The organism is Streptomyces sp. NPDC020958 (assembly GCF_055562175.1).
In genome coordinates, this window is record NZ_JBVHFU010000008.1 from 1 (window position 1) to 55,548 (window position 55,548).

At 70.9% G+C, this 55,548-nt stretch carries 57 protein-coding genes and 2 pseudogenes (1 of these 59 only partly in view); 40 read left to right on the forward strand and 19 right to left on the reverse strand.

What is annotated here, in order from left to right; translation table 11 throughout:
- Positions 1–90: 90 nt before the first annotated feature.
- The 3 genes from ACZ3KP_RS23025 to ACZ3KP_RS23035 form a co-directional block, all read right to left on the reverse strand.
- Entirely contained in the window at positions 91–1,485 is a 1,395-nt protein-coding gene (locus ACZ3KP_RS23025; protein WP_467501544.1) for a purine-cytosine permease family protein, read from the reverse strand.
- A 148-nt stretch (positions 1,486–1,633) separates the two neighbouring features.
- Complete coding sequence (locus ACZ3KP_RS23030) at positions 1,634–1,876, reverse strand: chaplin (RefSeq protein WP_467501545.1); 243 nt, start codon at positions 1,874–1,876, stop codon at positions 1,634–1,636.
- 112 nt (positions 1,877–1,988) lie between these two features.
- The gene (locus ACZ3KP_RS23035) at positions 1,989–2,639 is read right to left on the reverse strand and encodes an FMN-dependent NADH-azoreductase (RefSeq protein ID WP_358981186.1); all 651 of its coding nucleotides are present in this window, start codon (positions 2,637–2,639) and stop codon (positions 1,989–1,991) included.
- A gap of 133 nt (positions 2,640–2,772) precedes the next feature.
- On the opposite strand from ACZ3KP_RS23035, the gene ACZ3KP_RS23040 reads away from it, so the two are divergent.
- The gene (locus tag ACZ3KP_RS23040; RefSeq protein ID WP_358981188.1) at positions 2,773–3,123 is read left to right on the forward strand and encodes a winged helix-turn-helix transcriptional regulator; all 351 of its coding nucleotides are present in this window, start codon (positions 2,773–2,775) and stop codon (positions 3,121–3,123) included.
- An 18-nt stretch (positions 3,124–3,141) separates the two neighbouring features.
- Here the strand turns inward: ACZ3KP_RS23040 and ACZ3KP_RS23045 are convergent, their stop codons facing one another.
- Both ACZ3KP_RS23045 and ACZ3KP_RS23050 read right to left on the reverse strand, forming a co-directional pair.
- The gene (locus ACZ3KP_RS23045) at positions 3,142–3,408 is read right to left on the reverse strand and encodes a PLD nuclease N-terminal domain-containing protein (RefSeq protein WP_358981190.1); all 267 of its coding nucleotides are present in this window, start codon (positions 3,406–3,408) and stop codon (positions 3,142–3,144) included.
- 29 nt (positions 3,409–3,437) lie between these two features.
- Positions 3,438–3,995, reverse strand: coding sequence for a TlpA family protein disulfide reductase (locus ACZ3KP_RS23050; RefSeq protein WP_467501546.1), 558 nt, complete (start codon positions 3,993–3,995; stop codon positions 3,438–3,440).
- A 64-nt stretch (positions 3,996–4,059) separates the two neighbouring features.
- On the opposite strand from ACZ3KP_RS23050, the gene ACZ3KP_RS23055 reads away from it, so the two are divergent.
- From ACZ3KP_RS23055 to ACZ3KP_RS23100, 10 genes and pseudogenes are all read left to right on the forward strand, one after another.
- A complete protein-coding gene (locus ACZ3KP_RS23055) occupies positions 4,060–5,517 on the forward strand; it encodes a menaquinone biosynthesis decarboxylase (RefSeq protein WP_360562864.1) in 1,458 nt (485 codons plus the stop codon).
- Entirely contained in the window at positions 5,514–6,416 is a 903-nt protein-coding gene (gene mqnP / locus ACZ3KP_RS23060) for a menaquinone biosynthesis prenyltransferase MqnP (RefSeq protein WP_467501547.1), read from the forward strand. Before ACZ3KP_RS23055 ends, mqnP begins: the two co-directional genes overlap by 4 nt.
- Positions 6,417–6,462: 46 nt before the next feature.
- Positions 6,463–7,035, forward strand: coding sequence for a Uma2 family endonuclease (locus ACZ3KP_RS23065; protein ID WP_467501548.1), 573 nt, complete (start codon positions 6,463–6,465; stop codon positions 7,033–7,035).
- A 55-nt stretch (positions 7,036–7,090) separates the two neighbouring features.
- The gene (locus ACZ3KP_RS23070) at positions 7,091–7,738 is read left to right on the forward strand and encodes a UbiX family flavin prenyltransferase (protein WP_467501549.1); all 648 of its coding nucleotides are present in this window, start codon (positions 7,091–7,093) and stop codon (positions 7,736–7,738) included.
- A gap of 59 nt (positions 7,739–7,797) precedes the next feature.
- Entirely contained in the window at positions 7,798–8,253 is a 456-nt protein-coding gene (locus ACZ3KP_RS23075) for an Lrp/AsnC family transcriptional regulator (protein WP_073901832.1), read from the forward strand.
- Positions 8,254–8,314: 61 nt separating this feature from the next.
- Positions 8,315–9,478: an aminofutalosine synthase MqnE gene (gene mqnE / locus ACZ3KP_RS23080; protein ID WP_467501550.1), complete on the forward strand. Its 1,164-nt coding sequence runs from the start codon at positions 8,315–8,317 to the stop codon at positions 9,476–9,478.
- 161 nt (positions 9,479–9,639) lie between these two features.
- A pseudogene (locus tag ACZ3KP_RS23085) lies at positions 9,640–10,298 on the forward strand (UdgX family uracil-DNA binding protein).
- Between the two features lie 26 nt (positions 10,299–10,324).
- Entirely contained in the window at positions 10,325–10,849 is a 525-nt protein-coding gene (locus ACZ3KP_RS23090; RefSeq protein ID WP_467501551.1) for a GNAT family N-acetyltransferase, read from the forward strand.
- Positions 10,850–10,941: 92 nt separating this feature from the next.
- Positions 10,942–11,247 carry a DUF4229 domain-containing protein gene (locus tag ACZ3KP_RS23095; protein WP_358981206.1) on the forward strand — a complete coding sequence of 102 codons (306 nt, stop codon included), beginning with the start codon at positions 10,942–10,944 and terminating at the stop codon, positions 11,245–11,247.
- A 48-nt stretch (positions 11,248–11,295) separates the two neighbouring features.
- Positions 11,296–12,018 (forward strand): TetR/AcrR family transcriptional regulator, encoded by a 723-nt coding sequence (locus tag ACZ3KP_RS23100; protein WP_467501552.1) that lies wholly within the window; start codon positions 11,296–11,298, stop codon positions 12,016–12,018.
- 111 nt (positions 12,019–12,129) lie between these two features.
- On the opposite strand, the gene ACZ3KP_RS23105 is transcribed toward ACZ3KP_RS23100, so the two are convergent.
- Positions 12,130–12,972, reverse strand: coding sequence for a MaoC/PaaZ C-terminal domain-containing protein (locus tag ACZ3KP_RS23105; RefSeq protein WP_467501553.1), 843 nt, complete (start codon positions 12,970–12,972; stop codon positions 12,130–12,132).
- Positions 12,973–12,988: 16 nt separating this feature from the next.
- On the reverse strand, positions 12,989–14,299 hold the full coding sequence (locus ACZ3KP_RS23110; protein WP_467501554.1) for a 3-oxoacyl-ACP reductase: 1,311 nt from the start codon (positions 14,297–14,299) through the stop codon (positions 12,989–12,991).
- A gap of 76 nt (positions 14,300–14,375) precedes the next feature.
- On the opposite strand from ACZ3KP_RS23110, the gene ACZ3KP_RS23115 reads away from it, so the two are divergent.
- Both ACZ3KP_RS23115 and ACZ3KP_RS23120 read left to right on the forward strand, forming a co-directional pair.
- The gene (locus ACZ3KP_RS23115; RefSeq protein WP_467501555.1) at positions 14,376–15,659 is read left to right on the forward strand and encodes an acetyl-CoA C-acetyltransferase; all 1,284 of its coding nucleotides are present in this window, start codon (positions 14,376–14,378) and stop codon (positions 15,657–15,659) included.
- A gap of 314 nt (positions 15,660–15,973) precedes the next feature.
- Positions 15,974–17,848, forward strand: a complete 1,875-nt coding sequence (locus tag ACZ3KP_RS23120; RefSeq protein WP_467501742.1) for an AMP-dependent synthetase/ligase — start codon at positions 15,974–15,976, stop codon at positions 17,846–17,848.
- Between the two features lie 117 nt (positions 17,849–17,965).
- Here ACZ3KP_RS23120 and ACZ3KP_RS23125 read toward each other — a convergent pair whose 3' ends face one another.
- A complete protein-coding gene (locus ACZ3KP_RS23125) occupies positions 17,966–18,664 on the reverse strand; it encodes a TetR/AcrR family transcriptional regulator (protein ID WP_467501556.1) in 699 nt (232 codons plus the stop codon).
- A 98-nt stretch (positions 18,665–18,762) separates the two neighbouring features.
- On the opposite strand from ACZ3KP_RS23125, the gene ACZ3KP_RS23130 reads away from it, so the two are divergent.
- Positions 18,763–19,605: an NAD(P)H-binding protein gene (locus tag ACZ3KP_RS23130; RefSeq protein ID WP_467501557.1), complete on the forward strand. Its 843-nt coding sequence runs from the start codon at positions 18,763–18,765 to the stop codon at positions 19,603–19,605.
- 291 nt (positions 19,606–19,896) lie between these two features.
- Here the strand turns inward: ACZ3KP_RS23130 and ACZ3KP_RS23135 are convergent, their stop codons facing one another.
- Complete coding sequence (locus ACZ3KP_RS23135) at positions 19,897–20,100, reverse strand: cold-shock protein (protein ID WP_003992177.1); 204 nt, start codon at positions 20,098–20,100, stop codon at positions 19,897–19,899.
- Positions 20,101–20,393: 293 nt separating this feature from the next.
- On the opposite strand from ACZ3KP_RS23135, the gene ACZ3KP_RS23140 reads away from it, so the two are divergent.
- On the forward strand, positions 20,394–21,242 hold the full coding sequence (locus ACZ3KP_RS23140; protein ID WP_467501558.1) for a menaquinone biosynthetic enzyme MqnA/MqnD family protein: 849 nt from the start codon (positions 20,394–20,396) through the stop codon (positions 21,240–21,242).
- 61 nt (positions 21,243–21,303) lie between these two features.
- Positions 21,304–22,962: a serine/threonine-protein kinase gene (locus tag ACZ3KP_RS23145; RefSeq protein ID WP_467501559.1), complete on the forward strand. Its 1,659-nt coding sequence runs from the start codon at positions 21,304–21,306 to the stop codon at positions 22,960–22,962.
- Between the two features lie 37 nt (positions 22,963–22,999).
- Here ACZ3KP_RS23145 and ACZ3KP_RS23150 read toward each other — a convergent pair whose 3' ends face one another.
- Positions 23,000–27,571, reverse strand: a complete 4,572-nt coding sequence (locus ACZ3KP_RS23150) for an FtsK/SpoIIIE domain-containing protein (protein WP_467501560.1) — start codon at positions 27,569–27,571, stop codon at positions 23,000–23,002.
- 255 nt (positions 27,572–27,826) lie between these two features.
- Here ACZ3KP_RS23150 and ACZ3KP_RS23155 point away from each other — a divergent pair, with 255 nt between their 5' ends.
- Complete coding sequence (locus ACZ3KP_RS23155) at positions 27,827–28,129, forward strand: WXG100 family type VII secretion target (protein ID WP_132890319.1); 303 nt, start codon at positions 27,827–27,829, stop codon at positions 28,127–28,129.
- Positions 28,130–28,196: 67 nt separating this feature from the next.
- Here the strand turns inward: ACZ3KP_RS23155 and ACZ3KP_RS23160 are convergent, their stop codons facing one another.
- Positions 28,197–28,889 (reverse strand): hypothetical protein, encoded by a 693-nt coding sequence (locus ACZ3KP_RS23160; RefSeq protein ID WP_467501561.1) that lies wholly within the window; start codon positions 28,887–28,889, stop codon positions 28,197–28,199.
- A gap of 208 nt (positions 28,890–29,097) precedes the next feature.
- Between ACZ3KP_RS23160 and ACZ3KP_RS23165 the strand changes: the two genes are divergently transcribed.
- The 3 genes from ACZ3KP_RS23165 to ACZ3KP_RS23175 are packed head-to-tail and all read left to right on the forward strand — an operon-like array spanning position 29,098 to position 31,596.
- Positions 29,098–29,415, forward strand: coding sequence for a hypothetical protein (locus ACZ3KP_RS23165; protein ID WP_467501562.1), 318 nt, complete (start codon positions 29,098–29,100; stop codon positions 29,413–29,415).
- The gene (locus ACZ3KP_RS23170; protein ID WP_467501563.1) at positions 29,405–30,112 is read left to right on the forward strand and encodes a hypothetical protein; all 708 of its coding nucleotides are present in this window, start codon (positions 29,405–29,407) and stop codon (positions 30,110–30,112) included. Before ACZ3KP_RS23165 ends, ACZ3KP_RS23170 begins: the two co-directional genes overlap by 11 nt.
- A gap of 5 nt (positions 30,113–30,117) precedes the next feature.
- The gene (locus ACZ3KP_RS23175; RefSeq protein WP_467501564.1) at positions 30,118–31,596 is read left to right on the forward strand and encodes a putative T7SS-secreted protein; all 1,479 of its coding nucleotides are present in this window, start codon (positions 30,118–30,120) and stop codon (positions 31,594–31,596) included.
- Here the strand turns inward: ACZ3KP_RS23175 and ACZ3KP_RS23180 are convergent.
- The 5 genes and pseudogenes from ACZ3KP_RS23180 to ACZ3KP_RS23200 all read right to left on the reverse strand — a co-directional run bounded on the left by ACZ3KP_RS23180 (position 31,586) and on the right by ACZ3KP_RS23200 (position 35,648).
- Positions 31,586–32,083 carry a hypothetical protein gene (locus tag ACZ3KP_RS23180; RefSeq protein ID WP_467501565.1) on the reverse strand — a complete coding sequence of 166 codons (498 nt, stop codon included), beginning with the start codon at positions 32,081–32,083 and terminating at the stop codon, positions 31,586–31,588. The two genes, ACZ3KP_RS23175 and ACZ3KP_RS23180, sit on opposite strands and share 11 nt — an antisense overlap.
- Before the next feature lie 6 nt (positions 32,084–32,089).
- Positions 32,090–32,755, reverse strand: a complete 666-nt coding sequence (locus tag ACZ3KP_RS23185) for a hypothetical protein (protein ID WP_467501566.1) — start codon at positions 32,753–32,755, stop codon at positions 32,090–32,092.
- Between the two features lie 576 nt (positions 32,756–33,331).
- Positions 33,332–33,934, reverse strand: a pseudogene (locus tag ACZ3KP_RS23190) (IS701 family transposase); the annotation flags it as partial.
- Positions 33,935–33,954: 20 nt separating this feature from the next.
- The gene (locus tag ACZ3KP_RS23195) at positions 33,955–34,959 is read right to left on the reverse strand and encodes a hypothetical protein (protein WP_467501749.1); all 1,005 of its coding nucleotides are present in this window, start codon (positions 34,957–34,959) and stop codon (positions 33,955–33,957) included.
- A gap of 23 nt (positions 34,960–34,982) precedes the next feature.
- Positions 34,983–35,648, reverse strand: a complete 666-nt coding sequence (locus ACZ3KP_RS23200; protein WP_467501567.1) for a hypothetical protein — start codon at positions 35,646–35,648, stop codon at positions 34,983–34,985.
- Positions 35,649–36,072: 424 nt separating this feature from the next.
- Here ACZ3KP_RS23200 and ACZ3KP_RS23205 point away from each other — a divergent pair, with 424 nt between their 5' ends.
- The 7 genes from ACZ3KP_RS23205 (at position 36,073) to ACZ3KP_RS23235 (ending at position 40,789) form a co-directional block, all read left to right on the forward strand.
- Positions 36,073–36,312: a hypothetical protein gene (locus ACZ3KP_RS23205; protein WP_467501568.1), complete on the forward strand. Its 240-nt coding sequence runs from the start codon at positions 36,073–36,075 to the stop codon at positions 36,310–36,312.
- On the forward strand, positions 36,309–37,721 hold the full coding sequence (locus ACZ3KP_RS23210) for a hypothetical protein (RefSeq protein ID WP_467501569.1): 1,413 nt from the start codon (positions 36,309–36,311) through the stop codon (positions 37,719–37,721). The genes ACZ3KP_RS23205 and ACZ3KP_RS23210 overlap by 4 nt, the downstream gene beginning before the upstream one ends.
- Before the next feature lie 66 nt (positions 37,722–37,787).
- The gene (locus ACZ3KP_RS23215) at positions 37,788–38,627 is read left to right on the forward strand and encodes a hypothetical protein (protein ID WP_467501570.1); all 840 of its coding nucleotides are present in this window, start codon (positions 37,788–37,790) and stop codon (positions 38,625–38,627) included.
- Positions 38,624–39,277 (forward strand): hypothetical protein, encoded by a 654-nt coding sequence (locus ACZ3KP_RS23220; RefSeq protein WP_467501571.1) that lies wholly within the window; start codon positions 38,624–38,626, stop codon positions 39,275–39,277. Before ACZ3KP_RS23215 ends, ACZ3KP_RS23220 begins: the two co-directional genes overlap by 4 nt.
- Positions 39,277–39,873: a hypothetical protein gene (locus ACZ3KP_RS23225; protein ID WP_467501572.1), complete on the forward strand. Its 597-nt coding sequence runs from the start codon at positions 39,277–39,279 to the stop codon at positions 39,871–39,873. The genes ACZ3KP_RS23220 and ACZ3KP_RS23225 overlap by 1 nt, the downstream gene beginning before the upstream one ends.
- Before the next feature lie 43 nt (positions 39,874–39,916).
- Positions 39,917–40,246 carry a hypothetical protein gene (locus ACZ3KP_RS23230; protein ID WP_467501573.1) on the forward strand — a complete coding sequence of 110 codons (330 nt, stop codon included), beginning with the start codon at positions 39,917–39,919 and terminating at the stop codon, positions 40,244–40,246.
- A gap of 24 nt (positions 40,247–40,270) precedes the next feature.
- The gene (locus ACZ3KP_RS23235; protein ID WP_467501574.1) at positions 40,271–40,789 is read left to right on the forward strand and encodes a hypothetical protein; all 519 of its coding nucleotides are present in this window, start codon (positions 40,271–40,273) and stop codon (positions 40,787–40,789) included.
- A 75-nt stretch (positions 40,790–40,864) separates the two neighbouring features.
- On the opposite strand, the gene ACZ3KP_RS23240 is transcribed toward ACZ3KP_RS23235, so the two are convergent.
- Together ACZ3KP_RS23240 and ACZ3KP_RS23245 are read right to left on the reverse strand one after the other, a co-directional pair.
- On the reverse strand, positions 40,865–41,431 hold the full coding sequence (locus tag ACZ3KP_RS23240) for a hypothetical protein (protein WP_467501575.1): 567 nt from the start codon (positions 41,429–41,431) through the stop codon (positions 40,865–40,867).
- Between the two features lie 18 nt (positions 41,432–41,449).
- Positions 41,450–42,118: a hypothetical protein gene (locus ACZ3KP_RS23245; RefSeq protein ID WP_467501576.1), complete on the reverse strand. Its 669-nt coding sequence runs from the start codon at positions 42,116–42,118 to the stop codon at positions 41,450–41,452.
- Between the two features lie 517 nt (positions 42,119–42,635).
- Between ACZ3KP_RS23245 and ACZ3KP_RS23250 the strand changes: the two genes are divergently transcribed.
- The 9 genes from ACZ3KP_RS23250 (at position 42,636) to ACZ3KP_RS23290 (ending at position 49,162) form a co-directional block, all read left to right on the forward strand.
- A complete protein-coding gene (locus ACZ3KP_RS23250; protein ID WP_467501577.1) occupies positions 42,636–43,373 on the forward strand; it encodes a hypothetical protein in 738 nt (245 codons plus the stop codon).
- Between the two features lie 17 nt (positions 43,374–43,390).
- Complete coding sequence (locus tag ACZ3KP_RS23255; protein ID WP_387153544.1) at positions 43,391–44,230, forward strand: hypothetical protein; 840 nt, start codon at positions 43,391–43,393, stop codon at positions 44,228–44,230.
- Complete coding sequence (locus ACZ3KP_RS23260; protein WP_132890297.1) at positions 44,227–45,534, forward strand: CpaF family protein; 1,308 nt, start codon at positions 44,227–44,229, stop codon at positions 45,532–45,534. Before ACZ3KP_RS23255 ends, ACZ3KP_RS23260 begins: the two co-directional genes overlap by 4 nt.
- Positions 45,535–45,540: 6 nt before the next feature.
- Positions 45,541–46,548, forward strand: a complete 1,008-nt coding sequence (locus ACZ3KP_RS23265; protein WP_467501578.1) for a type II secretion system F family protein — start codon at positions 45,541–45,543, stop codon at positions 46,546–46,548.
- A complete protein-coding gene (locus ACZ3KP_RS23270; protein WP_467501579.1) occupies positions 46,545–47,465 on the forward strand; it encodes a type II secretion system F family protein in 921 nt (306 codons plus the stop codon). Before ACZ3KP_RS23265 ends, ACZ3KP_RS23270 begins: the two co-directional genes overlap by 4 nt.
- Positions 47,466–47,546: 81 nt before the next feature.
- A complete protein-coding gene (locus tag ACZ3KP_RS23275) occupies positions 47,547–47,798 on the forward strand; it encodes a hypothetical protein (protein ID WP_358981298.1) in 252 nt (83 codons plus the stop codon).
- A 28-nt stretch (positions 47,799–47,826) separates the two neighbouring features.
- Positions 47,827–48,273 carry a TadE family protein gene (locus ACZ3KP_RS23280; protein WP_132890295.1) on the forward strand — a complete coding sequence of 149 codons (447 nt, stop codon included), beginning with the start codon at positions 47,827–47,829 and terminating at the stop codon, positions 48,271–48,273.
- A 2-nt stretch (positions 48,274–48,275) separates the two neighbouring features.
- Positions 48,276–48,704, forward strand: a complete 429-nt coding sequence (locus ACZ3KP_RS23285; protein WP_358981242.1) for a TadE/TadG family type IV pilus assembly protein — start codon at positions 48,276–48,278, stop codon at positions 48,702–48,704.
- Entirely contained in the window at positions 48,701–49,162 is a 462-nt protein-coding gene (locus ACZ3KP_RS23290) for a TadE/TadG family type IV pilus assembly protein (RefSeq protein ID WP_467501580.1), read from the forward strand. The genes ACZ3KP_RS23285 and ACZ3KP_RS23290 overlap by 4 nt, the downstream gene beginning before the upstream one ends.
- A gap of 24 nt (positions 49,163–49,186) precedes the next feature.
- Here the strand turns inward: ACZ3KP_RS23290 and ACZ3KP_RS23295 are convergent, their stop codons facing one another.
- A complete protein-coding gene (locus ACZ3KP_RS23295; RefSeq protein WP_467501581.1) occupies positions 49,187–50,719 on the reverse strand; it encodes a sigma-70 family RNA polymerase sigma factor in 1,533 nt (510 codons plus the stop codon).
- A 202-nt stretch (positions 50,720–50,921) separates the two neighbouring features.
- Between ACZ3KP_RS23295 and ACZ3KP_RS23300 the strand changes: the two genes are divergently transcribed.
- From ACZ3KP_RS23300 to mqnC, 4 genes are all read left to right on the forward strand, one after another.
- Positions 50,922–51,272: an SsgA family sporulation/cell division regulator gene (locus tag ACZ3KP_RS23300; RefSeq protein ID WP_358981245.1), complete on the forward strand. Its 351-nt coding sequence runs from the start codon at positions 50,922–50,924 to the stop codon at positions 51,270–51,272.
- Positions 51,273–51,425: 153 nt separating this feature from the next.
- A complete protein-coding gene (locus ACZ3KP_RS23305) occupies positions 51,426–54,425 on the forward strand; it encodes a BTAD domain-containing putative transcriptional regulator (protein ID WP_467501582.1) in 3,000 nt (999 codons plus the stop codon).
- Positions 54,422–55,165: a prepilin peptidase gene (locus tag ACZ3KP_RS23310; protein ID WP_467501583.1), complete on the forward strand. Its 744-nt coding sequence runs from the start codon at positions 54,422–54,424 to the stop codon at positions 55,163–55,165. Before ACZ3KP_RS23305 ends, ACZ3KP_RS23310 begins: the two co-directional genes overlap by 4 nt.
- Before the next feature lie 72 nt (positions 55,166–55,237).
- Positions 55,238–55,548, forward strand: partial view of a cyclic dehypoxanthinyl futalosine synthase gene (gene mqnC / locus ACZ3KP_RS23315; RefSeq protein WP_467501584.1) — the 5' portion only. It continues 904 nt past the right edge of the window; only the first 311 of its 1,215 coding nucleotides appear in the window; the start codon lies at positions 55,238–55,240; its stop codon lies off the right edge, out of view.

Here is a 55,548-nt window from a genome sequence, read left to right on the forward strand (position 1 = left end):
TGGCACCTCGCACCCGCCGGTGCATGACCGCCGCAGGGGCTGTCCGGCCTGACGGCCGGACAGCCCCTCACCAAGATCTTCATGGGCCTTCTAGGCGTTCCGGGTGCGTGCGTGCAGGGCCGTGTACAGGAGGGCGCTCACCGCGAAGCCGACCAGGGGGGTGATGTCGCCGAAGGACGGCCAGTGCTCCGGGACGTACCCCACGTAGTCCTCCTGGTTGGAGAAGAGCGGGACGGAGACCGCCACGCCCGCCAGCAGGGAGGCGAGCCCCGGCCGGTTGGTGAAGGAGCGGTCGGTCAGCCGGGCGGCCTGCTCCTCGTCGGTCGCGGTACGGCGCCGGAACCACCGCTCCACCAGCACCACGCCCAGCCAGGGCGCCACCCAGTACGCGATGACCAGCAGGAACGCCTCGTACGCCGCGCCCGCGTCGTCCAGCGAGGCCCAGGCCGCCGCCGTACCGGCGACGCCCGACACCACGACCAGCGCGCTGCGGCTGAGCCAGGTGGGCAGCCGCAGGCCGAAGGATGCGATGGAGATCGCCCCGGAGTACACGTTGAGCGCGTTCGCCGAGATCCCGCCGAGCATGATGGCGATCAGCACCAGGTCGCCCAGCCAGCCGGGCAGGTGACCGGTGAAGGCCGCCGTCGGGGTGGCGTCCTTCGGGGCTGCGAGGGTGGCCGAGGCAGCGCCGATGACGGCGACGACCGAGACGGACACGAACAGGCCGACGGCCGGCCACAGGACGGTCCGCACCTTGTTCGCCGTGCGCGGCAGATAGCGCGCGTAGTCGGCGGCGTACGGGTTCCAGCCGGCCGCGTATCCCCAGGCGGCGCTGAACGCGAGCAGGAAGCCGCCGATGCCGCCGCCGGAGCCGCCCCCGCCGAGGTCGGCGTCCTTGAACGTCCACACCCCGGCGAGCAGGAAGACGACCGCGAGCGCGGGGAACGCGTACTTCTCGAAGGTGTGCACGAAGTTGTGGCCGATGAAGCCGATCAGGATCTCCGCCACCACGACGAGCAGGAGGGAGGGGAGCGGGCGCAGGCCGGTCAGGGTGTTCAGGGCGAAGGCCGCGCTCACGCTGTTCACCGCGAACCAACCGACGCCCGCGAGCAGGCCGTTGGCGGCGGCGGGCAGGATGTTGCCGAGGCGGCCGAAGGAGAGGCGGCCGATCACCATCTGCGGGACGCCGAACCGCGGGCCGTCCAGCGACAGTACGCCCTGTGTGAGGGCGCCGAGCGCGGTGCCCAGCAGGATCGCGGCGGTCGCCGTCCAGAAGTCGAGGCCGAAGAAGAGGACCGCGATCACGCCGATGTAGACGGTCGCGAACTCGATGTTGGGAGAGGCCCAGGTCCACAGCAACTGGAGGGGACTGCCGTGCCGTTCGGCGTCGGGGATCGGCTCCGAGCCCGCCGCCTCCACGGCGATGACCCGGTCGCCGTACGCGGGGGCGATACTGGTGGTGGAACCGGCAGGAGCTGTCGTCATACGAGGTAAGTGTCGGGTTCGCCCCCGCTGCGGCCCAGGGGCGCACTGTCCGTTTCGGACGGCTCACCGGCGTACAACCTGCACGCACAGAGAAGTTCCGGAGGGCGCGTCGTCCTCCGGAAGTCCTCTGGCGGTGCCCGCGGCCGAGTCAGCCGTTGGTGCAGGTGTTGCCGGCCGCCGGGTTGAGCAGGCCGATCACGTCGACGCTGTCGCCGCACAGGTTGACCGGGATGTCGACCGGGACCTCGACGACGTTGCCCGAGAGCACGCCAGGGCTGCTGGACGCGGTGCCGCTGGCGTCGGCGCCGTTGTCGGCGAAGGCGGCGGTGGCACCGCCGAGGGCGAGGGCCGCGGCGACGGCGCCGGTGACGGCGAGGGAACGGATGCGCATGACTGCCTCCTGGGCGTCGGATGGGAACGCGTCCATCACAACCGCCCACCGCCGAACCCGCATGCGCTGCTGGGCCGATCGGTGCAACGGCCCCGCGCCGGGAGCCCGGTGCCTACGCGGCCAGGCGTTCCGCGAGGCTCTTCGCCTTGGTGGCCGCCTCCTGGAGGGCGCGGTCGCGGGACGCCTCGTAGAGCGGCACCAGCTCGGCCATCGCCGGGTTCTGCGGGGCCATGGTCAGCTCGGGCACGATGAAGTCGACGTCCAGGCCGAGCGCTTCGCCGAGGAGCGCGCTCAGGTAGTTCTGCACGTACTCGAACGGCTCGCGCGGGGTGCCCGGCGCGTACGAGCCGCCGCGGCTGGCCACGACGGTGACCGGGGTGCCCTTCGCGGACGGGTTCTCGCCGCCCGTGCGGCCGAACAGCACCACGTTGTCCAGCCATGCCTTGAGCGTCGAGGGGATCGTGAAGTTGTACATCGGGGCGCCGATGAGCACCGCGTCCGCCTGCTCCAGCTCCTCGATCAGCCGCACGCGGGCCGCGAAGGCCTCGGCCTGCTCGGGGGAGTGCGTGGCGGGGTCGGTGAAACCGGCGAGGTGGGTGGCCGCGGTGATGTGCGGCACCGGGTCCGCCGCCAGGTCGCGGTAGATCACCGTGCCGTCGGGGTGCTGCTCCTGCCAGGCCGCGCGGAACGCCTTCGTGACGGCGCGGGAGGCGGACATCTCGCCGGGGAGGAGAGAGGAGTCGATGTGGAGAAGGGTGGCCATGGGGCACTCCAGACACACAGGACAGCAGCCCGACACGGGGCCGCGGAGGCTGAGGATTAGTACTGAACTATAGATAGCACAGGTACTTACTTTTTCTCAGCTCAATCCCATGGTGGGGCTGTACCCTGATGCCATGTCGGTGGAGCAGGCCCATGACCCGGAGCGGTGCCAAGGTGTGGACGTCGGCATCACGCGCGTCTTCCAGGTGCTCGGCAAGCGCTGGAACGGCCCGATCCTGTCCGTCCTGATGGACCGGCCGGCCTACTTCGCCAGCCTGCGCCGCGCCATCCCCGGCATCAGCGAACGCATGCTCTCCGACCGCCTGGCCGAACTCGGCGCCGCGGGGCTCGTCCTGCGCGAGGTCGACGAGGGGCCGCCGCTGCGCGTCGCCTACCGCCTGACCCCTGCCGGCGCGGCCCTCGAACCCTCCCTCAGGGAACTCGGCGAGTGGGCGAAGGAACACCTGCCGGAGAGCCCCTGTTAGAGGGAGGGCACGGCCCTTTCAGTCCGTGTGCGGATCGTCCGGCTTCAGGGACTTCAGGAACTCCGGGTTGTCGTCCGGCGCGACCCACCGCTCGCGGGGCTGCCGTGTCTTTCCCGCGACGAGCCAGGCCACCGGGCCGACCAGGACCTCCCCGAAGACCAGGATGACCACCACCCAGGCCAGTTTCGGCAGCACCCGCACCTCGTCCTCGGGGGTGTTCAGGCAGTCCACGAAGGCGTAGATCCACAGCGCGAGGACCAGCAGGAAAGGCAGATACCTGAGCATGGCGGCCAGGGTAGCGGGTGCCCCCCGGCTCAGTGCCTCCCGGCGAGCAGCGGCCTGATGACCGTCCGGACGTCGGCCGCGGTGAGCGGGCTCAGGTACCGCGCGGCGATCTTTCCGTCGCGGTCCACGAAGAGGGTGTACGGCAGCGCCTGCGCCTTGTACCCCCTCGGCAGGCGGAGCAGCTGACGGCTCGCGGGGTCGTGCAGGCTCGGGTAGGACAGCCGGTGCTCCTCCTGGAACGCCCGCCCCTTCTCCCGCCGGGCGTCCATGTTCACGCCGAGCACCTGGACGCCCTCGGCCGCCAGCTCCCGCTGCGCCTGCGACAGTTCGGGCGCCTCGGCCCGGCAGGGACCGCACCAGGACGCCCAGACGTTCAGCACGACGACCTCGCCCCGGTAGTCGGCGAGCCGGACCGGGCGGCCGTCCAGGTCGTCGCCCGTGAGGTCGGGGGCGGTCTGCCGGTCGGCGGCCGCCACCCGGACCAGCGGGGAGACGGGCGAGGCGCCGGACTCCCGCGGGGGCGAGCACCCGGCCGACGGGACGGCGATCAGCAGGGCGAGCAGCGGTAACCAGCGGCGGACTGTCACAGCCGACGAGTATCGCAGGGGGCGGTGACCGGGTCCGCACCCCGGGTGGCCGATACTGGGACACATGGCTTACGACGATCTTCGCTCCCTGCTCCGGGCACTGGAGCGCGAGGGAGACCTCAAGCGTGTCAAGGCCGAGGTCGACCCGTACCTGGAGGTCGGGGAGATCGTCGACCGGGTCCAGAAGGCCGGCGGCCCGGCACTCCTCTTCGAGAACGTCCGCGGCTCCGCCATGCCGCTGGCGATGAACGTCTTCGGCACCGACCGCAGGCTGCTGAAGGCCCTCGGCCTGAAGTCGTACGGCGAGATCTCCGAGAAGATCGGCGGGCTGCTGCGCCCCGAACTCCCGCACGGCTTCGTCGGGGTGCGGGAGGCGTTCGGAAAGCTCGGCGCGATGGCGCACGTACCGCCGAAGAAGGTGAAGTCCGACAGCGCGCCCGTGCAGGAGGTCGTCCTGAAGGGCGACGAGGTGGACCTGGACCAGCTGCCGGCCCTGTTCACCTGGCCGCAGGACGGCGGCTCCTTCTTCAACCTCGGGCTCACCCACACCAAGGACCCGGAGAGCGGGATCCGGAACCTGGGTCTGTACCGCCTCCAGCGCCACGACCGGCGCACCATCGGCATGCACTGGCAGATCCACAAGGACAGCCGCAACCACTACCAGGTGGCGGCGCGGCGCGGCGAGCGCCTGCCGGTCGCGATCGCCTTCGGCTGCCCGCCCGCCGTGACCTACGCCTCCACCGCACCCCTGCCCGGCGACATCGACGAGTACCTGTTCGCCGGGTTCATCGCGGGCAAGCGGATCGAGATGGTCGACTGCAAGACCGTCCCGCTCCAGGTCCCGGCGCAGGCGGAGGTCGTCCTGGAGGGCTGGCTGGAACCGGGCGAGATGCTGCCGGAGGGCCCCTTCGGCGACCACACCGGCTTCTACACCCCGCAGGAACCCTTCCCGGCGCTGACCATCGACTGCGTGACGATGCGCCGCCGCCCCCTGCTCCAGTCGATCGTCGTCGGCCGCCCCCCGACGGAGGACGGCCCGCTCGGCCGCGCCACGGAGCGCTTCTTCCTCCCCCTCCTGAAGATCATCGTCCCGGACATCGTGGACTACCACCTCCCCGAGTCCGGCGGCTTCCACAACTGCGCGATCGTCTCGATCGACAAGAAGTACCCGAAGCACGCGCAGAAGGTCATGCACGCGGTCTGGGGGGCGCACATGATGTCCCTCACCAAGCTGATCGTGGTCGTCGACTCCGACTGCGACGTCCACGACCTGCACGAGGTCGCCTGGCGGGCCCTCGGCAACACCGACTACGCGCGCGACCTCACCGTCGTCGAAGGCCCGGTCGACCACCTCGACCACGCCTCCTACCAGCAGTTCTGGGGCGGCAAGGCGGGTATCGACGCGACGAGGAAATGGCCCGAGGAGGGCTACACCAGGGACGGCGGCTGGCCGGACATGGTCCTTTCGGACCCGGACACGGCGGCGAAGGTCGACCGCCGCTGGAAGGAGTACGGCCTGTGAGCTCCGCCTCCGCAGCACTCCCGCAGCCGGGACGCACCAAGGCGTTCCTCCGCCTGGTGATGATCGAGCACTCGGTCTTCGCGCTGCCCTTCGCGTACATCGCCACGCTGACCGCGATGTTCGAGCTGGACCGGAACATCCACTGGGGCCGGCTGCTCCTGGTCACCATCTGCATGGTCGGCCTGCGGACGTTCGCGATGGCGGTCAACCGGATCATCGACCGCGAGATCGATGCCCGGAACCCGCGCACCGCACACCGCGAGCTGGTCACCGGTGCGATGAGCGTGAAGCACGCCTGGACCGGCGCGCTGATCGCGGTGGCGGTCTTCCTCGGCTCGGCGGCCCTGCTCAACCCCCTGTGCCTGGCGCTCGCGCCGGTCGCCGTGATCCCGATGGTCGTCTACCCCTACGGCAAGCGGTTCACGAACTTCCCGCAGGCCATCCTCGGCCTCGCCCAGGCCATGGGCCCGATCGGCGGCTGGCTAGCGGTGACCGGCGAGTGGTCCTGGGACGCGGTGATCCTGGGCCTCGCCGTGGGCGTCTGGATCGGCGGCTTCGACCTGATCTACGCCTGCCAGGACGTCGAGACCGACCGCGAGATCGGCGTCATGTCGGTCCCGGCCCGCTTCGGCATCCCGGCGGCCATCCGGGGCGCCCGGGTCTGCCACGCGGTGACCACCGGCCTGTTCGTCTGGTACGCGGTCGTCACCGGCGCCGGCGCGTTCTTCTGGCTGGGCCTGGTGATCGTGGCCGGTGCCTTCCTCTACGAGCACTCCATCGTCCGCCCGCACGACCTCTCCCGCCTCAACCGCGCCTTCTTCAGCGTCAACGGCTTCATCGGCATTGCCCTGTTCGTGTGCGCCTTGCTGGATCTCCTCGTCCGGGGTCTCAGCGTCTGAATACGGTGCGGCCTACCATCGAGGGCAGGACCCCAGGGAGGCCAGCATGACCGTCTCGGGCATCGACCGCCTGCACTCGCAGCTCAGCAAGCTGGAGGACATGTTCCCCGGCTATGTGGTGGAGATTGTCGAGGGCAGCATCGTGATGAACCCGGTCAGGCCGTTCCACGGAAGGACGATCCAGCGTCTGTGGTCCATCGTCGAGGAGCAGCTGCCGCCGGGGTGGGTCGTGGTGAGCGATGTGGCGTTCCCGTTCGACGACGCGCACGAGTTCTGTCCGGACATCGCGGTCATCCCCGCCGAGGCGGAGGCCGAGAACTCCAGCTCCTACACGCCGGATCTCATCGAGCTCGTCGCGGAGGTCGTCGCCCCGGAGAGCATTCGGCGTGACTACGAGGTGAAGCCTCGTTGGTACGCCTCGCGCGGCATCGCGAACTACCTGGTACTGGACCCGCTCAAGGGGCACCTCGTCACGATGTGGAATCCCACCGCCGAGGGCTACCTCGGCCGGGACACCATCCGCTACGGCCCCGAGCTGACCGTCGTCTCGTCGCTCGGCAAGCTCACCCTGCCCACCTCGCACCTCCCCGTCGACCCGAAGGCGCCCCACCCCGCCTGAGCCTCGGTCGGCACGCCGGTACGCTCAAGGTGTGAACGCAGGAGAAACGCAGCGCGTGCCTTGGATCGTGGGGGTGTCCGGGGCGTCCGGTACGCCCTATGCCGCCGCCGTGCTGCGCGGCCTGCTGGACGCGGGGGAGAGCGTCGACCTGGTGGTCAGCCGGGCCTCACGGCTCACGCTGCTGGACGAGACCGGCATCTCCTTCCGGGACGCGCACTGGCGCCAGGACCTGGGGGAGTGGCTGGCGCGGGGCGCCGACGGCAAGCCGGGCACCTTCGAGACGGACCTGACGCGGGTGCGGTACTGGAGCGCCGGCGACCTGGCCGCCGGGCCGTCCTCGGGGTCGTACCCGGCCAAGGGCATGCTGATCGTGCCGGCGTCCACCGCCGCCGTCGCCGGGGTCGCCCTCGGGCTCTCCAAGGACCTGCTCCAGCGGACGGCCTCCGTCACCCTCAAGGAGCGCCGCCCGCTCGTCGTGGCCGTCCGCGAGACACCCCTGGGCGGTCAGACCCTGCGCCACCTCGTCACCCTGGACGACCTGGGGGCGGTCGTCCTCCCCGCCTCGCCGGCCTTCTACGCGGGCGCCACCCACATCCAGGACCTGGTCGACTTCGTCGCCGGACGCGTCCTGGACGCCGCGGGCGTCGGACACCGGCTCTACCGCCGCTGGCAGGGCGACCTCGGCGGCGGCGCGGACAAGTAGCGGTACCTCAACACCATCTCTCATCCACTCCGGAACTTTCAGCGGAAGGCTTCGATCGCATGGACGCCGTGGACAGGCAGCTCATCCAGGCCCTGAGGGAGAACGGCCGGGCCTCGTACGCTGAGCTGGGCCGTCTCGTCGGACTGTCGGGACCCAGCGTCACCGACCGCATCAACCGGCTGGAGGCGGCCGGGGTCATCACCGGCTACCGGGCGACCGTGAACGCGGCCTCGCTCGGGCTCGGCGTGATCGCGCTGATCGGCATCTCCCTCTCCGACGCGGCCGACCACGAGGACGTGGCCCAGCGGCTGCGGGACCTGCCGGAGATCGAGGACTGCTGGTTCATCGCAGGCGACGACTCGTTCATGCTCAAGGTGCGGTCGACGGACGTCGACGGTCTGGAGAAGACCATCCGGCGGTTGTCCGGCACCAAGGGCGTGTCCCGGACCCGTACCACGATCGTGCTGTCCACGAAGTGGGAGAACCGGGTCGGGGAACTGCCCGAAGAGGTCTAGCCGTACGGTTGTCAGAGTCTTCCGGGAGTCTTCCGGGGAGTCTTCCGAGAAAGGTGTGGGAATGGACGTCGGGCTCAAGCGTGAGCTGGAGGAGAAGGTCAGGGCCGGTGAGCGGCTGACCCGCGAGGACGGCATCGCGCTGTACGAGTCGGACGACCTGGCCTGGCTGGGCGGCCTCGCCCACGAGGTGCGCACCCGCAAGAACGGTGACGTCGTCCACTTCAACGTCAACCGCCACCTCAACATGACGAACGTGTGCACGGCGTCCTGCGCGTACTGCTCGTTCCAGCGCAAGCCGGGCGAGAAGGACGCGTACACGATGCGCATCGAGGAGGCGGTGAAGCTCGCGAAGGCGATGGAGGGCGAGAACCTCACCGAGCTCCACATCGTGAACGGCCTGCACCCGAACCTGCCGTGGCGTTACTACCCGCGCTCGCTCAGGGAACTGAAGGCGGCGCTGCCGAACGTCTCGCTGAAGGCGTTCACGGCCACGGAGATCCACCACTTCGAGACGATCTCCGGGCTGTCCGCCTCCGAGATCCTCGACGAGCTGATCGACGCGGGTCTGGAGTCCCTGACCGGCGGCGGTGCCGAGATCTTCGACTGGGAGGTCCGTCAGCACATCGTGGACCACCGCACCCACTGGGAGGACTGGTCGCGCATCCACCGCCTGGCGCACGAGAAGGGCCTGAAGACCCCGTGCACCATGCTGTACGGGCACATCGAGGAGCCCCGCCACCGCGTCGACCACGTGCTGCGCCTGCGTGAGCTCCAGGACGAGACCGGCGGTTTCCAGGTCTTCATCCCGCTGCGCTACCAGCACGACTTCGTGGACATGAAGGACGGCAAGGTCCGCAACCGGCTCCAGGCGCGCACGCAGATGGCGACGGGCGCGGAGGCGTTGAAGACCTTCGCGGTGTCGCGCCTGCTGTTCGACAACGTCCCGCACGTCAAGGTCTTCTGGGTGATGCACGGCGTGCAGACGGCGCAGCTGGCGCTCCAGCACGGGGCCGACGACATGGACGGCTCGGTGGTCGAGTACAAGATCACCCACGACGCGGACAACTACGGCACGCCGAACAAGCTGACCCGCGAGGACCTCCTCGACCTCATCCGCGACGCGGGCTTCCGCCCGGTGGAGCGCAACACGCGCTACGAGATCATCCGCGAGTACGACGGCCCGGACCCCGCGCGCCGCGAGTCCCCCCAGCCGATGCGGATCTGAGCGGACCGACGGTGCGCTTTCGGGTGCGGGAGCGTGGGGGCTTGTCGCGCAGTTCCCCGCGCCCCTAGAAGAAGGGGCGCGGGGAACTGCGCGAGCGACCCCCACTCACTCGCACCCGGAGACGAATCACGTACCCCCCCCGCGGCGGGTACCCGGCCCCCATGTCCACCACCGATGCCCCGGAGGAGGCGTACACCGCGCCCCCCTTTCTCCCCGACGGCCGGGCGCCGAGCCTCACCGCGCTCCGGCGGGCCGCCGCCGGCTGTCGTGGGTGCCCGCTGCACCGGGACGCCACGCAGACCGTCTTCGGGAAGGGCAAGGCGCACGCCCGGGTCATGCTCGTCGGCGGGCAACCCGGTGACCAGGAGGGCCGGCATGGCGAGCCCTTCGTCGGCCCGGCCGGGAAACTCCTCGACCGGGCTCTCGCGGACGTCGGCCTCGACCCGGCCGACACCTACGTGACCAACGCCGTCAAGCACTTCAAGTTCACCCGGTCCGGACCCGTAAGCGCCGCATCCACCGGGCCCCCACCCTCCGCGAGATGTCGGCCTGCGTCCCCTGGCTCGCCGCGGAGCTGGCCGTCGTCGCCCCGGAGCTGCTCGTCGTGCTCGGCGCCACCGCCGGAAAGGTCCTGCTGGGGTCGTCGTTCCGGGTCGGCGAGGTGCGCGGGACCGTGCTGGAAAGGGAGATACACGGCCGCCCCGAGCGCATCCTCCCCACCGTCCACCCGTCCTCCGTCCTGCGGTCGGACGATCGCGCGGGGGCCCACCGGGGCCTCGTCGCCGATCTCGAAGTCGCCGCGCGAACCCTGTCGTCCTAGCGCCCGGTAATGGCTACACTGCCGGAGTGCCTCTTACCTTCACTCTCGACCCCGACATCACCCCCGCCCTGCGGGACGGCATCCTCGACCTGTGGACGGAGGTGTCCAACGCGGGCGGAGCCGTCGGCTTCGTCGCCCCGGTGCCCCCGGAGGACATCCGTCCGGAACTGGTCCGGCACTTCGTCGCCATGGCCGAGGGCCGCCACCGGCTCCTCGTCGGCCACGACGAGTCCGGCACCGTCGCCGCCACCGCCTTCTTCGCCTTCAACACCCACCGTCTGATGAAGCACTGGGTGTGGCTGTACACGGTGATGGTGCACCCCAAGCACCAGGGCCAGGGCCACGGCCGGGACCTGCTCGCCGCGGCCGCCGACGCGGCCCGGGGATTCGACGGCACGACCGCGATACGGCTCACCTGCCGCGGCGGCCACGGCCTGGAAGGCTTCTACGGCTCCTGCGGATACCAGGAGGTCGGCCGGGTCCCCGGCGCGATCCGGGTCGCCCCCGGCGACGACCGTGACGACATCACCATGCTGCTCCCCCTGGCCTGACCCACCCCACTGCAAGACCCCACTGCAAGATCGGCCCCGCGCCGTGCTTCACTGGACGGTGCCCCTTTTCGTCGTCGGAAGACTGGATTGAGATGCTCCGCTACACGCTGATGCGCCTCGGTATCTTCGCGGGCTGCCTCCTCGTCGTCTGGGGCCTCGTCTACGCCGGTGCGTTCCCCCGTGGATTCGGCGACTCCAACCCGCTGTGGATCCTGCTGCTGTCCCTCGTCCTGTCGGCGCCGATCAGTTTCGTCGTGCTGCGCAAGGAGCGGGACCGTGCGTCGGTGCAGGTCTCGCAGCGGGTCGACCGGATGAAGGCCAACATCGAGGCCAACCGCAGCCAGGAGGACGACGTGGCCGACGAGGCCGCCGCCCCGGCCCGGAGCCAGACCTCCTGAACCGCACGGGCGGCTCCCAACCCCCGGGTCGCAACTAGGCTTTGGCCCATGGGTGCCGTGAAGACCAAGCGGATGCCGCGGGCGGTGCGTGAGCAGCAGATGCTCGACGCCGCCGTGCGGACCTTCGGACAGCGCGGCTACATGGCCGCGTCCATGGACGAGATCGCCGAACTCGCCGGGGTCTCCAAGCCGTTGGTCTACCTCTACCTCAACTCCAAGGAAGACCTGTTCACGGCGTGCATCCGCCGTGAGGCCGACGCGCTGACCGAGGCGGTCCGCACCGGCGTCCGCCGGGAGCTGCCCGCCGACCGCCAGCTCTGGGACGGGCTCCAGGCGTTCTTCGCGCACACCGCCGCCCACCCCGACGGCTGGTCGGTGCTGCACATCCAGGCCCGTACGCACGGCGAGCGGTTCGCCTCCGTGGTGGCGGCGATGCGCGAGGAACTCGTCGCGTTCGTGACCCAGCTCATCGCCGTCGCCGCCCGGCAGGCGCTCCCCCACTCTCGAACATGCTCGTGCGGGGGGACCCCCATCGACCCCGACCTCGCGGAGGGGGAGGTGGCGGGCCTCGCCGAAGCCCTGGTCGGCGCTGCCGAGTCCCTCGCCGCCTGGGCCAACGCCACGCCGGGGGTGACCGCCAAGCAGGCCGCCACGACCCTGATGAACTTCGCCTGGGCGGGCCTGGGCGACCTGATGGAGGGGCGCCCCTGGTCCCCGCCCCACCCGACGGCGTCCGCCCCGGCCGGCCACCGCCCGGAAACGCTCCGCTGACCGCCCACGCCGGCTACCGGGGCGCCTGTCCCTGCTCCTGCGCGGGGCCGACATCCGCACCGCCGCGATCCCTTCCGGTCACCGGCCCGGGACCCCGCACAGCCCTCCCGCTCAGGCGTCCCACGAGGAGACCCGGCCCCGGACGTGCACCCGGTCCCGGTCCGGGCCGCGCAGTTCGAAGCGGCCGGTGCCGTCCGCCGTGTACAGCACCGTCGCCGGGAGCGGTACCGGTGCCCGGAACTCCGCCGTCACCCGGGCTCGTTCGGGCACCCCGTGGGCGGCGAGGCAGCGGGCGACCGTCCACATGCCGTGCGCGATGGCGCGGGGGAAGCCGAAGAGCCGGGCGGTGGGCGCGGAGAGGTGGATGGGGTTGCGGTCCCCGGAGGCGGCCCCGTACCGCCGCCCGACGTCGCCGGCGATCCGCCACTCGTCGACGACGGGCAGCGGCTCGTGCGCCGCGCGCGGTTCCGCACCGTCGTACGACGTCCGGTGCCGCGCGAGGTAGGTGCTCCGCGACTCCCACACGACGGCCCGGCCGGTCCGCATCTCGGTCACGACGGCGGCCTCGGTTCCACGCCGGTGCGGGCCCAGCCCCTCGACGCGGACGGCGACCTCGTAGACCGCGTCCGCGGGCAGCTCCGCGTGCCGGGAGATCTCGATGGACGTGTGCACGAGCCCGAGCAGCGGGAGCGGGAAGTCCCGGGCGCTCATCAGCTTCATGGCCAGCGGGAACCCGAGGACATGGGGGTAGGTGACGGGCAGCCCCTCGGCCCCGGTGGCGAACCCGCAGACGCGCTCGTAGGCGGCGAGCCTCGACAGGTCGGGGCGCAGCCCGGGGAGCACGAGCGGGGTGTGGGGGAACGCCGCGTCGGAAGCGGGCCTCTTGAAGGGCGACAGCAACGCCCCTCGCACGAACAGGGGCCCGAGGGCGGGCGGGTCGGTCAGGACTGTCACGGGGTTCGCCTTTCCGCTACGCGCCCAGCAGGCTCTGCCCGCAGACCCGCACGATCTGCCCGTTGACCGCGCCCGATCCCGGCTGCGCCAGCCACCCCACCGTCTCCGCCACGTCCCCCGGCGTCCCGCCCTGGCCCAGCGAGTTCATCCGCCGCCCCGCCTCCCGGATGAACAGCGGGATCGAAGCGGTCATCCTGGTCTCGATGAACCCGGGCGCGACGGCGTTCACCGTCACCCCGTACTCGGCGAGCGCCCGCGGCGCGAGCCCCCGCACCAGCCCGACGATCCCCGCCTTGCTCGCGCCGTAGTTCGTCTGCCCCGCGTTGCCGGCGATCCCGGCGATGGACGCGGTGCCCACGATCCGCCCGCCGGCGTTGACCGCCCCCCGCTCCAGCAGTGCGTCCGTCGCGCGCAGCACGCTCCCCAGGTTCACGTCGAGCACCGGACCCCACCGCTCGGCCGGCATGTTGACCAGCCGCCGGTCCCGGGTGATCCCCGCGTTGTGGACGAGGACGTCGAGCCCCGCCGGCAGCGCGTCGGCGATCCGCGCCCCCGCGTCCGCCTCGGTGACGTCGAGGGTGAGCGCCTGGCCGCCGAGCCGCTCGGCGACCGCGTGGGCCTGCGCCCCGGCCGCCGGTACGTCGAGGACGACCACCCGCGCCCCGTCCCGTGCCAGCGTCTCGGCGACGGCCGCGCCGATCCCGCGGGCGGCCCCGGTGACCAGCGCGGTCCGCCCGGCGAGCGGCCGTTCCCAGTCGTCCGGTACGGCGAAGGGGCCCGCGCCGACCTCGATCACCTGTCCGCTGACGTACGCCGACCGCGGGGAGAGCAGGAACCGCAGGGTGGACTCGGCGGACCGGGCGTCCCCGGCGAGCCGGACGAGGTTGACGGTCCTGCCCCGCCCCGCCTCCTTGGCCAGGGACCGGACGAACCCCTCCAGCGCCTGCTGCGCCGCGTACTGGTGGTGGTCCGTGGGGTCGAGCGGGGCGCCGAGCACGACGATGCGGCCGCTCGCGGCGACCGACCGCACGACGGGGTGCAGGGCCGCGTGCACCTCGCCGAGCGCTTCGACGTCCCGTACACCGGTGGCGTCGAGGACGACGGCGACGGGGGAGTCGGCGCCGGGCCGCAGGCCGGTGCGGGCCAGCACCGGGGCCAGTTCCGCGTCCAGATCCGGCTTGCCCGCGGTCAGTTGCAGCAACTCTCCGGTGAAGCCGGGGTGTTCGGGGGACCAGCGGATCAGCTCGGCCGGTTGCGGCAGCCCGAGCCGCCGGGTGAGGAAGCGGCCGGGCGCGGATCCGGCGAAGCTCAGATAACGGTCTGCCATGCCCAGCCCCCATGTGCTTACTCTGGAGTAAGGTTACCGGAGGTAATCCTATGTCACCGGGGATGAAGAGGTCGAGATGAGTGCTGTGAGGTTCCCTCGCCGGGTCGCGGTGATCGGCGGCAGCCGGATCCCCTTCGCCCGCTCCGACGGCCCGTACGCCACCGCCTCCGACCAGCAGATGCTGACCGCGGCCCTGGACGGACTCGCCGACCGCTTCCGGCTGGAACAGCCGCGCGCGGTGGGGGAGTTCGTCGCCGGAGCGGTGCTCAAGCACAGCCGGGACTTCAACCTCGCCCGCGAGACCGTCCTCGGCTCGAAGCTGGACCCGCGCACCCCGGCCTACGACATCCAGCAGGCCTGCGGCACCGGGCTGCAGGCGATCGTCGCCGCCGCCAACAAGATCGCCCTCGGGCAGACGGAGTCGGCCGTGGCGGGCGGCGCGGACACGGCGAGCGACGTGCCCCTCGGCGTCAACGACGCGCTGCGCCGGATCCTGCTCGAAGCCCGCCGGGCGAAGTCCCTCGGCGGCCGGCTCGCGGCCCTCGCCAGGATCCGGCCCGGTCACCTCGTCCCCGACATCCCGCGCAACGCCGAGCCGCGCACCGGTCTTTCGATGGGCGAGCACGCGGCGGTGACCGCACGGGCCTGGGGGATCGAGCGGCGGGCGCAGGACGAACTGGCGGCCGCCAGTCACCAGCGGCTGGCGGCCGCGTACGAACGCGGCTTCTTCGACGACCTGGTGGTCCCGTTCCGCGGCCTGACGCGGGACCAGAACCTGCGCCCGGACTCCACCGTGGAGCAACTCGCGCGCCTCAAGCCGGTGTTCGGCACCGCGGACCCCGACCCGACGATGACGGCCGGCAACTCGACCCCGCTCACCGACGGCGCCGCGCTCGTGCTGCTGGCCTCCGACGACTGGGCGGCCGAGCGCGGCCTGCGGCCGCTCGCGTACCTGACGGCCTACGAGACCGCCGCGGTCGACTTCGTGCACGGCGACGTCGCGGGCGGCGAGGACGGGCTGCTGATGGCGCCCGCGTACGCGGTGCCGCGCATGCTGGAGCAGGCGGGCCTCGACCTCGCGGCCGACTTCGACCTGATCGAGATCCACGAGGCGTTCGCCTCTCAGGTGCTGGCCACCCTCGCCGCCTGGGAGAAACGGGGACTGCCGGCCGTCGACCGGGACCGGCTGAACGTCAACGGCTCGTCGCTGGCCACCGGGCACCCGTTCGCCGCCACCGGGGCCCGGATCGTCGCGACCCTTGCCAAGGCGCTCGCCGAGCGGGAGAGTCCGGGACGGGGGCTGATCTCCGTCTGCGCGGCGGGCGGTCAGGGGGTGACGGCCGTCCTGGAACGACCGTGACCCGGTCGGTGAGGGGCTGATGTGAGAGACCCTCACGTAACCTCCGGGATTGCACAGGCTTGGCCCCGTACCATCCCGGAAACCTCACAACGCCGCCACAGCGGAGCCGTACGCTCTCCGTCCAACCGCCGGTAACCCCTTTCGGAGGTCCGGCCCCGGTGAACGCCTCGCCGCATGAGGCACGTACGTGATGCAGCAAGCAGTTCACCGCTGCACGCCCGAGGAGCCGCCCCGTGTCCACTTCCTCCTTCCAGAACGCCGCCCCGGTCTCCTCCGGCGTCACCGTCAACGCCACGGACTACGACGGGAAGCCGATCCTGGTCGAGCCGCACGTCCAGCGGCTGGACGGAGCCGTGCGGGAGGCGTACGTACCGCCGTTCGCACCGCCGATACGGCACGGCTCGCTCGCCGACCTGCCGTTCGAGAACGCCGAGCGGGAGCCGGACGCGGTGGTGCTCAGCCGCAAGACCGACCCCGAGGACGGGCGCTGGGAGAACGTGACGGCGGCTCAGTTCGCCGCACAGGTGCTGGCGGTGGCGAAGGGGCTGATCGCGGAGGGCCTGATGCCGGGCGACCGGATCGCGGTCATGGCCCGGACGACGTACGAGTGGACCCTGCTCGACTTCGGCGCCTGGGCGGCCGGCCTGGTCACCGTCCCGATCTACCCGACCTCCTCCGTCTTCCAGACCCGCTGGATCCTGCACGACTCCGGCGCGGTCGCCCTGGTCACCGAGACGAGCGCGCAGGCCGCCGCGCTCGGCCCGGAACTCGACCGGCTGCCCGACCTGCGGCACCTGTGGGTGATGGACAAGGGGCACGTGGACCGGCTCGCGGAGGCGGGCGGGCACGTCCACGACGCCGAGATCGGTGTCCGGCGGGGCATGCTCGGCCCCGACACCCTCGCCACTCTCATCTACACCTCGGGCACCACCGGTCGCCCCAAGGGCTGCGCCCTGTCGCACGGCAACTTCTTCGCCGAGGTCGACAACGCGATCGAACTCCTCTACCCGATCTTCAAGGCCCGCAACGACGAGGAGGTCTCCATCCTCCTCTTCCTTCCCATGTCCCACGTCTTCGGCCGGATGGTGGCGATCGCCTGCGTCCGCGCCCGGGTCCGCCTCGGCCACGCCTCCAGCCTCAAGGCCGAGGACCTGCTCCCGGACCTCGCCGCCTTCAGGCCGACCTGCCTGCTCACCATCCCGTACATGCTGGAGAAGGTCTTCAACACCGCCCGGGCGAAGGCGGAGGCGGGCGGCCGGGTAGCCGTCTTCGACCGCGCCACCGGCATCGCCCAGCGCTACGGCGAGGCAGTGGAGGCCAGACAGACCGGCACCGGCAGCGGCCCCGGCCGCGCCCTGAAGACCGCCCGCGCCTTCTACGACCCGCTCGTCTACCGCCGTATCCGCGCCGCCATGGGGGGCAGGGTCCGCCACATCATCTGCGGCGGCTCACCGCTGGGCCGCCGCCTCGCCGCGTTCTACGCCGGCGCGGGCATCGAGATCTACGAGGGCTACGGCCTGACCGAGACCACCGCCGCCGCCACCTGCACCCCACCGCTCAAACCCCGGCTGGGCACGGTCGGCTGGCCGATGCCCGGCACCAAGGTCCGGATAGCCGCCGACGGGGAGATCCTGATCGCGGGTGACCACGTCCTGCGCGGCTACTGGGACCCGGCGGCCGGCGGGGTCGTCCCCGCCACCCGGGACGGCTGGCTGGCCACCGGCGACATCGGCGAACTCGACGACGAGGGCTACCTCACCATCACCGGCCGCAAGAAGGAGATGCTCATCACCGCCGGCGGCAAGTCGGTGGCCCCCGCACCACTGGAGAACTGGCTGCGCTCGCACCCCCTGATCTCCCAGGTGATGCTGGTCGGCGACGGACTGCCCTACGTCAGCGCGCTGATCACCCTGGACCGGGACGGCCTCACCCACTGGCGGCAGATGAACGGCAAGCACCCGGTGCCGCCGGAACTCCTCCTGGACGACGCCGAGTTGCGCGCCGTCCTGCAACGGGCCGTCGACGAGGCCAACAAACTCGTCTCCCGCCCCGAGTCCATCCGCCGCTTCACCGTGCTCCCCGTCGACTTCACCGAGGAGGCGGGCCACCTGACCCCGTCGATGAAGCTCCGCCGCGACACGATCATGAAGGACTTCGCACCAGAGATAGAAAGCCTGTACGCCAAGTAGTCAACACCGCTCAGCCAGCCCCCCCGTTAGGTGCGCTGGGGGTCCCCCCGGCCGGAGGCTGGGGGAGGAACTGCGCGACCAGCCCCTACGGCGCCGCACCCGAAGAACCCCCGGGGGTCACCCCTCCTCGGCCAACCGATCCAACCACTCCCCCAGCAACTGCCGCTCCGCCCCACTGAGCACCGTCTGCTCGGGAAGCCCGGCGCGTAGCGCCCGCGCCGCCCCGGCCGGCCCCGCGGCGCGCACCGCAGGCTCCTCCGTGGTGATCGCCGTGACCATCGCCTCCCTCAGCGTGCCGAGCAGCGCCGGGTCGCGGTCGGACTCCGGCATGGACAGCCAGGTGAGGACGGCGCCGCGGGCCGTGGCGTGGATGACGTCGGCCGCGAGCGTCTCGCCGACGCGCAACAGCCCGGCGACGGCCAGCCGCCGTACCCGGCCGCGGAGGATCTCGAGACCGGTCCGGAAGGCGGGCGAGTCCCGGCGCGAGACGTCGCCGTACATCAGGGAGTACAGCGCGGGGTTCTCCAGGCCGAACCGGACCGCCAGGTCCCAGCTGTCCCGCAGGTCCTGGATCGGGTCCTCGGGGTCGGGGTCGACCTTCTTGCTCGCGAGGAAAGTGGCGAAGCCGTGCTCGGCCACCGCCTCCAGCAGCCCCTCCTTGTCGCCGAACAGCCGGTAGATGGCCGGGGGCTGGAGTCCCGCGGCGACGGCCACCGCGCGCGTGGTGACGGCGTCCCGTCCGTCGCGCTCCAGCAGGGCGATGGCGGCGTCGACGACGCGTCGGCGGGTGTCCGTGTCACGTGGTTCCGAGGGCATGCACCGATGATATCGCCGATATCACTCTCTTGCTTCCACCGTTAGTATCGGTGTTACGCTCACATCGATATCGCTGATACCAACCTGCGGAGGCCATTGTGATCATCGTGACCGGAGCGACCGGACGGCTCGGCAGCCGGATCGTGGCGCGACTGCTGGACTGGGTGCCGGCCGACCGGGTCGGCGTCAGCGTCCGGGACCCGAAGAAGGCGCGGGCCCTCGCCGACCGGGGGGTGCGGGTGCGCCAGGGCAGCTTCCGCGAGCCGGAGGGACTCGCGCACGCCTTCGAGGGCGCGTCCCAGATCCTCCTCGTCTCCGTCGACCGGATGGGTGAGGAGACCGTACGGCAGCACCGCACCGCCATCGAGGCCGCGGCCGCGGCCGGCGCCCGCCGGGTCGTCTACACCGCCCAGATGGGCGCGAGCCCCACCTCCCGCTTCCAGGCCTGCCGAGACCACGCGGCCACGGAGCGGGACCTGGCCGGCTCCGGCCTGTCCTGGACCTCCCTGCGCAACGGCTTCCACGCCGCCAGCGGGCTCGACTTCCTGGCCCAGGGCCTCGCGTCCGGGCAGGTCGCCCTGCCCGCCGACGGCCCGGTCTGCTGGACGGCCCACGACGACCTGGCGGAGGCGGCCGCCGTCGTGCTGGCCGACGAGGGCCGCTTCGAGGGGCCGACGCCCCCGCTGACCGGCTCGGAGGCGCTCACCTTCGCCGACCTCGCCGAACTGGCCGGGGCGACCAGGACCACGGTCCCCGACGACGAGTTCGTCCGCCACCTGGTCGGCGACGGGGTCCCCGAGGAGACGGCCGGACACCTGCTCGGCATCTTCACCGCGGCCCGCGAGCAGGAGTTCGCGACCGCCGGCCCCGCCCTGGCGGACCTGCTCGGCCGCGAACCCGTCTCCATGCGGACACTGCTGCGCGAGCGCCTGGCCGGGTGAGGGGACGCCCGCCAGGTGCATTCCGGCGGAAAACGTCGAGAAGCGCCGAGAAGTGCCGAGAAGGTACCGAGAAGGAGCCGAGAGGACTCCAGGCGGACGTCACGTAGCCACAGGGGAAACGCGGAATTGCATACAGGGGCCGCGGGCGCGCGTCGCGGCGGTCTTGCGCGCTTCCCCGCTTCTTCCGCCCCGCCGTTTCCTCCTGGGAAAAGGCAGGAGCCCCGTCGCCGGATGGCGCGGGGCTCCTTGGGTACTGCACTCAGTCTGCGATCAGACTTGGTTTGTCTGGGATCAGACGGGGGTGACGTTCTCCGCCTGCGGACCCTTCGGGCCCTGCGTGACGTCGAAGCTCACCTGCTGGTTCTCCTCGAGGGAGCGGAACCCGCTGGCGTTGATCGCGGAGTAGTGGACGAAGACGTCGGGGCCGCCGCCTTCCTGGGCGATGAAGCCAAAGCCCTTTTCGGCGTTGAACCACTTCACGGTTCCGGTAGCCATAAGCCCTCCTTGGGCTCAAAAGGGTCGCCCTGCTCCAGAACCTGCAAGTGTGAAAACAAACTAAGTGCCGCACAACTGCATATGTCTGAAAACGACGAGAGCCCGCGGTTACATGCTCCGCAGGCTCTGTACTGCAAGGGAAACCAAACTGCAACTTGCGGCGAGCCTAGCATGTGGGCAGCCGAATGCAACAGAGGCCAAGATCACGTCACCCGGACGTTTGAATGATCCCGGGGGGCCTTGACGGCGGGGCCGGTCTCAGCACGGTACCCCATGGGGTCTAGTCTCGCGATGTGGACAATTCTCGCACCCGGCCGCGCGTCGGACACATCCAGTTCCTGAACTGCCTGCCCCTGTACTGGGGGCTCGCGAGAACCGGCACCCTCCTCGACTTCGAGCTCACGAAGGACACCCCGGAGAAGCTCAGCGAGCGGCTGGTGCGCGGGGACCTGGACATCGGCCCCATCACGCTGGTCGAGTTCCTGCGCAACGCCGACGACCTGGTCGCCTTCCCGGACATCGCCGTCGGCTGCGACGGCCCCGTGATGTCCTGCGTGATCGTCTCGCAGGTCCCGCTGGACCAGCTGGACGGCCGCCGGGTCGCCCTCGGCTCCACCTCACGCACCTCGGTCCGCCTGGCCCAGCTGCTGCTCGCCGAGCGCTACGGCGTCCAGCCCGACTACTACACCTGCCCGCCCGACCTCAGCCTGATGATGCAGGAGGCCGAGGCCGCGGTACTGATCGGCGACGCGGCCCTGCGTGCCAACCTGCTGGACGGCCCGCGCTACGGCCTGGAGGTCCACGACCTCGGCGCGCTGTGGAAGGAGTGGACGGGGCTGCCCTTCGTCTTCGCGGTCTGGGCGGCGCGCCGCGACTACCTGGAGCGCGAGCCGGGCATCACCCGTGACGTGCACGCCGCCTTCCTCGACTCCCGCAACCTCTCCCTGGAGGAGGTCGCCAAGGTCGCCGAACAGGCCGCCCGCTGGGAGGCCTTCGACGAGGCGACCCTCGCCCAGTACTTCACCACCCTCGACTTCAGCTTCGGGGCGCCGCAGCTCGCGGCGGTCACCGAGTTCGCCCGCCGGGTGGGCCCGACGACCGGGTTCCCTGCGGACGTGAAGGTCGCTCTGCTGGAACCCTGACAGGCAATAGGCTGCTGCGTGGACTCCGGGGGGTCCGGACTCTCTCAGGGGGTGGGGGCACATGCAGCCGCTCGCGGGTGACGAACCCACGGCCGTCGGCCCGTACCGGCTGCTCGGCCGGCTCGGCTCCGGCGGCATGGGCCGGGTCTACCTCGGCCGGTCGGCGGGCGGCCGTACGGTCGCGGTGAAGATCGTGCACCCGCACTTCGCGCCGGACGAGGAGTTCCGGGCCCGGTTCCGCCGGGAGGTGGCCGCCGCCCGGCGGGTCGGCGGGGCCTGGACCGCCCCCGTACTGGACGCCGACCCGGACGCGCCGGTGCCCTGGGTCGCCACCGCCTACGCGGCCGGACCCTCCCTGACGGCCGCCGTCACCGACGGCGGTCCGCTGCCCGCGCACACGGTACGGGCGCTCGGCGCGGGGCTCGCGGAGGCGCTCGCCGCCGTCCACGAACTGGGCCTGGTGCACCGGGACGTGAAGCCGTCCAACGTGCTGCTCACCCTGGACGGGCCGCTGCTCATCGACTTCGGCATCGCCCGGGCGACCGACGGCACCGCGTCGCTGACGTCCACGGGGGTCTCGATCGGCTCTCCGGGATACATGTCTCCCGAACAGATCCTCGGCAAGGGCGTCACGGGCGCCGCGGACGTCTTCTCGCTGGGCGCGGTGCTGGCGTACGCGGCGAACGGGGAGCCGCCCTTCCGGGGCGACTCGTCGGCCGCGCTGCTCTACAAGGTCGTCCACGAGGAACCGGAACTCGGCCCCCTGAGCGGTGAGTTGCGGGCGGTGGTGGAGGCGTGTCTGGCCAAGGAAGCAGGGGAGCGGCCGGGGCCTGCGGAGTTGGCCCGGCGGCTGGCTCCGCAGGGGGCCGCGCGCCTGGTGACCGGCGGGTGGCTGCCGGGGGCGCTGGTGGAGCGGGTGAGCCGCAGCGCCGTACAGGTGCTGAACCTCGACGCGGGTGCGGACACGGCGGCGGGCGTGGCCGGGGACGCGGCGCGGGACGCCGCGGCGGTGCCCGGGTCGGGGCCGGTGGGGTTCAGCAGTCCCTCGCTGGGGGAGTTCGGCCCACTGCCGCCGAAACCGCCCCACGAGGCCGGGGCTTCCGTGACCCCGGTGGCCGCCGCGGACCCGTCGTCCCGAAAGGTGTCGGTGAGCGTCGCGGCGACCGCCGTACCCGGGGAGGGTGGGCGCGGCCGCCGGGTCAGCTGCACGGTGGCGCTGGCCGTGGCCGGGGCGCTGGCCGTGGCGACGGTCGGACTGGGCTTCCTGGCACGACCGTGGCTCCACGGCGACGACGGCAGCAGCGCGGGGTCGAACCAGGCGGGCTCCCCTCCCGCCTCCTCGGGGGGCGCCACGGCGTCCGGGGGCGCGGTCCCGGCGTCCTACCTCGGCACCTGGGAGGGCACGGCCACCGCCCTGCAGGGCAACCTCCCGGTCGGCACCTTCCGGGTCACCGTCGTCCAGGCGGCCGTCGGCGCGGAGCTGGGCCGGCTGCGCCAGACCGACCAGCTGGGCGGGGTCTGCACGGACGTCCTCACCCTGAAGTCCGTGACGAGGACGAGGCTCGTCGCCTCCTCCACGGGCGCCAAGGGCAACCACGACGGCTGCGACCCCGCCACGAACACCGTCTACCTGACCCCGGACCACGACACCCTGGTCTACACCTCGGACAGCTCGGCGGAGGGCAACCCGGTGGCCGTGATGACGAAGACGTCAGGCTGACCCCCGCTCCCGTCCTGCTGCGGTTCCTACTGGGTTCCTACTGCGGTGTCGTGACCGTGACGTGCTCGCCGGTGCCCAGGTGCAGCATGCCCTTGCCGGGCTGGACGGGGCCGCCGACCATGGCGCGGGTCGTGCGGATGCCGATCAGCTCGCCGGAGCCGGACTCCTGCGGGGAGAGCAGGAGGCCCCGGCGGGCCTTCTTGGCGTCGACCTGCCAGCCGGAGAAGCCGTCGCAGATCTCGTCCTCGTCACCCGCGATGACGACCGCCAGGCCCTCCTCGGCCCCCCGCTCCACGATCCGCTTGAAGACGTCCTCGGCGTCGCAGTCGTCCAGCACCTCGGCGTCGTCCACGAGGACCACGACCGGATCGGCCGGGGTGGCGGTGTTCACGAGCTCCTCCAGCTCGTCCTCGTCGACGTCCCGTCCGGTGAAGACCTTCAGCACCCCTTCCCGGCCCTCGAGTTCACGCAACGGTGACTGCCGGGGCGCGGCGATCACGATCCGTACGCCGTTGGCGAGATAGGACCGGGCGAAGCCCAGCAGGCTCGTGGAGCGGCCCGACTTGGCCGGGCCGCCGATCACGAACGCCGGCACGCCCTGGGCGAGATCCGGTCCGAAGGCGGTCAGTTCGTCACCGCCGACACCGGCCAGCGCCCACAGCTTGGAGGCCGCCGCAGCGGGGTCCCGCATCGCCCAGGCCTCCTCGAAGGAGATCCGGCCGGGCAGCACGTCCACCCGGAACGGCCGCCGCGTGCGCGGCACCTGCGCGTCCCTGGCCTCCGCCGCCTCGGCGATCGCGACGATCGCGGCGGCCTGCCCCTGCCCGGTGGTGTCCGCGGAGAGCAGCGCGAACTGCGTCTCCGCGGCGGTCTCGCTGCGGAACGCGCGGCCCGGCGGGATCTCCTCGGGCACCTTGCGCGAGTTGATGTCCAGCATGGAGAAGTCGGCGCGGTCGGCGAGCCGCAGCCCGTACTTGTCCTCGGTGAGGGAGGAGATGCGCCCGGCCAGGATCTGCCGGTCACCGGTGAGGACGAGATGGATGCCGACGCTCGCGCCCTCCCGCATCATCACCATGATCTGGTCGGTGAGGTCGCCGTGGTTCAGCTCGCCGAGGGTCGGCAGCCAGCCCTCCCAGCGGTCGAGCAGCAGCACGATGTGCGGCAGCCGCTCCGCCTCCGCAACGGCCGCCCGCTGCTCCCCGACGTCCGCGAACCCACGCTCGGCCAGCAGCTCCTGACGCCGCGACAACTCTCCTGACAGACGTGCCATGAGCCGCTGGACACGCTCGGTCTGGTTCCGTCCGACGACCGCACCGCAGTGCGGCAGCCGGGTCAGCGCGTTCAGCGCGCCGTTGCCGCAGTCGATGCCGTAGAGGTGGACGTCGGCACAGGAGTTGGTGCGGGCCAGCGAACCGGCGATGGTCCGCAGCACCTGCGAACGCCCGGTGCGCGGGGCACCCGCGACGATGAGGTGCCCGAAGGTCGCGAAGTCCACGGCGACCGCACGGCGCGCCTGGTCGGCGGGCAGGTCCTCGACACCGTACGGGGCGGCGGGCAGCGCGCCCTGCGCCCGGACGGCCGGCACGTCGTCCAGCAGGAGGGTGTCGTCGAGGGCGGGCAGCCACGGGGAGTGCTGGGCCGGGATGGCGAGCGCGGTGTTGGCCTCGCGCACGGCGTCGACGAGCACCTTCAGGTCGGTGATCTCGTCGTCCTCCTTCGTCTCCGACTTGGGCTTGCGCAGCGCCGCCCGCCCGAGGTCCTGCCAGGTCAGCGCCCCGGCCCAGGGGGCGAGGGTGGCCGGATCGGCGGCGCCCGGCCGTCGGCCGCCGACCCGCCCGGACTGGAACGGGACCAGCGAGGCGTGCCCCAGCCGGACGTACGCCCGGCCCGGCGTGCTCTTCGCGATGTGCCCGGCGTCGGGCGCGTCGATGACGTCGGTCGACTCACCGGCGTCGGTCACGCGCAGCGCGATGCGGAGGTTGGTGTTGGCGCGGATCTCGGGGGAGACGACGCCGGAGGGCCGCTGGGTGGCGAGGAGGAGGTGGATCCCGAGGGACCGTCCGCGCTGGGCGATGTTCACGAGTCCCGTGACGAAGTCGGGCAGATCGCGCACCATGGACGCGAACTCGTCGATGACGATGAGCAGTCGGGGCACCGGCGGGTGCGACGGGTCCCTCCTGACCAGGTCCTGGTAGTCCTCGATGTCCTTGGCGTCGGCGGCGGCGAGGATGTGCTCGCGCCGCTTCAGCTCGGCGCCCAGGGACTCCAGGGCCCGCTCCACCAGATGGGCGTCGAGGTCGGTGACCATGCCCACCGTGTGCGGCAGCTTCACACAGTCCTTGAACGCCGAACCGCCCTTGTAGTCGACGAGGACGAAGGTCATGTTCTCGGGGGTGTTGGCGACGGCGAGCGCGGCCACGATGGTCTGCAGCAGCTCGGACTTGCCGGAACCGGTGGTACCCGCGATGAGCCCGTGCGGACCGTCGCGCCGCAGGTCGATGCCGAAGGGACCGTCGTACGACTCCCCGATGACGGCCATGGTCGACTGCCCGCTCATCCGCCACCGGGCGGCGATCGCGTCCCGCGTGGGCGGCTCCAGCTGGAGCACGTCGAGCAGCCGGCTGGCGGCGGGCAGCGCCGAGTCCTCGCTCTCCCCGCTGATGTCCCGCAGCGGGGAGAGGGAGCGGGCGAGCCGGGCGCACCAGGCGGCGGAGACGAAGTCGGGCCGTACGTTCCGCTTGCGCAGCGCCCCGCTCTGCTCGACGCGCAGCCGCAACTCCAGGTCCTGCGGCGCCTGTTCCTCGCCGGTGCCGACCTGGGGATGCCAGGCCTGGAAGGAGGGGAAGCCACCGACGGCCTGCTGCGGTACGGCCGCCACGGCCGTGTCCTTGCCCGCCACCGGCTCGGCGACGACGACGCCCTGGCACTCCCCGGGCAGGAACCGCTCCTCCTCGTCGAGGCAGACGGAGTGGATGGCCACCCCCGGTCCCTCCCGCAACAGCCGTACGACACCGGGCAGGGACCGCAGCCGCCGGGACCCGTCCCATACGACGACGATGTCCGGGTCGGAGAACGCCGGGCCGTCCGCCTTGTTGCGGCCGCCCTGCTTGAGGGCCTTCTGCCGGCCGTCGAGGAGCTGGGTGAGCTCGCCGACGCGGGCGCCGACGGTCTCCGAGTCGGTGCCGATGAGCACATTGACGTCCTGGCCGCTGCCGGGACGGGAGTGCGGCAGCCAGCGCACCCAGTCCCAGCGGGTGCCGGCGTCGTGGTCGGTGAGGACGTAGAACTGCACGTCCATGGGGCTGTGCAGGACGGCGGTCTGGGCGACGGCCCAACGCCCCAGCGCGTGCGCCGAGTCACCGGGTCCGGCGACGCCGATCACCCCGAGGTCGCGCAGCGACAGGCCGACCGGGGCGTCCTCGATGTACCAGCGGACCTTGCGCTTGTGCTCGTCCTGCTCGGGGTCGTCGAGCTCGACCTCGGAGGGGACGCGTCCGGTGCCGAAGCGGATCAGCAGGTGGTCGGCGTCGGTACGGCGCCGCTCCCACAGCCGGGTCCGCGGCCCGGTGCCGTACGTCAGCACGGCCGCGGGGTCCGGCACCGCGGCGCGCCGCTCCGACCGCTCGGCGACGAGGGCCTCCTGCGCCTCCCCCTCGATCCGCGCCTTGTGCTCCTTGTACTCCTTGAGCTGCTTGGCGTGGGACTTCCGGCCGTGCTTCTTGTCCATGAAGTAGTTGCCGAAGAGCATGACCGGACTCATCAGCGCCATGATCAGGTAGTACCAGCGCCCGAACATGAGGACGGAGACGACGGCGCCGACGAGCGGCAGCAGCGCCATCAGCCAGGGCAGCGGGCGGGCCTCGTAGTCGCCGGGCGGGTTCGGCAGCGCGAAGTGCGTCTGCCGGTCGGCGGGGCGCAGCCGCGGGGGCCGGTTGTAGTCGAGCCCGGCACCGTCGTCGGACCACTTGAGGGCGGCGTTCGGGGGCGCGTACGCGGTGATCTCGAACAGGCTGTTGCCGAGCGCGAGTTGGGCGTCGAGCGGCCAGTCGCCGTCGCCCTTGAACTCCTCCCCGTCCAGCCGGGCGTCCGCGGTGTGCACCTGGAGTTTGCAGGTGCCGTCGATGGCGATGGAGAGGGTGGCGGCACGGGCCGCGAGTTCGGGGTCCTCGACGCGGAGGTGGGAGGCGGCCCCGGTGCCGATGTCGTACCGTCCGACGCCGAGCCGGTGCACGGCACCCGCGGCCGGTCCGCCCGCGACCCGGAACTCCACGATGCCGGTGGGCTCTCCCATCAGGCAGCCGGCCGGATCGTGCAGGGAGACGACGACACCGTCGCGCAGCGGCGAGCCGACGACGGTGGCGGCGGGGTCGAGGGCGTACCCGTCGACGTAGGCCTGCGGGCCGGACACCCGGAAGGGGGCGGCCTGTCCGCGGTGCGCGCCGATGGGGATGACCTGGGCGCCGCCCTCGTCGGCGGCCGGGAACCCGGAACCGACCTGCCGGGCCAGCTCCCGGGCGACGTCACCGACCGTCGACTCGGGATCCGCGTCGAGCACGACGTCGGCGGTGGCGCCGCCGACCGGATCGACGACCGTCAGACTCAGGCGCACGTTGTCTCCCCCTCGCAGGCCCGGCACATCCGCAGTGACCTTAGCCGGACCCTAGCCGGACCTCGGCAAGAGGGGCTTTCCCGGGTGCAACGGGAGTACGCCGGTTCACGATTCCCTCGCACAAGGCCCCTGCGGCCACCCGTCTCCCACCCGTAGGATCTTTGCTCGTGCGGACGGCCAAGCCATGGCCACGGATCCGCGCGATCGGTGCCACGGGGGAAGGCCCTGCGGCCACACGAACGGGAGGGGGCCGTCATGGCCGGTAAGGACACGGATCTCACTTATGCCGAGATGGAGAAGGTCGCGGGCGACCTGATCAAGGACATGCACGAGCTTGAGGACAAGATCAAGAACGTGGAGAAGCGGGTCAGCGCCCTGGTGGAGAACGGCTTCACCACCCAGAAGGCCTCGGGAGCGTACGACGACTCCATGAAGGACTTCACCAAGGGCGCGACCAAGACGATCCAGGGCCTGCACGGCCTCTCGGACTTCCTGAAGAAGGCGAAGGAAGCGTACGAGCAGCTGGACGACCAGCTGGCGAAGCAGGCCAAGGGTTAGTAAAGTCCGAGGCCGGTGAACGGTTGGGTGCGGCGGAGCGCGCGAAGTGCTCCGCCGCACCCGACTGTCAGGCTTCGGTGACTCGGGCCGCGCCCGGTTGTTGCTGACGCGCCAGGTACTTGTGGAGCTCGCCGCGCCACTCCTCGGTCTCCAGCTTGATCCACGAACCGTCCGTGAACCGCAGGAGCAGTCTGTCGGTCTCGTAGGAGGGGAGGGGGTCGACGAGCGTGGCTTCTCCCGTGGGGATCTCGGCGACGACCTGCATGAGCGCGTTCCGGCGAATGGACACACGCTTGGGCGGAGCAGCTAGCAGGATCCGGTTCCCGACAAGTGCGACCAGGCGTTGGTGGTGGGAGGAATGGCTGTACCACTGCAAGAGGAGGTGGCCGGCAGCCCCGTTCCAGTCGCCGTCGAAGGTCTTGTCGAGGCCGAGTTCGACGACGGCCTCGTCCCGCCGCTGCTTCTCGAGCTTCTTGGCGCGGTGACGCTCCTGTTCCTCGGTGGTCGACAGCGCGCGCTTGAGGGCTTCCTCGCCTTCGGCGAGCAGGCTGAGCAACTTGCCGATGAACAGCAGGGGTGCTGCCAGGGTGAGGCCGAGCATGGCGAGCGGTCTGATGAACGCGGGGTGCAGGGGCACCGATCCGGCCGCACGGTGCATTTCGGCGGGCGGTTCGGGGATCTTGCCGATCGTGCACCAAGCCGCCGCGTCGGGCGTGACGCCGAGCCGGTCCCGTACGGTGCGGTCGGTGCTTGTGGACAAACCCGGTCCTGCCTTCCGAGTCGTTTGCCGTGTGTCGTTCATTGTCCTACGGGCGGGAGGACCGACTTCCAGTGCCCCTGTGAAGCTGGAGCTGCCATGAAACGGCCGGTGGTGATCGCACTGGCGATGAACAGTAGGATCCGAAGCCCGCATTGCAAAGTGACGTGTGTGATATCGGCTTACTCTGGGGTATTGGGGGATACCAGACATGTCCAAGGGCGATCTGGCCCTGAGTCTCGCTGGGCTCGACGACCTGGCGGCTCAACTGCGGTCGATCAAGCAACGCATGGACGACACCGGTCAGGTGGACCGGAAGCTGGGTAACGGCGAGTTGGGCTCAAGTGCGGCTTTCGACGCGATGGAAGACTTCATGCACGGCTGGAAGGACGGCCGTAAGGAGATCGACATCGGCCTTGAGAACGTGGCGAAGATGGCACAGGAGATCGTCGACAAGATGACCAAGCTCGACACGGATCTTCGGAATGCCGTCCGCAAGCACGAGAAGGAGGGCAAGGGTGGAAACTGAGGCCCCCCTCGCCGATGAGCCCACGGCTGAGGACCCCTTCGCGGGAGCGGCACCCGGGGACGTCGTCGGCATCAACATTCAGGTCCCCAGCGCCTGGTACGAGTTCGACGTCCACCCCGCCACGGTGAACCGCTCGATCCGGGAAGTCGTGGCGGAGCGGATCAAGCAGCGTCCGGAACTGGCCGAGCATCAGGCCGACCTGGTCAGGACCTTGAAAAAGGTGGCCCGCGAGGCCCGGAAGGGCAACGTCGTCTACTCCGGCTCCATGTGCGAGATCGTTGACGGCGAGCCGATGGTGGCGAGCCTCACGGTCAGTGTGGACGCCGCCGTCAACGACACCACAGGAGAGACCGCCACCACCGGACTCGACACGCTCATGAGCGTCTTGGCGCCTGTCGAGCCCGGCCGCAGGCCCACTGATCCGTGGCGCCGCGTGCGCCTGGTGGAACTACCGGACGCCGGCCAGGCGGCACGCGCCGAAGGCATCGAGGACATCGAGATCCCCGACGACAAACGCAGTTACCGCGTGGTGATGATGCAGACGCTCGTCCCCTTCCCGGGCAGCAACCCGAAGGTCGCCGTCATCAGCGCCAGTACACCCCAACTCGCCCTCGTCGAGCCCATGCTGCAACTCTTCGACGTGATCACCAGCACCTTCCGCTTCGTCTGCCGCGCCGACCTCGACACGGAGAGCTGAGCTCAATGGCCCGCCCCACCGACTGGCACAACCTCGACCTGCATGACGACCCGACGCCCGGTAATCCGCACGAGGTCAGACTCCAGGGCCAGCGGTACAAGACGTTCGTCGAAGACGTTGCCACGGTGCTCAGGGGCATCCGCTCCGCCTCGAAGGACTCCGTCCTCAAGGAGTCGGCCGGCAAGGCCATGGACGCCTTCAAGGACCAGATCGGCAAGCTGCCGGGCCAGTTGCAGAAGCTGCACGACTCGTACGAATTGGTCTCGGGGGCCCTGCTCGCGTACGCCGGAAAACTGGAGCACGCCCAGACCACGGCGGACCATGCGCTGGCAAAGGCGCGGATACTGCGCGGCGACCTCTCCAAGGCCCAGTCCCGGCTGGCCGGCGCCACCACCGCGGCGAACACCGCCAAGTCGGCGCAGGACAAGCTGAACAACCCCAGCGGCAACGCTCCTGCGCCCGACCCGGAGAAGGTCCGCAAGGCGACTCGCGACGCCCAGCACGCCAACGAGCACCAGAAGGCGGCACAGGGCCAGGTCGACAGCCTGAACTCCCAACTGGCAGAGCTCAGGGCCAAGGCGGAAAACGCGGGCAAGGACCAGGACAAGGCCGCCACGAAACTCGTCCACGACATTCACAGCGCCTCCGACGCCGGGATCCACAACAAGAAGTGGTACGAGAAGGTGGGGGGCTGGCTGGCAGGCCACTGGGACCTTTTTGTCACCGGCTGCAAGATTGTTGTGGCGGTTGCGGGGATCGTGGCGCTGTTCATTGCCGCTCCTTGGCCGGTGATCATCATCGTGGCCGCAGCGCTGGTCGTTCTTGCGGACACGATCGCCAAGTTTTCGCAGGGAAAGGCGGGCTGGGGAGACCTGGTCTTCGCTGTGCTGGATTGCATTCCCGTGGTCGGCAGGCTGGCCATGGTGGCGAAAGCCGGTAAATTGGTAGGTGGCTTCAGGATGGCACTGAGGGTCAGGAAGGCCGAGATCGCTTGCAGCCGCCTCATTAAGATGTGGCGAATGGGTGAAGATCTCAAGGGGTTCCGAAAGGTTGGTTACGCGTTTGCCACCGGAGAGCTCAAGACCACCCTCAAGGATGCCTTCAATGGCGGTTGGAACGAGGTTCAGAAGAACGCTCTGGGCAATCTCGCCGGAAATGCCATTGGGGCCGGCATGACGCCGTTGGTGAGCAAGGGTTTCAGTAAGCTTCCCAAGATCATCAACGATAGCAGCTTCACTAACCTGACTCGCAAGCAGTACCGAAATCTCGGTCTGACCCTTGCTGGGAAGAATCCAAGGGGTCAGATGATCACTGGCGGCGTCGAAGGTTTCGTCAAGAGCGTAACCCGCGCCACCGTGAATACTGCATTCTTCGGCGCGAGCTTCGACACGAATGGCGTCATTCTGGACGGCCTGGGTGGCGCGGGTGGCAGCGGTGCTTACAAGCCGGGCATCTTGCCTGCAAAGGCGCAGTTCAGTTCGTAAGCGACTGGCGTGCTTCCTGGAACTTCGTCATGGCTGCAGGCAACTGGACGCGGTAATCGATGTACCCGACGCTGCCGTCTTGCATGATGTCGGTGTGTTCCGTGGAGGTGGTGACGTACGGCAGGTGACTGTCCGCCAACTTCCGGGTCGCGGTCCACAGCGCATCTGCGACGGCCTGCGGCGAGGACTCGTCGATCACCGTAAGGCGGCGCTTGATCGACATCACCTGACCTTTGAGTTTGAAGGTCAGGGGCAGTCCGATGCCCGAGCAGGTGAACCTACCGCGCCCTTGTCGTAGCAGATGTCCCACGCCGTCGAGCAAGTCCACCAGGGCGGGGAACAGGATGATTCCCATGCCCCCATCGGGCAGTCGCGAGACGCGAGTCGTGGCCGTCCCTGCGTTTCCCGTGACGTCCAGGTGGCCGAGGAAGAGCCCGTCTAGGACGTCTTCCTGGTCGGCGAGCGGGGTGTAGATGAACTCAGGCATGAGCTCTCACTTTTTCCCTGTTTGCAGTTGTCGCATCTCTTCTGCCGTGAACGGGGACTCTCCCGAAATACCGGCTGCTTGTGCGCGCTGCCAGGCCGCCTCGCTGACGCCGTCAGGCCGGGCTCCCTTGCTGGGGCTGATCGTGTGCGCGGGCCGCACCGCACCCAGTTCAGCCACCCCCTGAAGCGCGATCACGCCGGCGAACCGCGGGTCACCTGCAAACTTGAAGCCTTTCGTTCTGGCGTGGTTCACGGCATTGTGCCAGCGCTTGCCCGTGAGTCCGTATCGTCGGACGACGACGCTGACGCGCTTTTCACCGTCATCGGGACTGGGGAGCTTCAAGTAGCTGACGTCCGCCCCAGCGGAGCTTTGAACTGGAGGGTGATCCTGCCAGGGGTAGGTGGCGAGCACTCCGCGCATCTTCTTCAGCTGCACCCGGCGGGAATCCGATACGGCGATTCCGATGACCGAGACGATGATGGGGGCGATCATCACGTAGACGGGGAGCGATCTGCCCAGGAAGGACTCCCAGAGGACCGTCTCCAGTACGAAGAATCCCGGCAATGACAGCACCCAGAAAGTCGTCGCCGTGATGCTCCGTCGACGCGCCCGCTGCCACGCGCGCAGGGTGTCCGGATCTTCGAAGGCGGTGCGAGGCGTTTCGTCCCCCATACGGTGAACCCTCCCGGCAGCTGGCTGATTGTTCACGTTCGCAGTCGGCCCGACGGAATCGGCGGAGCTTTACGCGCTACGAGCCGACGGTATCAGGAGGGGGCGTTCCGTTGGCTGGGTGAACGGCTCCGAGATCGGCGCGGGCTCTGTCCATACCTGCGGCAAGGGCGATGGGAAGCTCGTGAGTTCCGTAACGCCGTGGAGGGGCACACGGTATTGGGCACGTTGTTGCATCGCGGGCGCTCAGCCCACAGCCCCGGACCGCTGTGCAATTTCCAGGTGCTCACATGGACACGGCGCTCCGGTTCAGCACAGTTCGTGCCGCACGGACCGGACTCGGTGGCCGGGCGATGTCCTGCCGCGACCGGTGAGGGCGGAGTGGTGAGTCTCGCCGTCGCCTAGTACTTCAGCAGCACTTTGACGTTTTCCCTGTTCAGGGGCGGTCTGGGTGAGTGTAGAGGGCTGATGACCGGCCTGGGATCTCTTTCCCTGGCCGCCCCTCGATCGTGTGCAGCCGCCGCTGATAGTGACAGCGGCGAGCGACGGCTTGGCGTCGTCTGCGCCAGTGTGACCATCTCAGTGCGCGTGCACTGATGAGGGGCTGGTGAACGGCGAGGGGTGAGTGGCCAGTTGCCAGGAGCCGCCGAACTTCTGCCACGGTGAGGGGCGCAAGGCAGGAACCGTTTCTGCCGCCCCTTTTGCCGCGGCGTCGGCGGCCATGACGGCCCGGAAGGCCAGGAAGGCATGCGCCAGTATGGCCAGGGTGATGTGCCGCATCCAGCCGGTATAGCGGCGGACTTCGTACTGGTCGAGGCCGCACTCGTTCTTCGCGGCCTGGAAGGCTTCCTCGATGGCCCAGCGCGTCCCGGCTACGCGAACCAGACGCTCGACCGTGGTGCCGAGCGGTGCGTAACAGAGGTAGTAGGCGATCTCCTCGGGCTTGCTGATGCTGCGGCGGGCCAGCGCCCACCGCTGGTGGGTGGGCATCTCGCCGTCGAAGTCCTCGATGGAGGTGATCTGCAGGGCGGCCCAGTGGTAGACGCGCGGGCCCTTGGCGCCGTCACCGCACGAACGTTGCTCCCACGCTTCGTCGGGTGCCTGGGAGAAGAGGTGGTCGATGCGTCCGAAGTGGGGCACCTGCTGGGACTTGGGGACCGCGAGGACATGGCCCAGGCCGGAGGGGGGGCGCTCGCCTCTCGTCAGCGGTTGACCGCCTGGATTTCCTTCACGGTCACGTTCTGCTCGTACGTGGAGAGACCGTCGGGCAGGGCCGGCTGTTGTGCGGGGCCGTCCGGGTCGGCCGAGTCCGTCCACGTCACCTTCCAGGTGATCGACGCCTTGAAAGGGTAGGTGCCGGTTCCGGACGAGCGACGGTAGGTGATGTTGCAGGCCGCGTCCTTGCTGTCGACCGTGTAGCCCTTGTCGCCCTTCGCCAGGTCGTACGTGCAGGTCTGCGGATCGGCGTCCGCCGTGCCCGCATCGACTTCGAGGGCCACGGGGGTGGCGACGGTCGTCGCGGCCATCTGGACGCCCTTGTAGTTGATGCTGGCGGTCGTCCAGACCCGGTCGAAGTCGCCGTCCAGCTTCACGCGCGTACCGAGGTTCACCTTGAGCCGGTCGGGGCTGGGGCTCAGGACCACGGGCGGCTTCGGCAACTTCGTGGAGTTGTAGGCGAGTCCGGACAGGATCTCCGGCGTCAGCTGGTTGGGGTCTGCCTTCGGCTGGGCGGGCGGGACCCAGATCTCCCAGTTGGCGGGGGTCACGGGACAGGCGTCGGTGTAGCTGTCGTTACGGAACTGCACCTGCCACCAGAGGCCTTTGTCGCCCTTGTGGTAGTCCTCGGCGGCGCGTTTCTTGGCGTAGCTCGCGGCCGGCTCCTGGGCGCCCTTGTACGAGGACTTGATGAACTCCTCGTACTCGTCCGGCGTGTACATCGGCTCGTACCAGCAGACGGGAGGCTTCCAGTTGGTGTTCGAGGATGTGGCGGTCGCCGTCGAGGCGGATGCTCCAGACGTCCTCCGGCTGATGCGGATGTGAGCGCCGATGGTGCCGGGGCCGGAATCCCCGCCGGAGCCCGAGCTGCTGTCCGGCGGGGTGGTCGCCTCCGTGCCGGTGCCGCCACCACTGCCCCGGATGTCGTCAGCGTGAGCCGGGAACGGCGTCCACAAGGCCAGGGCGAGACTGGTGACGGCGGTCGCCCACACAGCGGGCCGAGCAGCCCTCGGCCCTAGCCCCGTACGCACGAAGCGTCCCCCTTCTTCCAGTTCTGCTGTGTTACCTGCCAGTCCCCGGCTGCGTCCTTCTGGGCCTGGAGGGTGTAGAGGACGAAGCTCTTGCTGCTGGTCTTGGTGCGCAGCACCTTCCCTGACCTGATCTCCTTGCCGTACGCCTTGCTCTGGTCCTCGCAGTAGCGAGCCGCTGCGGACTTGCCGTTCGCGACGTCCGTGACCTCGAAGTTGTAGTACCGGTAGTCGCCGGTAACGGTGAGTCCGTCCTTTTTGACAGTCTCGACGCGGTTGGCCCAATACGTGAGGGCGGCTGCCGCGAAGTAGCGGTTCATATTGGTGGTCTGCCCGACGCCCTTGGCGAAGGCCTCGATATTGGCCTGGGTCGAGTACGCCACGTCCCGGAGGATCGCGTCCTTCGTGGCGTCACCGGTCGACTGTCGGTCAACGGTCACCTTGATGTCCGACGGAAACGCGAAGGTAGGTGCGTTCTTGTCCGCCGAGGCGGAGGCTGACGCCGACGGCGACGGAGAGTTCGACCCTCCCGCGCCCGCCCCCGTGATCTTGTCGTTGTCCTTGGAGCTGTCGTCCCCGCCTCCGCATGCCGTCAGCAGCAGGGCTGCGGTCGCGGCGAGCGCGGCGGCGACGGGCAAGGTGCGGCGCGTCACTGTGGACTCCCCCGTGAGAATGAAGTTCGGCAGGAGCGAAGACGGTATCCGTGAGGTCTCCGATTTCGCCACCGCGAACGTCGCTGTGAGTGTGGTGATCGAGACGCATTCTAGGAGCTCTGGCGGGGGCGGCCCCGGCGTGGTGGCGTGGAGCTTCCCTCTCCCGGGCCGTTCGCGGGAACTTGGTGAAGGTTGCGCGGGCATGGCGTGAGCGGGTGCGGATTGCGCTGGGCCCTGTCCCTCTCCTTGGGGCTCCCTTTGCGGTCCATTGGTTGTAGCCCCGAAAACCCTCGACAGAGAGTGACCCTGGCTCTCCGCGTCTCGTGGGGCGGCCGGTAGGCAGGTGTTCACGGGGGTAGTTGTGGCGGATCACGTCAAGGTGTCCACGAGTGAGTTGCGGGAGATCAGTAGATCTGTCGCGAAGTTGAAGTCCAACTTTGAACATGCGAAGGATCTCGTCGACTCGTACGGCTCCGAGATCGGGTCCGGCGAGGTGGCCGATGCCCTCGGTGACTTCGCCGACGACTGGAAGAAGAAGCGCAAGCAGCTCTGCGACGGGCTGGAGTTCCTCGGGAAGACCGCGGGCGAGGCGGCGAAGGCCTACGACGGGATCGATCAGCATCTTGCCGACGCGCTGGTCAAGGCTCAGCCGGGGGACAAGTGAGCGATCACGACTTCGCCGGTGTCGACTGGCAGACGGCCCGGTACGACGACAAGGAGTTCACGCCGGGGGATCCGTACGAGGTGGCCCGGCTCGGGAAGCGGATATCCGACACCGCCAGGCTGATCGAGGAACAGGCCGGCAAGCTGAACAACCTCGTCGACGGGAACGGGTGGGACTCGGACGCCGGGAAGGCGTTCACCGCGAAGACGGGGGACACCGTCAAGCTGCTGAGCCAGTCGCACCAGCGGTATGCGGCGGCAGGGGCGGCGCTCGGTTCATCCGTGCCGTACGAGCCCATCGCCGACACCGTGCGGGAGAGCTGGGCCACCGCTCTCAACCACGCCCAGAACAGGGTGCGTGCCGCGCTGAAGAAGGCTGCGGCGGCCGATGCCGACAGCAGCAACTACCAGAAGCAGATCGATCAGCATCCGTCCCCTGACGACAACCACCCGGACAAGCAGAAGCTGAAGCGGCAGAAGGAGGCCTCGGACGGGGATCTCGACGCCGCGAAGCGGGAGCTTCGGGCCGCGCTCGAGTACCGGGACACGCAGGCCGGGTATGCCGCCAAGGCGATCCGGGACGCCATCGACCACGACGGGCTGAAGGATCCCAAGCATCACTGGTGGGACAACTGGAAGGACTGGGTCGCCACCATCGGCCACTGGGCGGGGGCGATCGCCGGAGTGCTCTGCCTGCTGGCCCTGTGCCTGAGCTGGGTCCCCATCCTCGGTGAGGTGCTGGGAGCCTTGGCTCTGATCGCCTCCGTGGTCGCTCTCGTCTGCGACACCGTCTCCGCGCTGGACGGCAAGGGCACCTGGCTGGACGTCGCCATCGACGTGGTCGGCGTGCTGTCCTTCGGCGCCGGCCGGGTCCTCGGCACGACCTTCAAAGAGGCGGCCACGGCCGCCCGGGGGTCGTCGGCGCTCAGGGAGTTCCTGAACCTGCGCGGGCTGGGCGTGGGCGAGAAGCTGGCCGGAGAGATCGCCCAGGCGAACTCCGGGGTCAAGGCGGGCAAGATCGCCGAAGCCCTGGCGAAGGGACCGGACAGCGTCCTGCCCAGGATGAAGTCGATCGTCAAGGAGTCCGTCAACTTCAAGGCGTACTTCGGCGACATCCGCACGGCCGTCGCCGAGCGAGGAGCGGAGGACCCGATCCTCACCAAGGAACTGCCCAAGTGGCGCGGTCTCTCCGACTCGGTGTTCAAGGGAAAGGCGTGGTCGGCCGGTGGCCTGTACGCCGCGAGCCAGGTGCTGCCGCTGGGCGCGGGCATCGTGAACCTGGCGCCCTCGGCCGGCTGGGAACCGACCTCCATCGAGCGCAACCAGTTCGACGGCATCAAACACATCGCCCCCCTCGGGGCGAACGGCATTCCCTTCTACAACTGGAACTGGAAGGTCTCCGGCGGCTGAACGCGTCCGCCGGCACCGCTGCCGGATCATGGCGAGGCCCGCAAGGGCGAGGAGAGAACGAGGAAAGTGGCACCTGGAGACGGTCGGACCGTCGACGAGCAGTTCGCCCGGCTCCCGAGAAGCCGACAGCGCGAACTCGAAGCGAAAGGGCTCGGTCTGCCGCGCCTGCGCGAAATCGCCCTTGAGCAGGGCGGCGAGCCGGCCGTGCAGCACATCCTCGCGGAACACTCCCGCCCCTCCAGCCGGTGGGATTTCGACGGCGATCGGGGCACCGACGAGGGCAGAGCGGTGTGGCCGTGGATACGGCTGCTCCTGGTCGCCGTCATCGGCGTGGTGCTGTGCCTGCTGTCCACCTACGTCCTCAGCTCCTCGGCGCTCCTCGTCGGTGCGGCCTGCGGTGTGGCCGTGGCCTGGGCGGGGTTCAGGACGCGCAGGTCCCTCGGAGGACTTGTGGCCTGCGGCCTCGTCGCGGTCGCCTATGTCGCGCTGATCTGGGTGGGCTCGTACGCCGCCGACGAGTGGTACCTGCACCTGCGGGGGCAGGAGACCACGGTCGCCTACGCGAAGCCTCTGCACGAGCAGGCTTCGCACGGCGTTCGTGTCACGTACTGCCGCGTCACTCTCCCGGACGGAGCGGTCCGCCGGGTGTTCGAGAACGACAAGCGGTGTACGGACGAGACCATGGCCGGCGCCAGAACACGTGCGGTGATCGACCCGTCGGATCACTACCGGCCGGTCCTCGGAGGCAAGTCCGCCGTCGGCGGGATCGCGGCCGCGTACGGCTGCCTCGGTGCGGCCGCCGTCCTCGTCCTCGCCCCCCTGGCCGCCGCCGTGATGAGCCGGTCGAACGAGCGGCGCGGCCGACAGGGCGAGCCGGACCGCTGGGCGGGCGGAACGGACGTATGACGGACCGCACCGAATCCCCTGCTGCGGCAGCCTCCGTCCCACCCCCCTCCGACTACCGCCTGGCCGTCCCCGAAGGCTGGGAGCGGATCGTGCTGGACAGCCCGGAGCGCTGGACCCACCGCATCGACAAGCTGGTCAAGCGGGGTTTGCGGCGGACGCAGGCCACCCCGCAGCTGGAGGCCGCGCTGGCGGAGCGGATGCGGGCGCAGGCCGCGGCCGCGCAGGCCAACGGCGGCGTGGAGATGTACGTCGTCAACCAGGTCCTCGGCCAGGTCCCCGTCTCCGCCGGTCTGGTCGTGACGGTGCTGCGGCCGTCGCCCGGCACCGAACCCGGCGACCTCGGCGACATCGCCCGCTCCCTCGCCCTCCGCGCCGACACGAAGGACGCCGGCATCGACGACGTCACCCTCGTCGACCTCCCCGCCGGCCCCGCCGTACGCCACCGCTATCTCCGCCGACCCGCGGCCGACGACCCGGACGGCAACAAGCTCGCCGTCGCCCACCTGGACGTCTACCTCACCGTCCCGCAGAGCGGCCAGCGACTGCTGCTCTCCTTCTCGACGCCGACGGCACCGCCGCTGGAGCCGCTGGTGGAGGCCCTGGTCACGTTGTTCGACTCCGTAGCCCGCACCCTGCAATGGATGGCCTGATGCCCGAGTTCGCCGCCGCCACCGTTCGTCTGCGGACGCCGGAGGACGCCGTCGCGCTGCCCGTGCGGTCGTCCGTGGATCTGCGCGCGTGGGCTGCGGAGACGGCCCGGGGGCTCGTCGGCCGGGACGACGACGAGCCGAAGCTGCTCGACGCCCTCGCCGCCGAACTCCGCGAGGCCGCCGCCGACTCCCGCGAGCGCGGTCCGATCACGGCGCTTTCGTACGTCCCCGAACCGCGCCTCGGTGAGCTCGCCCGGATCGAGTTGTCGGCGCTGGTCGCCGACGACACGTACCCCGAGGTGACCGTCGACCTCCTCCGGAGCTACCTCGCCGCTCCCACCGCCGACTCCTACCGGCCGCCCGAGGCGGAGCTGCGCACCCTGCCCGCCGGCCCCGCGGTGCGCGTCCGGCACGCGTATGTCCGGGACGTCGGCCGGGACGGGCTGGGGACGGTGCTGGAGACGTGCGCGTACGGCATCAGGGCCGACGAGACGTGGGGGCTGGTCCTGCTGACTTCTTGGCAGGCGCTGGCCCACACGGACCCCCTGTGCGAGCTGACCGACGAGTTGGCCAAGACCGTCCGGGTCACGTCCTAGCAGCGTCGTTCCGCCGGGTCAGGCCAAGAGCACCGTTGTGCACATGGCACTTGAGCATCAGTGGCTGACCCGGTCGGCCGTCCGGGACCCCAGAGCGGAGAGCAAGGATCACGTGGCGAACGAGGACGAGCGGTCTGTCGACGAACTGTTCGCGGAACTCCCGGAGAAGTGGCAGCGGGCGCTGGAAGAGGTGGGCATGGGGCTGCCGGACCTGCGCCGGATCGCGGCCGGCCCGGACGGCATGCGGCGGGCACGCGCCATCCTCGCCGAGTTCTCGCAGGCCAGCACCGGTTCTCGGCCCACACGGACGGTGTACGGCGGCGCAACGCCGGTGTGGCCGTGGGCCCGGTTGCTCCTGGTGGCCGCCGCCTAGGTCGGCGTCTGTCTGCTCTCCGGCGTGTTCATCGGCAAGGCGGCGGCGTTCGTCGGCCTGCTGCTCGGGCTGCCGGTGCTCTGGGTGGCCTTCAGGACCCGTGAATCCCGAGGGGCCCCCGTCACCCGGTATGTCACCGTGGCCGCCTATCTCGTACTGGTACTGGTCGGCACGAACTTCGCCAACGTCTGGTATCTGCAGCTACGCGGGGTGGAGCAGACGGTCACCATCGCCACGCCGACCCATCAGTGGACGCACGGCACCCGTGAGACGTACTGCCGGGTCCGGCTGCGGGACGGGTCCGTGCACGAGGTGGTCGACAACAAGGAGAACTGCGGTGAGCGGGTCGGGCGGACGACGACAGCCGTCGTCGATCCGGCAGGCCACTACAAGCCCTCCCTCGGCACCAAGCCCGAGATGGGCGGCCTCCTCTGGGCGTACGTCTGCCTGGGCGCTGCCGTTGTGCTCCTACTGGCACCGGTGACGGTCGTCGTCAGGGGACGACGCAGGCTGTACGACCGGGCCAGCGGGGCAATGGGATGAACGGCGAGACGGCCGGCTCGGCGGATACGGCCGGGTGGGCGCACCGCCTCGACGAGCTGACGGCGACCGTACCGGTCACGCCTCGGCCGCGTCGGCTCGCCGGCTCAGGACCACCAGCAGCCACACCAGCAGCACCGCCGAAGCGAGCGTCGAGGCGATGCCCACCGCCCACAGCCAGGGGTAATGGGCGAACACCCAGCTCGGCCCAACCGAACGGCGTTTGCGCTTGCCGCTGTCCATCGCGTCGAAGGCCAGGGACAGGAAGGCCGACAGTGACGCCACTGCCAGGACGGCGAGGACGGTCCAGCCCAGGGCACGGGCCGGATGGGCCCCCCACGCCTTGCGGTCCACGCCCTCCAGCGCCCGGAGAAAGAGGGCGGCCAGGAGCGGGGCGGCCATGCCGAGACACACCGCGAAGGCGTACGCCCCGCCCGGCCAGTTCCGTGCCGCCCACTGCCAGGCGTCGTCGCCCCACAGCATGGTGCCCAGCGCCATCAGGACGATCCCGCCCCCGATACCGAGGAACATCAGGCACCCGAAGAGAGCGTCCCGGTCCTTCTTCGCCTTCTTGGCACCGGCTCCCGGGACCCGCGACGCGGCCGACGCGGCCCTCGGGCGCCTGGGCTTGGCCGATCCGCCCACGGTGTACCTCTTTCTCGGTCAGCCGGCGGTCAGATGGCGAAGCAGGGGCTCGCCCTCCAGTGACGTCAGGCGGCACCAGGAGCCGTCCGTGAAGGTGATCCGGAAGTCGCGGCCCGCGATGCTGAACGGGCGGCGTTCCACCGTGGCGACCGTGCCCAGGTCGGTCTCCCAGAGGACTTCCTCCCAGGGGTTCCTGGGATCCTTGAGGCCGCCGAGGACCAGGAGCCGGCGGTCGGTCAGCACCAGGTGGGTGACGTCGGTGTCGGGGCGGCGGGCCGGGTCGAGTTCCCAGGGGAGGGTACGGGCGATCGTGCCGGGGGCCGCCCACAGCACCGGGAAGTCCTGTTCCTCGTTCTCCGGGTCCTCGCTGCCACCGAGGGAATCCGAGCCGCCGGGGCCGCCGCTCGGAGTGTTGCTTCCGGAGGCCACGACCAGTGCGAAGAGCCCGATGAGGAAAGCGGCCGTCAGTACTGCCCAGGCGATGGGTCCGAACCTCGATCGCAGCCGATATGTCGGGCCTGTCGGCCAACCCGGTAACTCGCCCTGTATGTCCCGCCGCTCCGGGTCGCGGAACCAGCGCCGTCCCTTGACCCGGTCCGCGGCCCCCGTCGCGAAGGACACCGCCGCGCGTGCCACGAGTTCCTCGTCCGCCGGGGGTTTCCAGGCGTGGCGCTGCGGCACGGTCACGGTCTGGCCTCTCCTGGTCGTTCACGGCAGTGAAGCGTCACCCCGCCGGGTGATCCTACTCGGGGCGCCTCATCGGCAACAGGTGTGTAATCGCGGGTCGTTAAGGCCCGCGCCCGGCCTCGGGCAACCCCACGTGAGCGGTTCGTGCAGGCCTCGTGGGTGCCCGGTGAGGATGCCGGGCGACGGCGCGGCGCAGGCGGGACGTTCGGGATTCACCCGCGCACAGTTCGGCGTCCCTTGTCGCCCCGCTGCTCCCAACCGTCGCACATAGCACCGGCGTTGCGGATCGCAACGACGATTTCGGTGAGGTCAAGGAGTCCGGACGCGCCTTGAGGGGCTTATGTGCGGCTGATACGGTGCGATCGCTTGACACTCGCCCTGTGGCCGCGTATTCGGCCGAGTCGGGGTGGTTGGTGTTGAGTGTCCGCTTTCGAAGCGTTGGCAGGGTTTTCGAAGCGTCGACAGAGTTTCAGAGTTCTCGACAGACAATGTCTTGGGTGTAACGGGGAGCGGTTGCGTGAAGATCCAGGAGCGTACGGGGGCGGGCGCCGGTCGTTCCGCCGGTCCGGCTCAGCCTTCGGTCGGTGACCGCCTTCCCACCGCACCCCGCGAGCGCAAGCCCGCGCTGGCCGCGCTCGCGGTCCTGCTGATCCTGCTCGGCGCGCTGGGCGCGACGACACTCGTGCTGCAGGCCGGCAACCGGATCGAGGTCATCAAGACGACCGCCGACATCCAGCCCGGCGAGTCCGTCACCAAGGACAACGTCACGTCCGTGCTGGTCGCGGCCGACGACAGCCTCAACTACGTCAAGTGGTCCCAGCTCAGCACCCTGGAGTCGTACCAGGCCAAGTCGACCATCTACAAGGGCACGGTCGTCATGGGGCAGATGTTCGACAAGGGGAGCAGCCTCTCCGCCGGCAAGGCCGTCGTCGGCCTCTCCCTCAAGGAGGGCCAGTACCCGGTCGGACTCAAGAGGGGGGACGTCGTCGCCGCCTACCGCGTCAGCAGCAACGGCTCCTCGACCGGCGGCTCCTCCGGCTCGTCCTCCTCGTCCTCCTCGTCGGGCGGCGGCTCCCCGATCGTCGGCCGGGCCACGGTCAGCTACGTGCCGGACGACAAGAACAGCGGCGATCTCGTCGGCAGCACCAACTTCGCCGTCACCGTCACCGTGAACAGCGACGCCGCCGCCGCGCTGGCCCAGGCCGCCGCCACCGGCTCGGTCGCCCTCGTTCGCGTCCCCGGCAACGGCAACTAGAAGGCGGCCCGCACCCCATGGCGCTCATCGCAATCGCCGCCGACAAGGGATCCCCCGGCGTCACCACCGCGGCCGTCGCGCTGGCCGCGGTCTGGCCGCGCCGGGTCCTGCTCGCCGAGGCCGACCCGGCCGGCGGCGACCTCGTCTACCGCAGTGCCGCCGCGCACGGCGGCCCGCTGAACCCGAACACCGGCATGCTCTCCATAGCCGCCACCGCGCGACGAGGGCTCGTACCCGACCAACTCTGGGATCACGTGCAGCCGCTGAGCGGCGGTCTGGAGGTGCTGGTCGGGCTCGGCATCGCCGAGCACGCCGCCGGGCTCGCCGGGCTGTGGCCCACCCTCGGGCACGCCTTCGCCGCCCTCGCCGACTCCCCGAACGCCCCCGCCGACGTCATCGCCGACTGCGGCCGGATCAGCGGCGACACCCCGGCCGTGGAGCTGTTCCCGCACGCCGCCCTGGTCCTGCTCGTCTCGCGCACCGAACCCGAGTCGCTCGCCCGGGTCCGGGACCGTGCTGCCGCCCTCGCGCAGAAGCTGCACGGCGGTCCGCGCGGCGCCGCGGCCCTCGCCACCCCGCTGATCGGCGTCGTCCTGATCGCCGACCCGGCCGGCTCCGGCAAGCTGGTCAACCAGGTCAACGACATGCTCGTGCACGCCCAGACCGGAGCACGCGTCGTCGGCACCATCGCCGACGACCCGGCCGGTGCCGACCAGCTGGCCGGCCGCAAGCGCGGGCGCCTCGACAAGTCGCTGCTCATCCGCTCGGCCCGCAAGGTCACCGCCGACCTCCAGCAGCAGTACGGCGCCTCCTGGACCGTACCGGCGCAGCCGCCGCACGCGGGGGCCGGCCGATGACCGCTGTCGACCACCAGTTGGTCAAGCGGTTCCGGCAGGACGCCGGCGACCGGATCGCCGAGCAGCGCCGCCAGGACCAGGCGTCCGGTGTGACGCCGATGTCCACCGAGGACGAACGCCAGTACGCCCGCGCGGTCATAGCCCAGATCCTGGAGGAGTACGCCCGCTCCGAGATCAACGCCGGGCGCACCCCGCTGGACGCGGAGACCGAGGAGCAGTACGCCGCCGCCGTGCACGCCGCGCTGTTCGGCGTGGGACGGCTGCAGCCGCTGCTCGACGACCCCGAGGTCGAGAACATCGACATCAACGGGTGCGACCAGGTGTTCGTGGGGTACAGCGACGGCCGGGAGGTCAAGGGGGATCCCGTCGCGGAGACCGACGAGGAACTCATCGAGCTGATCCAGGTGCTCGGCGCGTACTCCGGTCTGTCGTCCCGGCCGTTCGACTCGGCCAACCCGCAGCTCGACCTCAGGCTCCCCGACGGGTCGCGTCTGTCGGCCGTCATGGACGTCACCCGGCGGCCCGCGCTGTCCATCCGGCGCGCCCGCATGGGCAAGGTCTTCATCTCCGACCTGGTCGGCAACGGCACCCTGACGCCCGAGGTCGCGCACTTCATGGCCTGCGCCGTCCGCGCCCGCAAGAACATCATGATCGCGGGGGCGACGAACGCCGGAAAGACGACGCTCCTGCGCGCCCTCGCCAACGAGATCCCGCCGCACGAGCGGCTCATCACCGTCGAACGCGCCCTGGAACTCGGGCTGGACACCTTCCCGGACCTGCACCCGAACGTCGTGGCGTTCGAGGAGCGGCTGCCCAACTCCGAGGGGCAGGGCACCATCAGCATGGCGGAGCTGGTCCGGCGCTCCCTGCGCATGAACCCCTCCCGGGTGATCGTCGGTGAGGTCCTCGGCGACGAGATCGTCACCATGCTGAACGCGATGTCACAGGGCAACGACGGCTCGCTGTCCACGATCCACGCCAACAGCTCCAGCGAGGTCTTCAACCGTATCTCCACCTACGCGCTCCAGGCCTCCGAGCGGCTGCCCATCGAGGCCAGCCAGATGCTGATCGCGGGCGCGGTGAACTTCGTCGTCTTCATCCAGCGGCGCAACAACTACCAGACCGGCGGCCGCCTCCAGCGCATGGTCACCTCCGTCCGCGAGGTCAACGGCGTCGACGGCCGGGTGCTGTCCAGCGAGGTGTTCGCGGAGGCCCACGACGGCCGGGTCGTACCGCATGCGCCCATAGCCTGCCTGGAGGACCTGATGGCCCACGGCTACCAGCCGCACGGGGCCTGGGGGTGACGTGACATGAACCTGGACTCCTTGGGCTCCATGGGCGGGCTCTTCTCCACCCCGGTCCTCTACGGCCTCGGCTGCGGAATCGCCGTCGGCGGCGGCCTGGCACTGCTGGTCCTGGCGATCCGGGGACTGCCCGCCAGACCCGACCACGAGAAGCAGAAGGCCAACGAACGGGCCGCCGAACTCATCCGGTTCGCCGGCCGGCGCGGTTCGCTCGCCGCCATCATCGGGCTCGTCGTGCTGCTGCTGACCCGCTGGGCGGTGGCCGGCATCGCCGCCGGTGTCCTCGTCTTCTTCTGGGACAAGCTGTTCGGCGGCGCCGCCGAGGAGCGGGCCGCGATGAAGCGGGTGGAGGCACTCGCCTCCTGGACCGAGTCGCTGCGCGACACCATCGCCGGCGCGGTCGGCCTGGAACAGGCCATCCCGGCCTCCGCGCGGGCCGCCGCGCCCGTGCTGCGGCCGCACCTCGACGCCCTCGTCGACCGGCTGCGTGCCCGCACCCCGCTGCCCGACGCGCTCCAGCACCTCGCCGACGAGATCGACGACGCGTCCGCCGACATCATCGTGGCCGCTCTCATCCTCAACGCCCGGCTGCGCGGCCCCGGTCTGCGCCAGGTGCTCGGCGCGCTCGCCAAGTCGGCGCGTGAGGAGGTCGACATGCGCCAGCGCGTGATGGCCCAGCGGGCCTCCACCCGGCGCTCGGTGCAGATCGTCGTCGCCGTGTCGGTCGCGTTCGTCCTCGGCCTCGCCGTCTTCAACCGGGACTTCGTCGCGCCGTACGGCACCGCCGTCGGCCAGTTGGTCCTCGCCCTGGTCTGCGGGCTGTTCGCGCTCGGCTTCTGGTGGCTGCGCAAGCTGTCCACCATCGAGACCCCGGAACGGTTCCTGGTCCGCGACCAGTCCTCCGTCCAGTTCGTACGACCGCCCCGCACCGCCCCCGGCCAGAGCGGCCAGCCCGGCCAGCCCGGCCAGAGCGGTCAGCAGACGCTGCCGACCGAGGATGGAGTGCGCCGGTGAACCTCACGATGCCGATCGTCGTCGGCGTGACCCTGGGGCTCGGCGTCTACGCCCTGATCCGCGCCCTCATGCCGAGCAAGCGCAGCGCCGTCGCCCAGGTCGCCCGGATCGACGCCATGCGGGCCCGCGGCGCCGCCTACGAGTCGGCCCGGGGGAGCCAGGAGACCGGCAGATTCGGTTCACTGCGCGCCCAGGTCGGGGACCGGGTCGCCGAGTTCTACCGGCAGCAGGGCTGGGAACAGCGCTCGCTCCGCGCCGACCTCGCGGTCCTGGACCGCGGCTGGGAGAAGTTCCTCGCGACCAAGGTGCTGCTCGCCGCGGCCGGTCTGGTCTTCGGTCCGTTCCTGTTCGCCGTCGTCTACACCATGGGCTTCGGCCGCAGCCCGGTCGTCCCGGTCTGGATGGCCCTGGTCTGCGCGGCCCTGTTCTTCTTCCTGCCCGACCTGGAGGTACGACGGGACGCGGCCGAGAAGCGCCGGGACCTCAGGCGGGTCATCGGGGCCTACCTCGACCTGGTGTCGATGAGCCTCGCGGGCGGCCGCGGTCTGCCCGAGGCCCTGATGGCCGCCGCCGAGGTCTCCGACGGCTGGGCCAACCAGCGCATCCGCAACGCCCTCGCCGACGCCCGGATCACCGGCGTCAGCCAGTGGCAGGCGCTGGGCGCGCTCGGCGAGGAGCTGGGCGTGGAGGAGTTGAAGGACCTCTCCGCCTCCCTCGCCCTCGTCGCGGACGACGGCGCCAAGGTGCGGGAGTCCCTCGCCTCCCGCGCCGAGACCATGCGGCACCGCGAACTCGCCGAGATCGAGGGCAGCGCGGGCGAGAAGTCCCAGTCGATGCTCGTCGCCCAGCTGCTGCTGTGCGCCGGCTTCCTGGTTTTCCTGATCTTCCCTGCGGCGATGCGGGTGTTCCAGGTGTGAGCTGTTCCAGAGACCTTCGACAACTGCTGATTCGATCGCACGACCAACGCAACGGGAGAACCCACCATGAACGGACGTAACCTGACCGGGCGGAGCTTCAGCACCGGCATTCCGGCGATGGACTTCCTCGTCACCTTCCTCCAGGCCCGGGTGGAGCGGGCCCGCTCCGGCGAACTCGACCGCGGTGCCTCCGCCGTCGAGTGGGTCATCATCTCCGCGGTCGTCGTCGCGATCGTCGGCGTCGTCGCCGCCATCATCAACGCCGCGCTGAGCGACGGCGCCAACAAGGTCGGCAACTGCATCAAGGGTGCCAGCGCGAGCGGGACCTGCTGACCGGGTCGGCGACGGGGACTGAACGGGGATGACGGGGGTCTTTGTGGACGTGAACGCCTGGCTGCGCCGTCGGGCCGCCGCCGCGCGCGGTGACTCGGGCATGACGGCCATCGAGTTCGTGCTGCTCACCCCCGTCCTCTTCTTCATGATCTTCGCGACCGTGCAGTTCGCGTTGTACTTCTTCGCCGACCACGTGGCCCAGGCCGCGGCCCAGGCGGGCGCCCGCAAGGCCCGTGCCACCGCCGACGCGGAACCCGGCGCCTGGCGCGGTGAGGCCCAGGCCGTGGTCGACTCCTACATCAGCCAACTCGGGCCGCAACTCGTGCTGTCGCCGAACGTGACGATGATCCAGCCGGAACAGCACACGGTCGGCGTCGAGATCTCCGCCCGCATCCCGACGGTGTTCCCGGGTCTGGACCTGACGGTGCACGCGCAGTCGTCGGGGCCGGTCGAGCGGTTCGTGGAGGACAACTAGTGGTGGACGACCGGACGACCTGCGGAGCGGACAGAGCGCCGGACGACCGGGGGCTGTCGACCGTCGAGGTCGTCATCCTCGCCCCGGTCATGATCCTCTTCATCCTCGTGCTGGTCGCCTTCGGCCAACTCGTGGACGGCCGGGGCGCGATCGACGGCGCCGCCCGTGACGCGGCCCGTGCCGGGTCCATCCAGAAGGACCACGCCACCGCCATGTCGGAGGCGCAGAAGGCCGCCGACGCGGACCTGTCGGACGTCTGCTCGGGACCCGTCTCCGTCGTGCAGACCAGTGCGGGGTTCGCACCCGACAGCATCTTCACCGTCGAGGTGAGCTGCCAGGTCAGGGGGCTCGCCATGCTGGGCCTGGACATCCCCACGACGCTCACCGCGCGGTTCTCCTCCCCGCTCGACCCGTTCCGGAGGGCGGCATGATCCTCGCCGTGCTGCGCAGTTGGTGGACCGGACGGCGGCTCCGCCTGGACGACCGGGGTTCGGGCGCCGGCGCGGTCATCATCTTCGCCCTGGTCTTCCTCTCGCTCTCGGCGTTCGTCATCGACGGCGGCCTGTCCATCTCCAAGCGCGAACGCGCCGCCGACATCGCCGAACAGGCGGCCCGGTACGCGGCCCAGGACATCGACCTGAACGCGCTGTACGAGGGGCAGGGCACCGCGCCGATCAACTTCCAGGACTGCGACGCCCGGGTGAAGACCTTCGCCCGCGAGATGGACATGTCCGCCGCGGACGTCGCGGGCACCCACTGCACCGCCGCCGACGCGCAGCAGGTGCAGGTCGAGGTGCAGTTGACGTACGAGCCGGTCTTCACGGGCATGTTCTACGGCGGCGCGATCGTGGTGCACGGCCAGGCGACCGCGGAGAACGAGGTCGGCTGACCGGGACCGGCCGCGGCGGGCGGGTCACGACGCGGAGGCCTGCGGTTGCCGCTTCCCGGGGCGCCGCTCACCCTTACCGTGACCGTGACCGTGCCCGTGACCGTGCCCCTTGCCACGGTCGCCGTCGCCGTCACCGTTGTTGTCGCCGTCGCCGTCGCCGTACGGGGGCGGGCAGGGGTCACTGGCCGGCGGGGTCTCCACGGGCACGGGGTCGGTCGGTTCGCCGGGTTCGCCGGGTTCGGTGGGTTCGACGGGTTCCGTGGGGTCTGTCGTCGGGGGAGCCGGGTCCGTGGGCTCCGTCGGGGGAGTGGGAGCTGGGTCGGGGGAGGCGGGCGAGGTCGGCTCGGTCGTCACGGGCGGGGCCGGCGAGGGCGCTGCAGGGGGCGTCGGTTCGGTCGTCTCGGGCGGCGTGGTGGTGCCGTTCCCGGCCCCGTTCCCGGCCCCGTTCCCGGTCCCCGCTCCGCTTCCGGCCGTGGTCACCGCCGTACGGACCGCAGCGGCCGCCGCGCCCGTGCCCGTACCGTCTCCGTCGTCCCCGCTCCCAGGTGCCGCCGATGCCGCCGGTGCCCCGGTCACCGGGGCCTGGGCGAGCGGTGCGTCGGCGACCGGGGTTCGCGGGGCGGGGACGGGGGAGGCGTGGCCTGGGCCGAGGAGCAGCACGAGTGCCGTGGCGCCGGCGGCCACCGCGCCCGCGGCGACGGCCAGCGGTCCCTTGGTGCCCACGGAGCCGGCGGCCTGCCGTACCCCGTGCAGCGGCCCGCTCCCGCTGCCGTGCCCGCCCGCCGAGGCCCCGGCGGCGGTGAGGGTGAGCAGGAACCGGCCGGCCGTGCCGCCGACCGCGAAGACCAGGAGGCCGGGGCCGACGAGGGCGGGGAGCCGGTCGTTGGCGCGCATCAGGGCGGCGAGCCGGGTCCGGCAGTCCGCGCAGTCGTCCACGTGCCCGAGCAGCCGGTCGGACTGCCGTTCGGTGGCGGCCCCGCGCACGTACGCGGGCATCCGGCTCCAGTGCACCTGGCAGGCGGGGTCGTCCGGCGCCCCGGTCTGGGTACGCAGGAAGGCCTGCCGCATCCCTTCCCGGGCCCGGTGCAGCAGTACCGCGGTCGCGCCCTCCTTGGTGCCCAGTTGCGGTCCGATCTGCGCGAGCGGCTGCCCCTCGGCCTCGGCGAGCCAGAGGGCCTTGACCCAGCGCTCGGGGAGTTGGGCGAGGACCCGTACCAGCAGGTCTACGGAGGAGACCTGTTCGGCCGGGTCGTCGCCGTGCCGGCCGGCCTCGACCTGCTCGTCGGCGTGGGGGTCCCTGGGCGTCTCGCGCACGGCACTGCCGGCCGCGTAGGCGAGGTGCCGGACGGTGGTCGTCAGGTACGCCGACACGTTGTCGATCTCGTGGCCCTCGGCCAGCCGCCGCCAGACCCGGAAGTGCGCCTCGGCGACCAGGTCTTCGGCGACCCAGGCGTTCCTGGTGAGGGAGCGGGCGTACGCGACGAGCCGCGGCTGCTGTTCCTCGTAGATCCGGGCGTAATCGGTGGTGCTGATGACTGCAGAGGAACCGTCGGACATGGCGGAACGCTCCAGTTGCCGGCCAGGGGCTGGGGAAGGGTTCGTCAGAGTAGATGACAAAACTTTCAATCAAAGTTTCAAGCGCCTCGATTGGTGACGCACGTCACTCAACTTCCCTTTGATTTCGGCGTAATGAGACGAGCCAAAGGCGCTCAGAGGAGTAGGACGGCCCACCACCGCACCGCACCCCGGGAGAGCACCTGTGTCCATCACCGTCGAACAGCCCACCGGCGCCCGCCTGCTGACCGCCGACGAGCAGGAGGTGGCGGTCCCCGCGACGCTCCGCTACACCTCGGCCGACCCGCAGGCGGTGCACTTCGTCTTCCCGCCGTGGATCTCCCTGGACGGCGAGGAGGTCACCTGGACCTTCGCCCGCGCCCTGCTCCAGGAGGGCCTGGCGGCCCCGGCCGCGCTGGGAAACGTCCAGGTGCGGCCCTACGGAACCGCGCGCACGGTGGTGGAGTTGCGGGCGGAGGAGGGCGTGGCGGCGATCACCTTCCCCACCTCCGCCCTCACCCGCTTCCTGCTGTCCGCCCTGCGGGTCGACGGCTGACCGGAGTTGTGCGGGACGTGCGGAGGAAGCGGTGGTTCCGCGCTCTCCCCCTTCGACGCCGTCGGTGCCAGTCAATAGGATCGTCAAGGGGATCTCGACAGGCTCGATGCGCCCCCGCCCACTCTGTCCGCACACGACCCCAGGACACCCGCCATGGCGCGACGCAGCACATCAGGCTCGACGGGAAGACCGACCGGGAACCCGTCGGGTCCGCGGAACCGGACCCCGCAGCCGGTGCGGGTGCGCAGGCGTACGGCCGGGGACCTCGTCAAGGCGCTGCTCGCCTTCGTCGTGCTGCTCGTGCTCGTCGTCGGCGTCCCCGGCGCCCTCGCGGTGTTCGTCGGCTGGCCCCTGCCGACCAGCGCCCCCAGCATGGACTGGCTGTCGCAGCCGATCGGCGTCGAGACCTTCCAGAACGCCCTGACCGTCATCGTGTGGCTGGCCTGGGCCCAGTTCACGGCCTGCGTGCTGGTGGAGATCAAGGCCGCCGTCTCCGGCGTCGGCCTGCCCGGCCGGGTCCCCGGCGCCGGTCCCAGCCAGCTGCTCGCCCGGCAACTCGTCGCCGCGCTGCTGCTGGTGGGCGCCACCGCCGCCAGTTTCACCCCGGGTCTGTCGCAGCTCGGCCACAGCCTGGAGGGCAACCAGAAGGGCACGGTCGCCGCCGCCCAGGCGACCCCCGGCATCCTCGCCCAGCAGCAGGAGCAGGCCAAGAGCACCGCCGCCGCGCTCGCCGAGCAGGCCGGCCACGTCGCGGCCCAGGCGGAGCACGGCGGCACGGGTGCGCACGGCACCACGAAGTACTACCGGATCCAGCCGCCCGAGGGCCGCCACCACGACTCGCTGTGGGAGATAGCGCAGCGCCACCTCGGCGACGGCCGCCGGTACAAGGAGATCTACGAACTCAACAAGGACCGCGTCCAGCCCGACGGCTCCCGGCTCTCCGAGGCCAGCCTGATCCGCCCCGGCTGGATCATGGAGATGCCCGGCGACGCGCACGGCGGCGAACTCGTCGAGAACCCCGACGCGCACGTCTCGCCCGAGGTCCGGCAGCAGATCGGCGACTACGCCAGGACCGGCGACCACGCCGCGCACCAGCAACAGCATCAGCAGCAGCACCAGGAGCAGGGCGGCGGGCAGCACGCGGACCAGGACGGCGCCACCGCCCGGATCACCGTGCCCGCCCAGCGCTCCGCCGGTGACGCCGCCACCCCCGGGGCACACGCGCAGGGGTCCGGCAGCGACTCCTCCGGCCACTTCTCCGGCCACTCCTTCGGCCTCCCCGAGGCCCTCCTCGGCGCCCCCCTCCTCGCCGCCGGCCTGCTCGCCGCCCTCGGCCGCCGGCGCCGGCAGGCCCTGTGGCAGTCGGCGCTCGGCGCAGTCGGCGGCCGGCGCGGCATGGAGCCGCCCACCCCGACCGGCGACGCCCAGGACGTGCAGGACGCCCTGCTGGTCGGCGCGGACCCGGAGGGCGTACGGCTGCTCGACCTGTCGCTGCGCGGACTGTCCGCCGCCCTCACCGCAGAATCCCGCTCGCTGCCGGTCGTCTACGCGGCCTGGCTCAGCCACGGCGACCTGCACCTGCAACTGGCCCAGCCGGCCGGCAAACCCCCCGCGCCCTGGCAGTTGGGCCAGGACCAGACGTTCTGGACGCTGTCTCTCGCGGACGCCGAGCGCTACGAGGACACCGACGCGGCCGCGCCGTACCCGGGTCTGGTCAGCCTCGGCACCATGGACGACTCGCGGCTGCTGCTCAACCTGGAGGCCGTGCCCGGCATCGTCTCGCTGAGCGGCCGGGAGGCCGACCGGGCCGCCCTGTTCGCCTCCGTCGCCGCCGAACTCGCCACCAACGGCTGGTCCGACCGTATGACCATCACCCTGGTCGGTTTCGGCGCGGACCTCACCCCGCTCGCCCCCAGCCGACTGCGCCACCTCGACGACGTGGAGGCCCTGTTCGAGACGATGGAGGCCGAGACCCGGCAGCGTCGCGGCGCGCTCGGCGCCGCCGACCACCAGTCGGTGCTCACCGGCCGCACCGGGCCCGCCCAGCACACCCGCTGGGCGCCGAACCTGGTGCTGCTCGCCACCGAGCCGTCCGCCGAGGACGCGGTGCGCCTCGCCGAACTCGCCGCCGACGCCGCCCGGCTGGGCATCGGCTACCTCGTCGGCACCGAGAGCGGCGACCTGCCCGGCGCCGCCTGGGCCATGGAGATCACCCCGGACGGCCGGCTGCTCGCCCCGCTGCTCGGCCTCGAACTCCAGGCCCAGCTGCTGCCCGCCGTGCAGCAGCGCGCGGTCGTCGAGCTGTTCGTGGAGGCCGACCTCGAGCACGACCCGGACGGGCCCACCACCACCCCGCCGTTCCTGGTCGACATCAGCGAACAGGGCCGTCCCGCGGTGTACGCGCGGCTCGTCGGGCCTTACGAGATCATCGGCCTCGACACCCCGGACGGGGACCGCAGCGCCCTGCTCCACGAGGCGCTCGCGCTGCTCCTCCTGCACCGCGAAGGCGTCCACCCGCGCGTGCTGTCGTCCGCGCTGTGGCCGCGCGGGGTGACAGAGGACGTCCGCGACGCCCTGCTGGAGCGGCTGCGCGGCTGGCTCGGCACCGACCCGGACGGCAGCCCGCGCCTGGTGACCGACGCGACCGGGCGGCTGGTGCTCGCCAAGTCGGTCGTGTCCGACCTCGACGTGCTGCGCTCCCTCTACCACGAGGCCACCCAGGGCAAGGGCGTCGACAGCCGCGCGGTCCGCGGCCGCCTCCTCACCGACGCGCTCGTCCTGGTGCGCGGTCCGCTGCTCGCCGACCGCGCGGAGGGCCGGTACGGCTGGCTCACCCACGAGATCATCGACGCCCAGCTGCCGCTGCTGGTCGCCGACATCGGCCTCGCCCTGTCCGCGTTCCACCTGGAGAAGGACCGGGCGGAGAAGGCCATCGAGGCGCTCGGCGCGGCCCTGAGGACCGCCCCGGCGGACGAGCGCCTGTGGAACGAGCTGCTGCGCGCCACGCACGCCACCGGCGACCCCGACCGCGTCCGCGCCCTCGCCGCCGATCTCGTCGCCCGCAGCGGTGCGCGCGGCCTGCCCCCGCGCACCGAGGCCCTCCTCGACGAACTCCTCCCCTCCTGGCGCGAGGGCGCCGCCGCGACCGGATGACCACCACCTCGGACGTCGCCCTGCCGGCCGTCGCCGCCCTCTGGGGCGCGGCGGCCGGCGCCCTGCTCCCGCGCGCCGCGTACCGCTTCTCGGCACCGGCGGGGGAGGAGTGGCGCACGCAGTGCCCGGCGGGCCATCCGGTCAAGGGGTGGGTGGGGCGCGGCCGGTGCGGACGGTGCGCGCCGGACGAGGCGGCGCACGGCCCCCGCACCGCCCCCCTGTCCCTGGCCACCGCCGTGGTCTGCGGTGCCCTGGCCCTCGCCACCGGCACCCGCCCCGAACTGGCGGTCTGGCTGCTGCTGGCGCCCGTCGGCGTCCTCCTCGCGGTCGTCGACTTCCGCGTCCAGCGCCTCCCCGACCCCCTCACCCTCCCCCTGGCGGCCGCCGCGCTCGCCCTCCTCGGGGTGGCCGCCCTGCTCCCCGAACACGCCGGTGACTGGCTCACCTCCCTGTACGCGGCGCTCGTGCTCGGCGCCGGGTACCTGGTCCTCTTCCTCGTCAACCCCGGCGGCATGGGCTTCGGCGACGTCAAGCTGGCGCTCGGCGCGGGCGCCGTCCTCGGCTGGTACGGCTGGTCCACCGTGCTGCTCGGCACCTTCGCCGGTTTCCTGCTCGGCGCGCTGTACGGCGGTGCGCTCGTCGTCGTACGGCGGGCCGGGCGCAAGACGGCGATCGCGTTCGGGCCGTTCCTCGTCGCGGGTGCGTTCGCGGGGCTGCTGATCGGCGCCTGCACGGCCTGAGGTCGGGCGGCGCAGGAGGCTGGCGTAGGCTGGTTCGGTCCGTCCACAACCCTTGACGAAAGGGACGCCCCGGTGACCGAGAAGGCCGACCTCACCTCTTCTGATGTCACAGCGGTCCTCGACCGGGCCGCAGCCGGTGGGCGGATCACCCCGCAGGAGGCGCTCGTCCTCTACCGCGACGCCCCGCTGCACGCGCTGGGCGCCGCCGCCGACGCCGTACGCCGCCGCAAGTACGCGGGTATCGAGCACATCGCGACGTACATCATCGAGCGGAACATCAACTACACGAACGTGTGCGTCACGGCGTGCAAGTTCTGCGCCTTCTACGCGGCCCCCAAGGACAAGGACAAGGGCTGGACCCGCGACCTCGACGACATCCTGCG

Coding starts and splice junctions, on each gene's coding strand:
- ACZ3KP_RS23025 (WP_467501544.1), bottom strand. CDS start 1,485: ATGACGACAGCTCCTGCCGGTTCCACCACCAGTATCGCCCCCGCGTAC.
- ACZ3KP_RS23030 (WP_467501545.1), bottom strand. CDS start 1,876: ATGCGCATCCGTTCCCTCGCCGTCACCGGCGCCGTCGCCGCGGCCCTC.
- ACZ3KP_RS23035 (WP_358981186.1), bottom strand. CDS start 2,639: ATGGCCACCCTTCTCCACATCGACTCCTCTCTCCTCCCCGGCGAGATG.
- ACZ3KP_RS23040 (WP_358981188.1), top strand. CDS start 2,773: ATGTCGGTGGAGCAGGCCCATGACCCGGAGCGGTGCCAAGGTGTGGAC.
- ACZ3KP_RS23045 (WP_358981190.1), bottom strand. CDS start 3,408: ATGCTCAGGTATCTGCCTTTCCTGCTGGTCCTCGCGCTGTGGATCTAC.
- ACZ3KP_RS23055 (WP_360562864.1), top strand. CDS start 4,060: ATGGCTTACGACGATCTTCGCTCCCTGCTCCGGGCACTGGAGCGCGAG.
- ACZ3KP_RS23065 (WP_467501548.1), top strand. CDS start 6,463: ATGACCGTCTCGGGCATCGACCGCCTGCACTCGCAGCTCAGCAAGCTG.
- ACZ3KP_RS23075 (WP_073901832.1), top strand. CDS start 7,798: ATGGACGCCGTGGACAGGCAGCTCATCCAGGCCCTGAGGGAGAACGGC.
- mqnE (WP_467501550.1), top strand. CDS start 8,315: ATGGACGTCGGGCTCAAGCGTGAGCTGGAGGAGAAGGTCAGGGCCGGT.
- ACZ3KP_RS23095 (WP_358981206.1), top strand. CDS start 10,942: ATGCTCCGCTACACGCTGATGCGCCTCGGTATCTTCGCGGGCTGCCTC.
- ACZ3KP_RS23100 (WP_467501552.1), top strand. CDS start 11,296: ATGGGTGCCGTGAAGACCAAGCGGATGCCGCGGGCGGTGCGTGAGCAG.
- ACZ3KP_RS23110 (WP_467501554.1), bottom strand. CDS start 14,299: ATGGCAGACCGTTATCTGAGCTTCGCCGGATCCGCGCCCGGCCGCTTC.
- ACZ3KP_RS23115 (WP_467501555.1), top strand. CDS start 14,376: ATGAGTGCTGTGAGGTTCCCTCGCCGGGTCGCGGTGATCGGCGGCAGC.
- ACZ3KP_RS23125 (WP_467501556.1), bottom strand. CDS start 18,664: ATGCCCTCGGAACCACGTGACACGGACACCCGCCGACGCGTCGTCGAC.
- ACZ3KP_RS23135 (WP_003992177.1), bottom strand. CDS start 20,100: ATGGCTACCGGAACCGTGAAGTGGTTCAACGCCGAAAAGGGCTTTGGC.
- ACZ3KP_RS23145 (WP_467501559.1), top strand. CDS start 21,304: ATGCAGCCGCTCGCGGGTGACGAACCCACGGCCGTCGGCCCGTACCGG.
- ACZ3KP_RS23155 (WP_132890319.1), top strand. CDS start 27,827: ATGGCCGGTAAGGACACGGATCTCACTTATGCCGAGATGGAGAAGGTC.
- ACZ3KP_RS23165 (WP_467501562.1), top strand. CDS start 29,098: ATGTCCAAGGGCGATCTGGCCCTGAGTCTCGCTGGGCTCGACGACCTG.
- ACZ3KP_RS23175 (WP_467501564.1), top strand. CDS start 30,118: ATGGCCCGCCCCACCGACTGGCACAACCTCGACCTGCATGACGACCCG.
- ACZ3KP_RS23180 (WP_467501565.1), bottom strand. CDS start 32,083: ATGCCTGAGTTCATCTACACCCCGCTCGCCGACCAGGAAGACGTCCTA.
- ACZ3KP_RS23185 (WP_467501566.1), bottom strand. CDS start 32,755: ATGGGGGACGAAACGCCTCGCACCGCCTTCGAAGATCCGGACACCCTG.
- ACZ3KP_RS23220 (WP_467501571.1), top strand. CDS start 38,624: ATGACGGACCGCACCGAATCCCCTGCTGCGGCAGCCTCCGTCCCACCC.
- ACZ3KP_RS23225 (WP_467501572.1), top strand. CDS start 39,277: ATGCCCGAGTTCGCCGCCGCCACCGTTCGTCTGCGGACGCCGGAGGAC.
- ACZ3KP_RS23230 (WP_467501573.1), top strand. CDS start 39,917: ATGGCACTTGAGCATCAGTGGCTGACCCGGTCGGCCGTCCGGGACCCC.
- ACZ3KP_RS23255 (WP_387153544.1), top strand. CDS start 43,391: ATGGCGCTCATCGCAATCGCCGCCGACAAGGGATCCCCCGGCGTCACC.
- ACZ3KP_RS23260 (WP_132890297.1), top strand. CDS start 44,227: ATGACCGCTGTCGACCACCAGTTGGTCAAGCGGTTCCGGCAGGACGCC.
- ACZ3KP_RS23265 (WP_467501578.1), top strand. CDS start 45,541: ATGAACCTGGACTCCTTGGGCTCCATGGGCGGGCTCTTCTCCACCCCG.
- ACZ3KP_RS23280 (WP_132890295.1), top strand. CDS start 47,827: ATGACGGGGGTCTTTGTGGACGTGAACGCCTGGCTGCGCCGTCGGGCC.
- ACZ3KP_RS23290 (WP_467501580.1), top strand. CDS start 48,701: ATGATCCTCGCCGTGCTGCGCAGTTGGTGGACCGGACGGCGGCTCCGC.
- ACZ3KP_RS23295 (WP_467501581.1), bottom strand. CDS start 50,719: ATGTCCGACGGTTCCTCTGCAGTCATCAGCACCACCGATTACGCCCGG.
- ACZ3KP_RS23305 (WP_467501582.1), top strand. CDS start 51,426: ATGGCGCGACGCAGCACATCAGGCTCGACGGGAAGACCGACCGGGAAC.
- ACZ3KP_RS23310 (WP_467501583.1), top strand. CDS start 54,422: ATGACCACCACCTCGGACGTCGCCCTGCCGGCCGTCGCCGCCCTCTGG.